Source organism: Pseudomonas sp. 1928-m, from assembly GCF_029269135.1.
In the GTDB taxonomy this organism is placed as follows: domain Bacteria; phylum Pseudomonadota; class Gammaproteobacteria; order Pseudomonadales; family Pseudomonadaceae; genus Aquipseudomonas.
On the sequence record NZ_JARIXO010000009.1, the window covers coordinates 1 to 44226 of the forward strand.

A 44226-nucleotide genomic window follows, 5' to 3' on the forward strand; every position below is an offset into this window, starting at 1 on the left:
CAATCTGAGCCATGATCAAACTCTTCAGTTCAATACTGCTTGGGTTTTGAAAAAACCCTAAACTTAGCTCAGCAATCGACAAAAAACTCTCAAATTAACGAGTGTTACTTGTGATGCTGATAATCTTGCGACTAGCAGTCTTACCTCACAAGCACCCACACGAATTGCTTGATCCAGTTGTTAAAGAGCGGGTGGTTAAGCCTTTCGTCTCAACCGAGGCGCGCATTCTACAGCAGCCTCATTCTCCGTCAAGTGATTTCGAAAATTTCTTTTCAATCTCAACCACTTGCGCCTTCGATCAACATCCAGCTTCTCGTCAGCGGGAGGCGAATTCTACAGCGCTTCAAACCGCTGCCAACCGCCTCTTTTGCCGCCTCCGATCAACCCGACCGAACCCCTTCAGACTCAAACACAACATCCTGAAGAGGAAGCGCATTCTACGCAGCTTTCGCTGCTTTGCAACTCCTTTTTCAAATCTAACTTCTTGTTTTATAAGAAGTTTAAGGAACCGCATACGCCTGAAGAGCTGCGCATTATAGGGACTGCCGAACGAAGGTCAATCGATTGTTATGCTTTTGTTTCAATAGCCCCGAAATCAAGGTCTGCATTCTCGGCCTGGGCATCGGTAAGCTCCTTGTGTTCTTTGGCATCGAGGGCGGCCAGTCGTAGCTCTAAGGCCTGCCGCTTTTCTTGCTGGGCCTGCAGCTGGCGGACCGCTGCCCGGGCAATTTCACCCAGGGTGTGTTCGTGAGCCGCAGCCTGCAGCTCCTTGGCGGCCACAGCTTGAGCCGCCTCAACCTTGGCCAACGCCACCCGCACCTGCTGCGCACCGCCGACCAGCACCAGGGAAAGCGCCGAGGCCAGGGCCAGCCACGCCCAGGACGGGACTAGCTTTAGCCAGGAGGTCATCACGGTACGTCCTTATTCTTGGGCCGTCTGGATTGCTCGACCAGGCCTGGCTGTCCTTGCTGCGCGTACCGGGCTACCAGAGCGTGGCACTGAAGGTTTCTGTCGATGAGCCGCACGAGAACTCGGTGCCTTTGGAAGTGGTTGAAAGACGGCCCCCAGTACCACACCACGATGCCAAACCTGCAGATCACCGGGTCCGGCCTCTGGTAATGGCGGCTGAGGACTGTGCCTACCACTCTCGCGCTTCACCCAGTGCCCACGCGGTGGACGTGGAACATTCATTCGCGTGCAAACACGCGCCATAAAGCTTGAGGAGACACCCAATCGCTCGGCGACTTTGGTCATCGGCCACTGCCAGACCTCTTCATATAGTTGTTCACGAGTCACCGGCACACTTGGGTTTGAGTCAGATTGCTGGAATACCTCAACAGAAGACATACCTCGATCCTTACGTCCCGCATAGCCAATTCCGCAAAGCATGCAGATAGCAAAAAAGGCCTGTGCAAGTGGCTACCCAATACAAAAATGGCCCCTGTTGTACCAAAACCTCCCCGGCCCTCTCCACTGCGTTGTTAGCCCAATAGCTAGCAGCCAGCATCAGCAGCATGGTTTAGAGCCACAAGGAGGAAGCCCGCCATGCCAGCAACTGCCGAGCAACGCCCTGTCCGTTGGAGCCCTTGCGCACCGCGAATCCTCAGAGCGAATGCGGCGCCTGCCTACCTCGGTATGTGCCGTACCGAGTTCAACAAAACCGTTCGCCCCTACGTACGGGAATTTCAAATAGGGATTCAGGGGATCGGCTTTGATCGAGAGGAACTGGACGCCTGGGTCGACGCCTACATCGACCTGGCCATCATTGAAAAGGAAGGTGCCACGGGACATGATCACACCCGCAGCGAGCGCCAAGGAGAGAAACCATGGCGCGAAAAACCATTAGTGGCCTCTACCAAAGGAACGGGATCTGGCACATCGACAAGATCTTCAGAGGTCAACGAATTCAGGAAAGCACTGGATCAAGCGATAGGAAGGAGGCGGAGCAATACCTGATACACAAGCTGGAAAAACTGCGTGAGCAAAGGATTTATGGCGTACGCAGAATCAGGACGTGGCGGGAAGCGGCAACTCGTTTCCTGCTGGAGTACAAGGATCAGCCCTCTATTAGCCTGACTGCCATCCATTTGAAGCAGTTGGACCCATATATTGGGGATATACCTCTGACTCACATCGATGATGAGACGCTCACCCCGTTCATCAAAGATCGCCTGAAAGCCAGCAAAACGCCATCCGGCAAGGTAAAGCCTGGGGTTTCCTTCAGGACGGTGAACATCGCCCTAGAGCGGGTTATACGTATTCTCAATCTTTGCGCCAGGAAATGGCGTGATGAACAGAAACGTCCTTGGCTCGACGTAGTGCCGATGATCACCAAGCTTGAAGAGAAGAAAACGAGTCGATCCCCCTACCCGATGTCTTGGGAGGAACAATCCATTCTTTTCGCCGAGCTACCCGATCATTTGCGTCGCATGGCTCTTTACAAGGTCAACAGCGGCTCTCGCGAGCAGGAAGTCGTAAAACTTCGTTGGAACTGGGAAATACCGGTGCCGGAGCTCAAGACCAGCGTTTTTCTCATACCTGCTGACTTCGGTGGAAGGCATGAGAATTCCGGGGTCAAAAATGGCGACGAACGGTTGGTGGTGCTCAACAACGTGGCGAGATCTGTCATCGAAGGGCAACGAGGGCTGGACCCTATCTGGGTGTTCCCTTATGGAAAACCCGACGACGATGGCACAACAAACCCAGTTCATCGAATGAACGACTCGGCATGGAAGAAAGCCAGGGTTCGAGCGGCTAAGCGGTTTCAGGAGCAGTTCCTGCGCCCCGCTCCCGCAGGCTTCGCCTCGATACGCGTCCACGACCTGAAGCATACGTTCGGGCGAAGACTAAGGGCTGCAGGAGTCACTGAGGAAGACAGGAAGGCCCTGTTAGGCCACAAGAACGGCAGCATCACCAGCCACTACTCGGGCGCAGAACTGGGCAAGCTGATTGATGAAGCAAACAAAATTTCGGCTACCGACTCACGTGGGCCGGCGCTGACAATACTGAGGAGGAAGGCAGGATGAAAAAAGTCCCGCAAAAGTCCCTGACACAAAAAAGCCTGGTCATCACTGACCAGGCTCTAATGCTTGAATTATATGGTCGGGACGGAGTGATTCGAACACTCGACCCCTAGCACCCCATGCTAGTGCGCTACCGGACTGCGCTACGCCCCGACTAGGCGTGAATCAGTTTTCATATACCAGAAAACGTCGCGAACTATACATTAAGCCCCTGAAATGTGGAAACTTTTTTGAATAGGGGGACTATTTTCTAAGCACCAACAACACGTCTTCAAGCTCGGTAATCATTTGCTTGATCAGCTGCTTGTACTGGGTACTGTCGTCTTTCGCTTCATCACCCGAAAGACGCTGACGCGCCCCGCCAATGGTAAAGCCTTGATCGTACAAGAGTGCACGAATCTGCCGAATCATCAGTACATCCTGGCGCTGATAATAACGGCGATTACCACGCCGCTTGACCGGATTGAGCTGCGGGAACTCTTGTTCCCAGTAGCGCAACACGTGCGGTTTAACGGCACAGAGCTCGCTAACTTCACCAATGGTGAAGTAGCGCTTGCCGGGTATGACGGGTAGTTCGTCGTTATGACTTGGTTCCAGCATACGCCTCGACCCTGGCTTTAAGTTTCTGGCCTGGACGGAAAGTCACCACACGGCGAGCCGTGATCGGAATTTCCTCTCCTGTTTTTGGATTGCGACCGGGGCGCTGACGCTTATCGCGCAGATCAAAATTACCGAACCCCGAGAGCTTGACCTGTTCGTTGAGTTCCAGCGCTTGGCGGATTTCTTCAAAGAACAGCTCCACCAACTCCTTGGCTTCCCGTTTATTCAGGCCCAGCTCTTCATACAGACGTTCCGCCATCTCAGCTTTCGTCAGAGCCCCCATACGCTACTTCCTTAACGTGGCGTTGAACCTTTGTTCCAGGGAGGTGAGAATATTTTGCGTTGTGGTACTCACCTCATCGTCATTAAGAGTGCGCGATGGATGCTGCCAGGTCAAGCCAACGGCAAGGCTTTTTCTATGAGGATCAATACCTTTACCGTGATACACGTCAAATAGCTTGAGGTCAGTCAGCCACTCGCCTGCAGCTTCACGAATCGCACCGAGCAAATCCAGCGCCGGCACATCACGATCAACCAACACAGCCAGGTCGCGGCGCACTTCTGGGAACTTAGACAGCTCCTGAAACTTCGGCATAACACCCTGAGTAATATCACCCAGCACCAGCTCAAACATAAAGACAGCCTGATCCAGACCCAGCGCCTTCGACAGCTCAGGATGAATAGCGCCGAGGAAACCGACAACACGCCCATCACGCTCAATGCGTGCCGTTTGCCCCGGATGCAGCGCTGGATGCTCGCCCGGTACAAATGCAAAGCTATCACCCGCACCTGCGCTGGCCAGCAACGCTTCGACATCGGCCTTCACATCATAGAAGTCGACATCATCGCGACCGTGCGCCCACGCCTCAGGCAGACGACCACCACAAATCACACCAGCCAGCATCGGCTCTTGTTTCAAACCCTCAAGCTGACCAACAAAGCGCAAACCACTTTCGAACAGGCGCACACGCGACTGCTGGCGATTCAAGTTGTGCTCAAGCGCCTTGATCAGACCCGGCCACAAAGAAAAGCGCATCGCTGCCATATCAGCGGAGATCGGGTTGGCCAGCATCAGCGGCGCAACGCCTGGATTAAACAGCTCGAACAACTTGGGATCGATAAAGCTGTAGGTGATCGCCTCTTGATAACCACGGGCAACCAGCAAACGGCGCAGCGCGGGCAGCTCTACTGCAGCTTCAGCCTTGGCCTGCGGAGCCAAACGCGCTTGCGGGTAACGCACAGGCAAGCGGTTATAACCATACAAGCGGGCAAGCTCCTCGATCAGATCGACTTCCAGGCTGATATCGAAGCGGTGACTTGGCACACCAACCTGCCACTGCCCTTCGCCATCGGCACGAATATCCAAGCCCAAGGCAGCCAGCAAGCGGACAATTTCCGCATCATCCATCTTCAGGCCGAGCATTTGCTCGATGCGCTCAGCGCGCAGCGTGACCGGCGCAACACTCGGCAAGTGCTCTTCATTAACGACTTCGATGATCGGACCTGCTTCGCCACCGATGATTTCCAGCAACAGCCCTGTCGCCCGCTCCATCGCCTCACGCGCCAGCTGCCAGTCCACGCCACGCTCGAAGCGGTGCGACGCATCCGTGTGCAAACCGTAAGAGCGCGCCTTGCCAGCGATGGCGATGGTGTCGAAGAACGCACTCTCAAGGAACAGATCGCGGGTCTTTTCGTTGACGCCGCTGTGCTCGCCACCCATCACACCGGCAATGGCCAAGGCACGACTATGATCGGCGATCACCAGGGTATCGCTGCGCAGGCTGACTTCCTGACCATCAAGCAGGGCAAGCTTCTCGCCCTCCTCGGCCATACGCACACGGATACCACCATTGATCTCAGCGAGGTCAAACGCGTGCAGCGGCTGACCCAGCTCAAGCATCACGTAGTTGGTGATGTCGACCGCAGCATCGATGCTGCGCACATCGGCGCGACGTAGACGCTCGACCATCCACAGTGGCGTCGGCTTGGACAGGTCAACATTGCGCACAACACGACCGAGATAGCGCGGGCAGGCCTGGGGCGCCAGCACTTCAACCGGGCGCACTTCATCATGGCTTGGGACAACTGCCGCAATCACCGGACGGGCGACTGGCGCGGCGTACAAAGCACCAACCTCACGCGCCAGACCAGCCAGCGACAGGCAGTCACCACGGTTCGGGGTTAGATCAACCTCGATGCTGGCGTCGTCCAGATCCAGATAGACCCTAATATCCTGTCCCACCGGCGCGTCAGCCGGCAGCTCCATCAGACCATCATTGTCTTCGCTGATCTGCAGCTCAGAGGCCGAGCAGAGCATGCCGTTGGACTCAACGCCGCGCAGCTTGGCTTTCTTGATCTTGAAGTCGCCGGGCAGTTCGGCACCGATCATGGCGAACGGAATCTTCAGGCCGGGGCGCACATTGGGCGCACCGCACACCACTTGAAAGGTTTCCGCACCACTGCTGACCTGACACACACGCAGCTTGTCGGCATCGGGATGCTGCTCGGTGCTCAGCACCTCACCCACCACCACGCCACTGAATACACCGGCGGCCAGCGATACGCTATCGACTTCAAGACCGGCCATGGACAGGCGGGCAACCAGATCGTCGCGGGAAACCTGCGGGTTTACCCAGCTACGCAGCCATTGTTCACTGAATTTCATACTGTCTGTTCTCCTGAACCAATTCGATTACGGAATGCGAGGGCGCTAGCGAAATTGCGCCAGGAACCGCAGGTCGTTATCGAAGAACAGCCGTAAATCGTTGACGCCATAACGCAGCATGGCCAGACGCTCAACACCCATGCCAAAGGCGAAGCCGGAGTATTTTTCCGGATCAATGCCCGACATGCGCAGCACATTCGGATGCACCATGCCGCAGCCCATGACTTCCAGCCAGCCGGTTTGCTTGCACACACGACAACCTTTGCCGCTGCACATCACGCACTGCATATCGACTTCAGCCGATGGCTCGGTGAAAGGGAAGAACGAGGGACGGAAACGCACGCCCAGAGGCTTCTCGAAGAACACCCGAAGAAACTCCTCGATGGTGCCCTTGAGGTCAGCAAAACTCACACCCTCATCGACCAGCAGGCCTTCGACCTGGTGGAACATCGGCGAGTGAGTGATATCGGAGTCGCAGCGATAAACGCGGCCGGGGCAAACAATGCGGATCGGCGGTTGCTGCGATTCCATGGTGCGCACCTGAACCGGCGAAGTGTGGGTGCGCAGCAACATATTCGCGTTGAAATAAAAGGTGTCATGCATCGCCCGAGCCGGGTGGTGGCCTGGGATATTGAGTGCTTCAAAGTTGTGGTAATCGTTTTCCACTTCCGGGCCTTCGGCAATGCCGTAGCCAATACGGGTGAAAAACTGCTCAACGCGCTCCAGCGTTCGGGTGACTGGATGCAGACCACCAGAAGTCTGACCACGGCCCGGCAGGGTCACGTCGATTTTTTCGGCGGCGAGCTTGGCGCTCAGCGCAGCCTGTTCCAGAGTTGCCTTACGGCTGTTCAGAGCATCCTGAACCTGATCCTTGGCGGCATTGATCAACGCACCGGCTTGCGGGCGCTCTTCTGCCGACAGATTGCCCAGGGTCTTCATCACCTGAGTCAATTCGCCTTTCTTGCCCAGATAGTGAACCCGCAGTTGCTCCAGGGCATTCACATCGTCGGTGTGGCTAACGGCCTCAAGCGCTTGCGAGACCAGCACATCCAGATTTTCCATTTACAGACTCCAGATACGAAATAGGGGAAGAGCTTGAAGGCTCTTCCCCTATTGGTGACGTTTAGCACCGGGCGAGCCCGGTGATTGTCGGGGACTTAAGCCAGTACGGCTTTCGCTTTCTCGACAATCGCAGCAAACGCCGCTTTTTCGTTCACTGCCAGATCGGCCAGAACCTTACGATCGATCTCGATGGACGCTTTTTTCAGGCCGGCAATGAAACGGCTGTAGGACAGACCGTTAACACGAGCACCAGCGTTGATACGAGCGATCCACAGAGCGCGGAACTGACGTTTTTTCTGGCGACGGTCGCGGTAGGCGTATTGGCCTGCCTTGATCACCGCTTGCTTGGCAACGCGGAACACGCGTGAACGTGCGCCGTAGTAGCCTTTAGCGAGTTTCAGAATTTTTTTGTGACGCTTGCGAGCGATAACGCCGCGCTTAACACGAGCCATGAGTAATTTCCTCTATCTTGACCGATTAACGAACGCGCAGCATGCGCGCCACTTTTGCTACGTCAGACGGATGCACCATGGTGCTACCGCGCAGTTGACGCTTACGCTTAGTGGACATCTTGGTCAGGATGTGGCTCTTGAAAGCGTGCTTGTGCTTGAAGCCGTTAGCGGTTTTGAGAAAACGCTTGGCTGCACCACTCTTAGTTTTCATCTTTGGCATGTTCGGATACTCCGCATTCAGTTGATAAACATAACCGCAAGGCCTGCCGTGCCCTGGTGGTTACTTCTTCTTTTTGGGGGCGATGACCATTATCAGCTGGCGTCCTTCCATCTTTGGATGCTGTTCAACGGTGCCGTATTCAGCAAGGTCACCTTCGACCCGCTTCAACAACTCCATGCCCAGCTCCTGATGCGCCATCTCACGGCCGCGGAATCGAAGCGATACCTTGGCCCTGTCCCCATCACTAAGGAAACGTACCAGGTTGCGTAGTTTTACCTGGTAATCCCCTTCCTCCGTCCCTGGACGAAACTTGATTTCTTTAACCTGAATCTGCTTCTGGTTTTTCTTTGCAGCAGCAATCTGCTTCTTCTTTTCGAAGATCGATTTGCCGTAGTCCATCAGCTTACAAACAGGAGGCACTGCATCGGCAGAAATCTCTACCAGATCCAGCTTGGCCTCTTCGGCCTTAAGAAGCGCGTCTTCAATTGACACAATCCCAAGCTGCTCACCCTCAGCGCCAATTAACCGAACCTCGCGTGCCGAGATATTCTCGTTGATCGGGGCCTTCGGTGCAGCTCGTTTATCTTGTCTCATTTCACGCTTAATAATGATTACTCCAAATCTTGGCGACCACGCCGGGAAACCGCCTGCGCAAGAAATTCAGCGAATTGAGTGATGGGCATTGAGCCCAGATCAGCACCTTCACGGGTACGCACGGCGACAGTTTTCGTCTCAACCTCCCGATCTCCAATAACCAAGAGATAAGGAACCTTGAGCAAAGTATGCTCGCGGATTTTAAAGCCTATCTTCTCGTTCCTCAAGTCAGACTTGGCACGAAAACCGCTTTGATTGAGCGTTTTTTCCACTTCGAGGGCAAAATCGGCCTGTTTGTCAGTGATATTCATAACGACGGCCTGGGTCGGAGCCAACCAGGCAGGGAATGCACCCTCGTAGTGCTCGATCAAAATACCGATGAAACGCTCGAACGAACCGAGAATCGCCCGGTGCAACATGACCGGCACCTTGCGGCTGTTATCTTCGGAAACGTAGCTCGCTTCCAGGCGCTGCGGCATATTCGGATCGTACTGCAGGGTACCGCACTGCCAGGCACGACCGAGGCAGTCGAGCAGCGTGAATTCGATCTTAGGACCGTAGAATGCGCCCTCTCCTGGCAGATACTCCCAAGGCAGACCCGCTTCGTTCAGCGCATTGGCCAGCGCCTCTTCGGCACGATCCCAGAACGCATCATCACCCACACGCTTGGCCGGACGGGTTGAGAGCTTCATCTTGACATCGCTGAAACCGAAATCAGCGTAAACCTGCAAGGTCAGCTTGATGAAATCTGCGGCCTCTTTCTTGACCTGCTCTTCCGTACAGAAAATGTGCGCGTCATCCTGAGTGAAGCCACGCACGCGCATAATGCCGTGCAGGGCGCCTGAGGCCTCATTACGGTGGCAGGAGCCAAACTCAGCTAGACGCAGCGGTAGCTCACGGTAGCTCTTGAGCCCCTGATTGAATATCTGCACATGGCACGGGCAGTTCATCGGCTTGATCGCGTAGTCGCGGCTTTCCGACTGAGTGGTGAACATGTTGTCGGCATAGTTGCCCCAGTGCCCGGATTTCTCCCACAACACCCGGTCAACTACCTGCGGCGTGCGCACTTCCTGGTAACCGTTTTCGCGCTGAACGCCACGCATGTACTGCTCAAGCACCTGATAAATGGTCCAGCCATTCGGGTGCCAGAACACCATACCCGGCGCTTCTTCCTGGGTATGGAACAGATCGAGGCGCTTACCGATCTTGCGATGATCGCGCTTCTCAGCCTCTTCGATACGCTGGATATAAGCCGCCAACTGCTTCTTATCAGCCCAGGCCGTGCCATACACGCGCTGTAACTGCTCGTTCTTGGCATCGCCGCGCCAGTAGGCACCAGACAACTTGGTCAGCTTGAACGCCTTGAGGAAGCGCGTATTCGGCACGTGCGGACCACGACACATGTCGACGTATTCTTCGTGGTAGTACAGGCCCATGGCCTGCTCATCCGGCATGTCTTCAACCAGACGCAGCTTGTATTCCTCGCCACGCGCGGTGAACACATCAATAACTTCAGCGCGCGGCGTCACTTTTTTGATGACGTCGTAGTCCTTCTCGATCAGCTGCTGCATGCGCTGCTCGATTGCCGCCACGTCATCTAGAGTGAAAGGACGCTCAGAGGCGATGTCGTAGTAAAAACCTTCTTCAATGACCGGACCGATCACCATCTTGGCAGCGGGAAACAGCTGCTTGACCGCATGACCAATCAAATGCGCACAGGAGTGGCGGATGATTTCCAGGCCTTCCTGATCTTTTGGCGTAATGATTTGCAGGGTCGCGTCACTATCAATCAGGTCACAAGCATCAACCAACTTGCCATTGACCTTACCGGCTACCGTGGCCTTGGCCAGGCCAGCACCAATAGATTGCGCCACCTCGAGTACGGATACCGGGTGATCGAACGAACGCTGACTGCCGTCGGGAAGAGTAATGATGGGCATGGCGCCTCCTCTCCTAGTGGTGACCTCTACCAAAGGCCACATGGGTTGGGATGAGCCAGTAAGCGATTCGGCGGTATACCTGCCATACAGTGGCGGGAGCTTTTCAGCCAACCAAAACCGAACCGGAGTCACTGGAGGTTTGAAACAACGATTAACCGCACGGATGCTTGCAGAAAGCCGGGCTTGCTGGCAAGAACCCAATAAAAAAGGGTCGCCTAAGCGACCCTTTTTCTACCAAATCTGGTAGGCACGATTGGACTCGAACCAACGACCCCCACCATGTCAAGGTGGTGCTCTAACCAACTGAGCTACGTGCCTACGATGGGTGCGCATTCTACGGCGACGGGAAAAACTGTCAACAGATTTTTTCGCTAACTGCCTGAATAACTGTATTTTTTACTGTTCTACAGCGCGTTTAATATTTCGCACAGGCCACTAGCCGAGCATTTTCAACTCAGGTAGCATCCGCTCATTCGTAAAAAATAAAGAACAGAGGTTGCAAAATGGCGCACACAGCTTATCCACAATCCTATTACGCGGCCTCCGCCAATCCGGTACCGGCGCGCCCGGAATTGAATGGTGAAGTCGAGACTGACGTGTGCATCGTCGGCGCAGGCTACACCGGCCTGTCCACGGCCATAGCCCTGCTTGAGAACGGCTTTAAAGTCAGCATCGTCGAAGCGGCCAAGGTCGGTTTCGGCGCATCGGGCCGCAACGGCGGGCAGATCGTTAACAGCTACAGCCGTGATATTGACGTGATCGAGCGCAGCGTCGGCCCCAAGCAGGCAAAATTGCTGGGCGACATGGCCTTCGAAGGAGGCCGCATCATTCGCGAACGCATCGCCAAGTACAACATCCAGTGCGACCTCAAGGACGGTGGTGTCTTCGCTGCTAACACCCCAAAGCACATGAAACACCTGGAATCGCAGAAAAAACTTTGGGAACGCTACGGCCATACTCAGTTGGAACTGATGGACGCCAAACGCATCCGTGAAGTGGTGGACAGCGACGCCTATGTAGGCGGCATGCTCGACATGAGCGGCGGCCATATCCATCCACTCAACCTGGCACTGGGTGAAGCGGCTGCGGTCGAGTCGCTGGGCGGTGTCATTTACGAACAGTCACCCGCCATCCGCATCGAGCGCGGCGCCAACCCTGTCGTGCACACCCCCAACGGCCGGATTAAAGCCAAGTTTGTGGTTGTCGCCGGTAACGCCTACCTGGGCAACCTAGTCCCCGAGCTGTCGGCCAAGTCGATGCCGTGCGGCACTCAGGTGATCACCACCGAGCCTCTATCCGCTGAGCTGGCGAAAAGCCTGCTACCGCAGGACTACTGCGTCGAAGATTGCAACTACCTGCTCGACTACTACCGCCTGACCAGCGACAAGCGCCTGATCTTCGGCGGCGGCGTGGTCTACGGCGCACGTGACCCAGCGAACATCGAAGCGATCATTCGCCCGAAAATGCTTAAAGCCTTCCCACAGCTGAAGGATGTGAAGATCGACTACGCCTGGACCGGCAACTTCCTGCTGACCCTGTCGCGCTTACCGCAAGTCGGCCGCCTGGGCGACAACATCTACTACTCACAGGGCTGCAGCGGCCACGGCGTAACCTACACACACCTGGCCGGCAAAGTGCTGGCCGAAGCCCTGCGCGGCCAGGCAGAGCGCTTCGATGCCTTCGCTGACCTGCCGCACTATCCGTTCCCTGGCGGGCGTATGTTCCAAGTGCCATTCAGTGCTCTGGGCGCCTGGTACTACACCCTGCGTGACAAACTGGGCATCTAAAGCACAGCACGCATACAGAAACGGCACCTCAAGAGGTGCCGTTTTGCATTCTAACTTCCAACGGTTTTACAGCTGTGCGTCCGGCCACACCTGACGCGCCGTACGCAACGCCCGCTGCGCTGCCGCCGCACGTCCTTGCTCTTGCAGTTCCTGCGCAGCGGTCATCCACGCCTGCTTGAGCGGCTGCGCCGGCAGTTGATTGGTAGGCATGACCAATACCGCCCAACGCCCCGCCTCGCCCCAGGCATCATCAAAACTGGCAAAACTGGTGTACCAGCGCCGGGTATTGCCCGAGCGCAGTACCAGCGTGCGCTCGCGCTGGTCATAACCGACCAGCAGCGCAAACTGCGAACCCGGCCCGCCAAACAGTCGATCCTGCATCACCAGCACCGGATGCCCTGCGGACACCTGCTGCATCAGTGCATCCAGGTTACCGGGCACGGGGTAGACCAGCAGATCATAAGAGCGCGCTGCCGCTTCAAGACCGACTTGCGCGCTTTGCCCCTTGGCCAATTGCTGAATACGCTCATCCACCAGGCCGGGGCTACTGATCACCCCATGATGATTGAGTAACGCCGCCAACGCCGAAGGCCCGCCCTGCGCATCACTGAGCTGAAAAAACGGCACATCGGCCAGCTCGACGCGCTCAGGCAAACGCTTGGTCTCAGGCAACAACTGCGGCCCACCAGCGCAGGCAGCGAGCAGAAAAAACAGGGCAACCGGCAGAAGCTTTACTACGCGCACAGACTGAAACATCACTCACCCACTGGCTTGTTTGTGGCGCAGAGCATAACGATGAAGTGCCGATGCCCCAAATTATCTGCGCAAAATGCCAGATTCATCTGCCAGCAGCGAACAAGTCATGCACGAAAACGAAAACCCTCTCCGGGCTGATAAACTGCTGGGCATTGCACCCACACTGCCCACACCAGGCATAGCCACCGAATCACGACCGCCGCCTCTGCGCCTGCCGTCAAACAGACAGATTCCGATGCCCGACAACACTGCACTTACTGCCAACACGCTCCCAACTACGCTTTCTCGGCGCTTTTCTGTGGCGCCGATGATGGACTGGACAGATCGTCACTGCCGCCTCTTCCTGCGCCAGCTGTCGCAGAATGCCCTGTTGTATACCGAGATGGTCACTACCGGAGCGATCCTGCATAACGACAGTGCACGCTTTCTGCGACACAGCGCGGCCGAATACCCGCTCGCGCTGCAGCTAGGTGGCAGCGTGCCTGCGGATCTGGCGGCCAGTGCCAAGCTGGCACAAGAGGCTGGCTATAACGAGGTCAACCTCAACGTGGGCTGCCCCAGTGATCGGGTGCAGAACAATATGATTGGCGCCTGCCTGATGGGTCATCCGCAGCTGGTCGCCGACTGCGTGAAAGCCATGCAGGATGCGGTGGATATCCCCGTAACGGTAAAGCACCGCATTGGCATCAACGGCCGCGACAGCTATGCCGAACTGTGCGATTTCGTCGGCACCGTGCGCGATGCCGGCTGCCGCAGCTTCACCGTGCATGCGCGCATCGCCATTCTCGAAGGGCTCTCGCCCAAGGAGAACCGCGAGGTGCCGCCGCTGCGTTATGAGGTGGCGGCGCAGCTTAAGCAAGACTTCCCCGAGCTGGAAATCATCCTCAACGGAGGCATCAAGACCCTGGAAGATTGCCAGCAGCATCTTCAGACCTTCGATGGCGTGATGCTCGGCCGTGAGGCGTACCACAACCCTTACCTGCTGGCTCAAGTGGACCAGCAGCTGTTCGGCTCTACTCGCACAGTGATGAGCCGCTTCGAGACCATGCACAGCATGCGCGGTTATATCGCTGCGCACCTGGCCGAAGGCGGCAGCATGCACCACATCACCCGCCATATGCTCGGCCTGGGCCAGGGCTTCAACGGCGCGCGGCGCTTTCGCCAGCTGCTCTCGGTGGACATTCACAAGACCAGCGAGCCCTTGGCGCTGTTCGATCAAGCGGCGCAATTGCTGCAAGGCCGCTGACTCGGGTAAGGTCGGTGCATCTGCAACGACAAGGCTGTGTCATGACCTCCAAGCTGGATCAACTCAAGCAGTTCACCACTGTGGTCGCCGATACTGGCGACCTCGATGCCATCGCCCGCCTGAAGCCGGTCGATGCCACTACCAACCCATCCCTGCTGCTTAAAGCCGCGGCCATGCCGCGCTACAGCGAGCTACTGAAAAGCGCCCTGAACGCCGGCAAAGGCGACCTGGGCCTGGCCTGCGACCATTTTGGCGTCGCGGTGGGCGGTGAAATCCTCAAAATCATCCCCGGTCGCATCTCCACCGAGGTGGATGCACGCCTGTCGTTCGACACTCAGGCGACCCTGAGCCGCGCCGAACGCCTGATTGGCCTGTATGAAGAAGCTGGCATTGGCCGTGAGCGCGTACTGATCAAGATCGCCTCGACCTGGGAAGGCATTTGCGCTGCCGAACAGCTGGAAAAAGCCGGCATTCAGTGCAACCTAACCCTGCTGTTTTCTTTCGCTCAGGCCCAGGCCTGCGCCGATGCCGGCGTATTTCTAATTTCGCCCTTCGTCGGGCGTATCTACGACTGGTACAAGAAGGCCGAAGGCCGTGATTTTGTCGGCGCAGAAGACCCCGGCGTGCAGTCGGTTACGCGTATCTACAACTACTACAAGGCCAACGCCTACCAGACCGTGGTAATGGGCGCGAGCTTCCGCAATATTGGCCAGATCGAACAACTTGCCGGCTGCGACCGTCTGACCATCAGCCCCGAGCTGCTGCAGCAAATGGCCGATGATCAGCAGCCACTGGCGCGCCTGCTCAGCCCTGGCAAGGCTGCCGAAGCCAAGCAGAGCCTGAGCGAAAGCCAGTTCCGCTGGGCCATGAATGAAGACACCATGGGCACCGAAAAGCTGGCCGAAGGCATTCGTCTGTTTGCCCGCGATCAGGAAAAGCTGGAAAAACTGCTCACCACTCAAGCCTGAATGGCCTGAAAGCAAACGGGGCGCTCAATGAGCGCCCCGTTTGTTTAGCCACTCAAATCAATGATGCTCGAGGGCATTGACCAGATCGTGGAAGGCTTCGCGATTGGACTCATTCAAGCCCATCAAAATACGATGCGCCTCAAGCACCTTGGCGCGCACCAGCTCTTCCGACTGATCCTGCGACGGCAGATCATCCAGGCAATCCGGACATGGCACCGGCGTGTCGACGATATTGAAGACCTGATCAAAACCCATCGACTGCAGCAGTCGCGTGATATCGGCGTGGGTGGTCACCACTGTCGGCAATAGGCCAATCTTCTGCCGCGAGAGAATCGACAACTTGGCCAACAGCCCAAGGGTCGTGCTGTCGATACTGCGGGTCTCGGTCAGATCAATCACGATGGCTGAGAAATTCAGCGCGGTGAAGATTTTCTCGATGGTCGAATCCAGGGCCGAACACAGCGTCAGGCGCACTTCACCGACAAACTTCAAGATGAAGGTGCCATCTTGTTCGGCAAACTGGATTCTACCGGGGCTTATCCCAGGGTTCATGCAAGGTTCCTGCTTAACACCAGCAAGGCAATATCATCCGGCATATCCCCCAGATTGGCCAGCCCAAAAGCCTTGCGCAAGCCATCCAGGGTGCCGCCCGCGGAACTGATCAACTGCGGCAGCAGGGTTTCCTTGTCTTTCAAGGTGTCGCCCGGCAGCAGATCAAGGATGCCATCGGAGAGCAGCGTCAGGCTAAAGGCCTCCGGCAGTTCCAGTTCCAGGTCGTTGTATTCGGCTTCGACAAACAGCCCGACCGGCAAGCCGCGCCCTTCCAGATAACGCGCCTGGCCGTCGCTGTAGAGCACCGGTAGCGGCAAATGGCCGCCAATGCTGTAAGTCAGGCGGTTGTTGGCCTGGTCGATCACGCCGCCAAGCATGGTCACGTGCTTGCCCAGCTTGCAGTTGATCAACCCACGGTTGATATGGCCGAGCACTTCAGAGGGTTTGAAATCCGGCAGATTGCCACCGCGGCGCGACTCGTACAGCAGGCGCGTGGTCATAAACTTCAGCAGCACAGTGATAAACGCCGAAGAAGCACCATGCCCGGACACATCGGCCAGATAAAACGCGATACGGCTGTCATCGACGCGAAAATAGTCGACAAAGTCGCCCGACAGGTACAGCGAAGGAATGATCTGGTGGGCGAAGTTCAGGCCATCGGCCTGCCACGGCGTCACCGGCAGCATGTTCATCTGCACTTGGCGGCCGGCGTTCTGATCTTCCTGCAGCAGGTGCAGACTAGCTTGCAGTTCGCGGTTGGCGGTTTCCAGCTCGTCGCGGTAGCGCTGGTTTTCCAGACGCAAATTGGCGCGATCCAGCGCACGACGCACTGAATGTTCAAGCACGGCGAGATCGGCCAGGGGTTTAATCAGGTAATCGGCAGCGCCCAGGCGCAAGGCCTCGACGGCATCGCTCATCACGCCGGCACCGGACACCACGATGACCGGGGTTTCCACTTGCAGGGCATTGATACGACGGATCAGCTCGAGACCATCGACTTGCGGCATGCGCAGATCGCAGATCACCAGATCCGGCGACTCGGCATGAAAGACTTCCAGCCCCTGCAAGCCATTGGCGGCCTGCAGCACATGAAAACCACTGTCTTCCAGGTAGGCTGCGAGACTCGCACGCACTACGTCGTCGTCATCGATTATCAGCAGCGTGGCACTGGTTTTGTGCATGAGGTATCCAGGCAAACTGCGCCGGGTATGGGTTGGCTTATGCATGCAGAGCTAGTGTCTTCATGCGCGAACTCGGCTTGCTTCAAGGCGCAGACGGTACTCCCATCCGCAACGTGATTCAAGCGCATGCCGGTCGTCGCCGTACGACTTTACACCTCAAATCGGCCAAGGTTATAAGAGCTGCAGGACAGCCCCCATAACAAGAGGAAAAAGCCCATGAGCCAAAATGATCGTGCCTACAGCGAGAAACGCGATTACATCCGCATGCGGCTAGAAGCCCCCGTTACTCTGCACCATGACGGCAAGGAAATTCCCGCGCTGTGCCTCGACCTGTCCAGCACCGGCATGCAGCTGGAAGCCGAAAGCGCAGTGAAGATGGGCGACAAGGTGCGTATCCATATTGCCTCGGACCACAACGAACTGCGCGGCCTGGATGCGCAAGCCGAGGTGGTGCGCGTTAGCGCGATGGACGATGGCCGTCAGGCGTTGGGGTTGGCAATTATTTCCATGAGCTGATCACGCTCGCATACAAAAAAGGCGGCCTAGTAGGCCGCCTTTTCTACATGTGCCGACAACTTAGAAGTCGTCCTCAACCTCACCATCGCGCACTTTGAATTCGCGATTCTGCAGGTAGGCATTGCGGATAAAGATGTACTTGTCGCCGCTGACCATACGCTCGGCCTTGAGCAGGCTGGCACGTAAGCTCAGTGTCTCGACACCGATCACCACATTACGCGTAGGCACATGGTCGATGTGCATGGGAGCGGTCAACATGGCATCAGGGACACGACCAAACGTATCACGCACGGTACTCGGTCCCATCAGCGGCAAGACCACGTAAGGACCGCTCCCCACACCCCAAGCGCCGAGTGTCTGACCAAAATCCTCATCGCTGCGCTGCAGGCCCATTTTGCTTGCCACATCGAAGAAACCGAGCAAACCGAAGGTGCTATTGAAGATCAAGCGACCGCTGTCCACGCCGGCGTCGTGTAGCTTACCTTGCAACAAATTGTTGGCCAGGTTGCGCACATCACCAATATTACGGAAGACATTGCTTACACCGTCTTCAACGAATTGCGGCGTCACCGCCTGATAACCCTTGGCCAATGGTTTGAGGGTATAGGCATCAACGTTGTCGTTGACCCGGAACATAAAGCGGTTGTAACCCTGCCAAGGGTCTTCTTCGTTGGCTTGCGCCAGTGCAGGCAGCAACAGCACGCCGGTACAGGCAATCAACAGGCTCAATCGTTCAATCCAGCTCGCACCGGTCACACGCATCACAGTCGCTCCTTGAAAATGCTCAGGCTGCCGCAGGCGGCCAAATCAGGCCGCGCAGTATAAGGCGGCGGCTCTATAAATAGGCAGCATAGCGGACGAACAAATAGCTGAAAAATCTTACCGCCTGTTGCCGTACAGCCCAGTGATTGGCGGCAACGCGAACGGAAATAAAGCCTTCATCTGTCTGTAACCTGAAAGCGCTAGCCTGGACTAGACCATTTTCAAGGACGGCCCATGCAAACGCCCGCCAGCTTGCCCGCTTTCAACGCCATATTGTTTAGCCTGTCCGGCTGCCTGGTTGATTTTGGCGCTCGCACCATCCCGCTGACCCTGCAACGCCTTTACCCAGCTGCAGCCAATCTGCAGAGTCTGCCGCAGGTCCTAGGCCGCGAGCCGCTGACTGAAGAGTGGCAAACCTATCAGCAGGCACTCTGCGAGACCGCATGCGAGCATGCCGAAGCCACCCATGCCGCCCTGCCCCTACTTGAGCAGCTGCACCAGCAAACGGTGCCCTGCGCCTGGCTGGATGAACTGCCGCGTGACGCCAGCATCAGCCTGGCCAATGCACTCCCAAACTGGCTGCCCGGCACATCCAGCCATAGCCATCGTCCCTGGCCAGCGCCCGACGCTATCTGGCTCAGCCTGATGACCCTGCAGGTAAATCAGCTTGAAGGCTGCGTATTGGTCAGCGGCGAACCTCGCCTGCTACAGGCGGCGCTGAATGCCGGCATCTGGACCATCGGCCTGGCCATCAGCGGCCCTCTGTGCGGCCTGGCACCGGCTGATTGGCAGAGCCTGCCGATGACCGAACGCGATCAACTACGCAGCCAGGCCACCCTCAGCCTGTATCGTCTTGGCGTGCACTCGGTTATCGACCAGCTCAGCGACCTGCCCACCTGCCTGGCGGATCTCAGCCTGCGTCGCCATAAGGGCGAGAAGCCCTAAGCCAGGGCCAGATTGCCTGCTGAATCAGTACCTCAGGCTTGATCCAAAGCAAGCAAAGCCTGCCGGCTTGGATTAACCTGAAGGCATGCAGAACCTTTCGCCCCTGCGCAAGGTCAGTCAATCTGTCGACTAACAAAGGGAGAATTCCATGCCTGCAAGCCGCCTGCAGCAGCAACTGCAAGACCTGCGCGACCAACTGGCCGAACAGCCGCCACTGACTGAAGAAGAGCGCGCCGAGCTGTTTGTACTGACCCAGGAAATTGAACTGCAACTGGCCCGCCAAGCCGCAGCCGCGCCTGACGCAACCCTGATCGACGGGGTCAACCTCGCGGTGGAACGCTTCGAAGCCAGCCACCCGACCCTTGCCGGCACCCTGCGCAATATCGTGCAGAGCCTGGCTAATATGGGCATCTAAGCCACCTACATAGCGCCTTTTTCGGATCTCGCGAGCTAGTGCGAGACAAGGCGCTACGTAGTAACAGCCTCCGGCTGGTCAAAGCGCCGAGGAAGCCGAGTTTACTGCTGTAAATGAGCATTCCGAGACGCCGCGTCCCGGGCTGTTTTTAACGCAGTATCGCCGACGCGCAGCAGATCCGAGACAGGTGCTAACGAAAACCCCAGCATTAGCTGGGGTTTTGCATTACTGGCGTACCAGCCGGCGATTATCCGGGCTGATCGGCCCACTGCTGCGATAGGGATTGATGTCCAATCCACCACGCCGCACATACCGTGCATACACCGTCAGGTGCTCGGGCTTGAGCAAACGTTGCAGGTCGAGAAAAATTCGCTCCACGCACTGCTCGTGAAAATCCGCATGCTGGCGAAAGCTCACCAGGTAGGCCAGCAGGCTGGCGTGATCCAGCGCCAGACCACGATACTGCACCACCAGAGTGCCCCAATCCGGCTGGCCGGTGACCGGGCAATTGGACTTGAGCAGATGGCTGTGCAGGCTTTCCCCGACCACCCGCACGGCATCACAGCGCAGCAGTTCAGGCTGCGGCTGCGCATAGTTGCTGATGACCACATCCAGCTCGTCAATGCAGACGCCTGGCGCGGCCTGCACACCTTCGGCCGTCACCTCGGCCAAGCTACGCACGCGCACGCCAACCGGCTTGCCGGCGGCTGCCGAGAGGTCCTGCACCAGCACCGCCACCAGTTCGTCAGCGTTGCTGAACACCGACTGGTTCAGCGAGTTGAGGTACAACTTGAAGGATTTCGACTCGATGATATTCGGCGAGTCGGCGGGAATGGCGAACTCACCCATGGCCACCACCGGCTTGCCCGACGGCAGCAGCCAGGAAAGCTCGAAACAGTTCCAGAAATCCACGCCCTGATACGGCAGTGTCTCGGTGCTCAGGCCCAGTTCGGCCCATTTCGCGGCACGCGGAATCGGGAACAACAAAGACGGGGTGTAGGTAGCGATGTACTCGCTGGATTTGCCCAGTGGCGAATCTTCGGCGGCGGGATGCATGGAGAAAACCTGGCTAGTCGAGACGCGGCGATTGTATACAACTTTTAATGCAGATTCAGGGCAGCAAGGCCGATGTCGGCCTTACCGCAGCAGCATCAGGCCAGTTCAGCCACTACCGCTGCCAACGCCTGGGCAGGATTGGCTGCCTGGCTGATCGGCCGGCCGATCACCAGATAATCCGAGCCTACATCCAACGCCTGACGCGGCGTCAGAATACGGCGCTGGTCGTCCTGAGCGCTGCCAGCCGGACGAATCCCCGGCGTCACCAGTTGCAGCGCCGGGTAAGCGGCCTTCAGCGCCTGCGCTTCCTGAGCCGAACACACTAGGCCATCCAGACCGGCCTGCGCAGCCAGCCCAGCGAGACGCAGCACCTGCGCCTGCGGTTCGAGATCCAGGCCAATGCCCGCCAGGTCTTCGCGTTCCATGCTGGTCAGCACGGTTACGCCAATCAGCAGCGGCTTGGCCCCGGCGAGCTTGTCCAGGGTTTCGCGGCAGGCCGCCATCATGCGCAGGCCGCCCGAGCAGTGCACATTGACCATCCACACGCCCATCTCGGCCGCAGCCTTAACGGCCATGGCGGTGGTATTGGGAATGTCGTGGAATTTCAGATCGAGGAACACCTCGAAGCCCTTACCGACCAGCACGTTGACGATCTCCGGCCCGCAACGGGTGAACAGCTCCTTGCCCACTTTTACCCGACACAACGTGGGATCAAGCTGATCAGCCAATGCCAGCGCGGCATCACGGGTCGGGAAATCCAGGGCAACGATGATCGGGGTCTGGCAGGCGGACATGGGGCAGGCTCTCGGGCAAGACAAATTCGGCGCGCATTGTAGCGGATGCGCCACCCGCTTGCCGCTCCGGTGATCCGCTCGCCTCGCTCATGCTCAAGCAGATAAGCGCTTGCAGCTACTCGGCAGGCTCAGCCACAAGCACATCCGGCGCCGCAAACGCCTGGCGAAAGCTGAACGCCTGCGCGCTGGCGCCCTGCTCTCGCAGCAATGTCAGGCGCTCGGCAGCCTCCTGCACCGAGGGCCGATGCCCCGCCGGCACCCACCACAGCACCATATGCGCGGCACTGACCTTGCTGAACCATTCCTGGCGGCGCTTGAGCATCTCGGTGTGCGCGGACTTGTAGACGTAATCGCTGAGCGCCTGCACATCGCGCCAGACCGACAGATTCACCAGCACATCATCGCCAAACGGGCGAAACGCCGTGGCATCGCCCGCCTCGTCCTGCAAGCGCCAGACGTAACCGGGCGAGGCTTCCGCCAGCGCATTGATGCGCTCCAGATTGGCGACAAAGTCGGCCATGCTTGGCGACTCCAGTGGCGCCTTCATCGTGGCGATATTCAACTGCGCAAGTTGATAGCTCGACATCAATGTCTCTCCTTATTTATATAAATCCCTGAATAACCACGGCCCTCAGCCGCTTAGCGCGCCAGCGGATCATCCCAGAATGAACGCTCGCTTTCCTGGATAACATCCGCACGGCTTAAGCCCAGGTCCTTCAATGCCGCATCATCGAGCATCGCCAAACGCCGCCGCTGCTCGGCCAGCTGCCACCAGCGGGAAAACTGGCGACTAACCGCCCGCAGTATTGCAAACGGCCGGCGTCCCTGTAAGCGCCCGGCACTGGCTATTGCATAACCTTTTTGACCTTTCATCTCGTCGCCCTCCTTGTGGGGTTGGCGACAGTCTCGCGCTGGGATTATGATCAATCCAACGAATGTTTCTTATGCAATGCATCTCGGAGATTGATGTATGGCCAGCTACCCGAGCATCGATAGCGAACTGCTGCGCACCTTTGTCGCGATTGCCGATCACGGCGGTTTTACCCGCGCTGCGGAAATGGTCAACCGCACCCAGTCGGCCGTCAGCATGCAGATGAAGCGCTTGGAAGAAGATGTGGTGCAGCGCCCGCTGTTTCTGCGCGACGGCCGCCAGTTCAGTCTCACCGCCGAAGGCCAGTTACTGCTCGGTTATGCCCGGCGCATTCTCAAATTGCACAGTGAAGTGATGACCAGCATGCGTGCCCCGCATATGGTTGGCACCGTGCGCATCGGCACCCCGGACGACTATGTGATGCGCTTTATGCCGGGCATCCTTTCGCGCTTCGCCCAAGCCTACCCGCTGGTGCAGGTGGAATTGCACTGCGAGCCATCCTTCCAGTTGCTGCAACGCCAAGACCTCGACCTAACCATCGTCACCCGCGAGCCCGGTACCGAAATTGGCCAACTGCTGCGCCAAGAACGAATTGTCTGGGCCGAAGCCCAGGGCTTCAGCCCCCATGAGCAGGAGCCGCTACCACTGGCGATGTTCAATGCCCAGTGTTTCTGCCGCTCCTGGGCCTGCAACGCGCTGGACGCCATGGAGCGCGAATACCGTATCGCCTACACCAGCCCAAGCCTGTCGGCGATCATGGCGGTCGTCAGCGCGGGCCTAGCGATTACCGCACAGCTGCAAAGCCTGATTACCCCGGACATGCGCATCATCGGCACTGCCGAGGGCCTGCCGGTGATGCCCTCCGCCAGTATCGTGCTACTGCGTAACAGCCAGACGCAGTCGCAGGTCACCGAAACCCTGGCCGAGCAGATTGTCGAAGGCTTTAGACTTTAAACCCGAGCAATACCGCGCACAGCAGTAGAAAGCCGGCAAACAGCCCGCGCAATATCCGCTCAGGCAACGCATGGGCAAACTTCACGCCCCAGCTGATGCTGAGCAAACCGCCCAACGCCAAGGGTGCGCCCAGCAACCAATCGACGTGATCATGCACGGCATAGGTCGCCAGGGTGACAGCCGTACTCGGCGCCGCCAACGCCAGAGAAAGCCCTTGCGCGACCACCTGACTGGTGCCGAATACCGTGGTCAGCACGGGCGTGGCCAACACTGCGCCGCCTACGCCGAACAGGCCGCCGAGCAAACCGGCACCGCTGCCCAGCAGCGTTAGCCAAGGCCAGGGATAGCGCATCCCCACCGAGAGCATGGCCGGCTTGCTGTATAGCCGCGAGAGGTTATAGAGCGCCAGCAGCACCAGGAAAACCACGAAACCCAGGCGCATGCGATCGGCATCCAGGGTAACGGCCCAACCGGCGCCCACTACGGCAAACAGCAAGCTGGTCACCGCCAGGGTCAGGGCATGGCGCCAGTCGATGCGGTTGCGCTGGTGATAACGCCACAGCGCCAACAGCACATTGGGCACCACCATCACTAACGCCGTACCTTGCGCCAGCTGCTGATCCAGGCCAAACAATACCCCCAGAGCCGGGATAGCGATCAACCCACCGCCAATTCCAAACAGGCCACCCAAGGTGCCGAGGGCAAGCCCAAGCAGGAGGTTCAAGGCAAAGTCGAGCAAGGTCATCAGCGGGCTCCAAAATGGTGCCGCACAGCCTAGTGCTTCGACACTAGCCGCGAAACGCACAGCAACGCATAATGGCTATGCATTCAACGCATAGCAAGGCCTGACCATGAACCCTGATAGCCTGACCGACCAGCTCAGCCTGTTTCTCGATGTGCTGGAAACCGGCAGCTTTTCCGCCGCAGCCCGTCGCCACCCGCTGACGCCCTCGGCAGTGGCTCGACGCATCGATGCACTGGAACGCTCGCTGGGCAGCAACCTATTCAGCCGCAGCACTCATGCCGTACGCGCCACCTCCGCCGGCCTGGCCTTTGCCGAACGCGCGCGGCGCATTCTCGCCGAGCTGCACCTGGCCCGCGCCGAAGCCGTCTCGCTAAGCAGTGCACCGGAAGGGTTGATTCGTATTGACGCACCCGCGCCATTCGGTCGACGCCACTTGGCGCCGGCGATTGCCGAGTTTCTGGTCGCCTATCCAGGACTGGATGTGCAACTACGACTGATCGACAGCTTCGTCGATCTGCATGGCACGCACCTGGGAGAGGTCGATCTGGTGCTGCGCATCGGTCCGCTGGCGGATACCCGACTGGTCGCCACGGCGCTATCGCCCATGGTCCGAGTCGTCTGCGCCAGCCCTGACTACCTGGCGCGTCGCGGTGTACCGCGCAGCCCTGATGAGCTGCTGGAACATGACGGCCTCGACTGGGACAGCCTGGCACCACCATACGCCTGGCGCTTCGAGCAAGACGGCAAACTGCAACTATGCCGCCCCAAGCGTTTGCGCATGACCGCCAACAACGCCGAAGCACTGCTGTTCAGCGCCCTCGCCGGCTTGGGCATTGCCCATTTGCCAACCTGGCTGATCAGCGACTACCTGCTGCGCGGCGAACTGCTGCCGCTGTTCTGCGAAAACGGCCTGCCCGCCCCAGAGCCCAGCGGTATCTACGCCCTGCGCCTGGAGCGCGAAACCGACTCACGCAGCCGCTTGTTGCTGGAGTTTCTCAAGACCCGCTTTGGCCCGGTAGCGCCCTGGGATCTGGCGCTGCAAAGTGGCCTGCAGCGCAGCTAAACGCTGTCGGTAAACCACAGGCATAAAAAAACCCGACTCAAGGTCGGGCTTTTTACTCTCGCCGTTAAAGCCGATCTTAAACCGGAGCTTTAGCGCGGGATTTGTACTCACCGGTACGGGTGTCGATTTCGATCCAGTCGTCGATGTTGCAGAAGTCAGCGACTTTGATCTCGGTACCGTTGCTCAGCTTGGCTGGCTTCATCACTTTGCCGGAAGTGTCGCCACGGGCGGAACCTTCGGTGTAGGTGATCTGGCGAACGATGGTGGTCGGCAGGTCAACCGAAACCACTTTGCCTTCAAAGAATACGGCTTCGCAGACGTCAGTCATGCCATCAACGATGTACGGCATTACGCTTTCCAGATCGTCTTTGTTCAGCTCGTACTGGTTGAACTCTTGGTCCATAAAGACGAAGTTCGGCTCGCTGTAGTACGAATAGGTCACGTCTACGCGATCGAGGATCACCGGCTCCATTTTGTCGTCGGCTTTGTACACGGTTTCAGTCGAGGAACCGCTCAGCAGGTTCTTCAGCTTCATTTTAACGATGGCGCTGTTACGACCGGACTTGGTGAATTCGGCCTTCTGGATCAGCCAAGGTTGGCCGTCGATCAGGGCCACACTGTTGGGCTTCATTTCTTGTGCGGTTTTCATACGAATATCCGGGTTTGGATGGAATTACAAAATTCTTGGCCGCGTATCATAGCCAATTTAGGTAAAACTGCACCAGCGCCTCGGCAAGATCGGCCTGAGAGGCACGTTGCAGACACCACTGTTCGGCATGTGCCTGCTGCTCTGGCCAGCCTTGTAGCAGCTGATTCCAGCTTTCTTTGACTGGCTGACCGGTATTCCAGGCATGCCACAGCTCGACCAGGGCCCGCTGCCCACCCGCTGATAAACCCTCCTTATAGAGAGCAAGAAACGCGTCGAGCTTTTCCAGGTGGGCGTTGTCCGCCTGCTCATAGATATGCCAGAGCAACGGCCGCCCGGCCCATTGCGCACGGACGAAGGAATCCTCGCCACGTACCGCATTGAAATCACAACTCCACAGCAGCCGGTCGTACTGATCCTGCTGGATAAACGGCAACACCTGGATATGCAGTTGGCCACGCTGCTGCACATCCCCAGCGCGCATGGCTGTGCAACCGAGCCAAGCCTGCAGATCCGCCAGAATGCGCCCTTCCGGCACTAATAACTGGCTGACGTGCGCGTCTGCAGCCAGGACATCCAGCCAGCTGGCCAGCGCAGCGTTTTCATAGGCAAACAGGGAGATCAGCCGCGCGCCAGGCAACGGCGTTAGACCAACGCTGCGCAGAAACACTTCGCGGGCGCTGCTATCGGCCTGAAACGCCCGGCGCTGCACCAGCAGTTCACGCTCACGCAACAAGCCGCCGCAGCCTGCGGTAAAACCGGGAAAGAAGAAGAACTTCGACAAGCCATTGGACTGCAGTGAAGGCAAGCCGTGGCAGCCCTCCACCCAGTCCTCGGCGCTCAGGTACTCCAGATTGAGCCAGAGCGGTTTCTGCGCACGCTGCGCCATGGCGGCTATATAGGCGGCCGGCAACTCACAGGCAAACGCCTCGATCACCACATCCGCAGGCTCAACCGCCTGCCACTCGGCACGCCACAAACAGACCTCAACGCCCTGCTGGGTTTGCCGCTGCGCCTGCGCATCAGCCTGCGGACACAAACGCACAAACGCGCCCAGATCATCCACCCACAGCCGCACCGCCAGACCATGCTCGGCCACCAACTGCCGCGCCAACCGCCAGGTCACCCCGATATCGCCGTAGTTATCGACAACGCTGCAGAAAATGTCCCAAGTCGCCTTCATGCCCAACCCCAATCGTCAGGCGCGCAGTCTAACAAGCGCCCGGCGACGGGAGGTTACCAATGACTCCACAAATGCCGTCTAGGACCTCACGGCGGAAGTAAAAAACGCCACTGACGGGATGCTTCCAAGGTTGTGCCATGACAGTCATCTGTACCACTGCGCTGTACCAATTCGGCGGAGACTTGCGGGGCCTTAAACGAAAAAACCCCCAGAAAGTCTGCTCTCTGGGGGTTTCTATGTATGGCGGTGAAGGAGAGATTCGAACTCTCGATACGATTTCTCGTATACACACTTTCCAGGCGTGCTCCTTAAGCCACTCGGACACTTCACCGGGGCTCGACCGGCATTGCTGTCTGTCGAGGCGCGCTAATCTAGCCGAACAGCCTTGCAAAGGCAAAAGCTTTTTTCAAAAGATTCATGCGCTTATGCCAAATGCAGGGATCAGTCGTGAGGTTTGCCGGCCTTGCTCGAATCGCCGCTAGGTTAATAGAACAAAGCCCTGGGAAATAAACAGGCTGACGGCAACAAGCGCAGCAATCGCTGACCAGCCAGTCAGCCATCGTGCTTTACCTGGCCAGTGCGGATGAGTAACGTCTGCTGCACTTCAGCACAAGGAACCCGACCATGAGCGACCTGATCAGCTACCAACTCGACGATGGCATTGCCACCCTGACCCTGTGTAATGGCAAGGTGAATGCCATCTCCCCGGATGTGATCACTGCCTTCAATGCGGCTCTGGATCGCGCCGTGCAGGACAAGGCCATCGTGATCATCACCGGTCAGCCGGGCATTCTCTCCGGTGGCTACGACCTCAAGGTGATGACTTCCGGCCCGCAGAATGCGATCGACCTCGTGGCTTCCGGTTCCACCCTGGCGCGCCGCATGCTCGCTCACCCCTTCCCGATCATCGTCGCCTGCCCGGGCCATGCGGTGGCCAAGGGTGCATTTATCCTGCTCTCGTCCGACTACCGCATCGGCGTCGAAGGCCCGTTCAGCATCGGCCTCAACGAAGTACAGATCGGCATGACCATGCACCACGCCGGCATCGAACTGGCCCGTGACCGCCTGCGCAAATCGGCCTTCCACCGTTCGGTAATCAACGGCGAGATGTTTGACCCACAAGGCGCAGTGGATGCAGGCTTCCTCGACAAGGTGGTGCCGGCCGAGCAACTGCACGCCACTGCCCTGGCGGTTGCCCAGCAGATGAAGAAGATCAACATGACCGCGCACAAGAACACCAAGTTGAAAGTACGCAAGGCGCTGCTCGAAGCCCTCGACCTGGCAGTCGAGCTGGACAAGAAGCACATGGTGTAAACACATCCCGCAACACCGCAAAGCCCGGCCCATGTGCCGGGCTTTTGCATTTAATGGCAAAACAGTGGCGAGCCCGCAAGCAATCTGGCCAGGCTGTATTACTTTTAACAGGTAAGGCCAAGGAGCAGAGGCGCCCAACGATCTATTCGAAATTGCCGCCGGGAGCGTGTTATGAAGATTGCCCACAAGGTTGGTCTGGCTGCAGCCATCGTGCTGTTCCTTACCACCAGCCTGCTGTCACTGGCGCAAGTCAGCCAAGTTCGCGAAACCCTGCATAACCAGGTGGCGGCGAGCATCGCAGAGTCGAGTAACGCGCTAGCGCGGCAGATCGAGAACTGGCTTAACGCCAAACTCAAGCTGATGGATCTGATGTCGCAAAGCATCGACAGCAACTACAGCCCCGAAGAAACCCAGCGCATCGTCAACAGCCCCATGCTGAAGAATGAGTTCATCCTGGTGTTCGGCACCCTGCAAAGCGATGGCAAGCCGATCAAGAACACCGATGAGTGGCAGCCAAAACCGGATTGGGATGGCCGTCAACGCCCCTGGTACGCCACCGGTAAAGCCGGCAGCCAGGCGGTACTCACCGAACCCTATGTGGATTCCACTACCGGCGAAATTCTGATTTCCGCCGTTACCCGCATCACTAATGCCGGCGAATTTCTCGGCGTGCTGGGTGGCGACATTCGCCTGAAAACCGTCGCAGATGCGGTCAACACGCTGGACTTCAACGGCGCCGGCTACGCCTTTCTGCTCACGCGCAACGGCAACATCATTTCCCACCCCAACACCGAGCTGAACGGCAAAAGCTACAGCGAACTATTCGACGGACAGAGCCCTGCGCTGAACAAGGAACTGCAGGAAACCAGCGGCGCCGACAAGGACCTGCTGGTGTCCTTCACCCCACTGCCCAATCTCAAAGGCATGGATTGGTATATCGGCGTGGTGCTGGACAAGAGCATCGTCATGGCCGAAGCCAACGCCCTGAGCTGGCGCGCGGTGATCGGCACCGTGCTGGGAGTGATCATCAGCCTGATTGTGCTGGGCGTGCTGATGAACAGCCTGCTCAAGCCCCTTGATCACCTGCACAACTCCCTGCATGAGGTGAACAGCGGTGAAGGCGATCTGACACGCCGCTTGCCTGCCGCCGGCAACGATGAAATCGCCCTGGTTTCCAGAGAGTTCAACAGCTTTCTGCAAAGCCTGCAGAGCCTGATCAGCGAGGTGATGGGCAGCTCCAGGCTGGTGCGCGAAAGCACCACCCTGACCTCCAGCGAAGCCAACCAGGCCGCCAATCGTCTCCAGCAACAGCTGCAGGAACTCGACCAGTTGGCCACCGCCATGCAGGAAATGGCCTCCACCGCCGAGGAAGTGGCGCGCAACGCACAGGCTGCCGCGCAGGCTGCACTGGCGGCCAATCAGGAAACCGAGAATGGCGTGCGCGTGGTGTCGCGCTCCACCGAGGCAATCAAGCACCTGGCCGAGGAAATGGACGAAACCAGCCATGCGATCAACGAGCTGGCCAAGCTCAGCCACAACATCGAGTCGATCCTCTCGGTGATCACCAGTATTGCTGACCAGACCAACCTGCTCGCCCTCAACGCCGCCATAGAAGCCGCGCGCGCCGGGGAGTCCGGCCGCGGTTTTGCCGTGGTTGCCGATGAGGTACGCTCACTGGCCTCGCGCACCCAGCAGTCGACCCAGGAAATCCGCCAGATGATCGACCAGCTGCAATCCGGGGTGAAACAGGCCGAATCGCGCATGCAGCAGAGCCGCGATACCGCCAGCAAGACCGCCGAAGAAGCCGGCGCGGCCAACGACATGCTTGGGCGCATCAGTGATGCCATCACCCGGATCAACGACATGAACCTACAAATCGCCACCGCCGCCGAGCAGCAGAGCGCCACCACCGAGGAGATCAACCGCAACACCACCAATATCCGCGACATCAGCCATGAGGTGGCCGCCGGCGCCGAGGAACAGGTGCGTCAGTGCGCCGTAATGGTCGAACAGGTCGGCCAGCAAGATCATCTGCTCGGGCGCTTCAAGGTCTGAGTTCCCATACATCTGGCTGCACCTGCGCGTGCAGCCTGCGCCAACCGATAAGGAGATTGGGCATGCGCATACTCGTAACGTGGCTACTGTGCCTGGCCATGTATGGCATCGCCCAAGCGCAAACGCCCATCAGTGTTACGGTGCTGTGTGACGCCAGTTATCCGCCCTACAGCTACGCCGAAAACGGCGAAGCCAAAGGCCTGTACAGCGATATCCTGCGCGCGGCCTTTGCGCGTATGCCGGGTTATCGCGTGAGTATCCGCCCTGTGCCCTGGCCACGCGGGTTAGCGGCGCTGGAAAAAGGCACAGCCTTTGCCCTGTTCCCGCCCTACCATCGCCCCGTGGAACGCCCGTGGATGGATTACTCGCGGCCGATTCTGGAAGAAAGCGTGGTGGCCTTCGTGCGTTCCGAGCTGGCTCAGCAACGCGCCATTGGGGATTTCCCGGCCGCCTATGCGGGCCTGCGCATTGGTCTCAACCGCGGCTTCAACATCATCGCCGCGCCGAGTTACAAGACCATGCTCGCGGCTGGCGAGGTCAAACAGAGCTACGCCACGGACAACCGCACCAACCTGCTGCAACTCAGACGCAAGCGCATTGATGTGTTTATCAATGATCGCCTGTCGATCCTCTGGGAACTGCAGCAGATGCGCAACGAAGGCCTGTTTTCCAGCAGTGGGCTGAGCTGGCTGACTGAGGGCCCGAAGCTGTCCAGCGAGCACGGTCATCTGGGCTATACCCGCATCAATGAACAGGCCTACCCCTACAAACAGGGCTTTATGCAACAGCTGAATCAGGCCCTGCTAGCCCTTGAGCAGGATGGCAGCACCGCCCGCCTGGCTCAGCACTACAGCTCGATTGACCTGCTGCCTGCCACCGATAGCGGCTCTGGCGAGGACGCAACAAGCGGTAACGACCTCTGATCAGCATCAATTGCCGAAAGCAGTGCACGCCCGTACACTGCGCGCCTTTTTCCTATGACGGGCGTACCAAATGCTTTTTCTTCTGCGCATGCTGGCGATGGGCGTGCACTTTATCCTCGCTGGCATCCTCGGTCTGTTGCTTGGCATCTGCCGCCCGTTCAACCCAGACAACAGCCGTCTGTGCGCCCGTCTCTACAGCATCCCTGCACAGTGGCTGCTGCGCTGGAAGCTGAAGACCGATGTGCACAGCCTGGAACACCAGTACTCCTGCGTGATCATCGCCAACCATCAGTCCAACTATGACCTCTACGTGCTCGGCCGCGTGGTGCCCAAGCGCACAGTGAGCATCGGCAAGAAGAGCCTGAAGTGGGTGCCATTCTTCGGCCAGCTGTACTGGCTGGCGGGCAACGTGCTGCTTGACCGTGGCAATGCGATTCGCGCCAAGCAGGCCATGCTCACCACCACCGACACGCTGAAGCATAAAGACACCTCGATCTGGGTGTTCCCTGAAGGCACGCGCAACCTCGGCAAGGGTCTGCTGCCATTCAAGAAAGGCGCATTCCAGATGGCGATTGCCGCCGGTGTGCCGATCATCCCGGTGTGCGTCAGCACCTACGTCAACCATATCCAGCTCAATCGCTGGAACAGCGGCGAGATCATGATCCGCTCGCTGCCGGCCATCCCCACCGCAGGCCTGAGCCAGGATGATCTGCCGCAGCTGATCGAAACCTGTCGCACGCAGATGCAGCAGTGCATCGATGCTATGGATCAGCAGCTCAGCCAAAGCGCCTGACGCAATCAGCAACGCCCCAAAAGCCCAGCCACGCGCTGGGCTTTTTATTGCCTGATGCAACCTGCGCAGCAGCCGTTCAGTCACACCAGCGGCGAGCAAGCCGCTAAGCTGCGTGCTGAGGTCACCGATAATAAGGAAACACCATGGGTCGCGTTGTTGCCGCCGCCGTTTATAGCAACGGCAAGAAAGTCACGAATATCAGCCTCGACGAAGGCAAGCCATGGTCGAAGAAACCGGGGCATTTCGTCTGGATCGGCCTGCATGATCCCTGCTCCGAGGAGCTGATCAGCCTGCAACAGCAATTCGACCTGCATGAACTGGCCCTGGAAGACGCCCTGCAGCGGCACACCCGGCCCAAGCTGGAAACCTTCGGCGATGCGCTGTTTCTGGTGCTGTACTCGCCCATTCTGGTTAACGACGAGCTGACCTTTGTCGAAACCCAGCTGTTTGCCGGCAGCGGTTACATCATCAGCGCCCGTTACGGCGAATCCGCGCCCTACTCCCAGGTGCGCCAACGCTGCGAGGCGCGTCCGCTGCTGCTTGAGCACGGCGAAGATTTCGTGCTCTACGCTCTGCTCAGCTTCGTGATCGAGAACTACCGTCCGCTGATGGACAACTACCACGTCGAGCTTGAAGAAGTGGAACAGCACGTGCTGAAAAACCCACTGAGCCAGGCCGATGTCGAGCGCATCCAGGGCCTGCGTCGCGACCTGCTGCGATTGCGTCGCTATATCGGGCCGCTGGCAGAAATCTGCAAAGAGCTGCAGCGCCTCGACTTTCCATTTATCGACAAGAACATGCGCCCCTACTTCCGCGACGTGGCGATTCACGTCAACCGTCTGCTGGAAGACCTCACCGGCCTGCGCGAGATGGCCGACCACGCCATCGAGATTGGCCTGCTGCTGGAATCCTCACGGCAAAGCGTCACCCAGCGCAAGTTTGCTGCCTGGGCGGCGATTCTGGCCTTTCCCACGGCGGTGGCGGGAATCTACGGGATGAACTTTCAGAACATGCCCGAGCTCGCCTGGCAGTACGGCTACTTCGGCGTGCTCGGCTTGATCACCACCGGCTGCGTCGGGCTCTACGCCAGCTTTAAGCGTTCCGGCTGGCTATAAAAAAACGTCTGGAGCGATTTTTAACGTCGCGTAGCGGCGGCCCGCAGGCGCGCGGCCTGGATGGCACGCCATAAAAAAGCCCGGTCACTGACCGGGCTTTTTCGTGCAGGCGCGTGTTACTCAGCCAGGCCGGCACGGCCCTGGGCGACAAAGCGCATCATCCATTCGGCCACCGTATGGCCCTGGTGGTCGTGCTGCAGGCTGTCGACGCCCTTGGAGTAGGTTGGCTCACCTATATGCTGCTGACGCAGGTCGAGCAGCGCGCGCGAGTAGTCATGCACAAACTCGGGGTGGCCCTGGAAGCACAGCACCTGATCACCGATGCAGTACGAGGCAATCGGGCAGAACTCGCTGCTGGCCAGCAACGTGGCGTTTTCCGGCAGTTGGGTGACCTGGTCCTGGTGGCTGATCAGCAGGGTCAGGTCCTCCAGATCGGGGCTCATCCAGGTCGGCTTGCTCGCCATGCGGTACTGATGGATACCCACCCCCCAACCCTGCACCGCGCGCTCAGCCTTGCCGCCCAGCAGCAGCGCCAGCAGCTGATGACCGAAACATACACCCAGCAGTTTGTCGCCACGGTTGTAGCGCTCCAGCAGGTAGGTTTTCAGCGTCTGGATCCAGGCGTCGCTTCCGAAGGAGTCCGCCTTGCTGCCCGTCACCAGATAAGCATCGTAGCGCTCGCTGTCCGGCGGGTAATGCCCCTCCATCACGTTGTACACCTTGAACTCGGCAGCAATCGGCTGACGGGCGAACAACTGCTCGAACATACGGCCATAACTGTCGTATTGGTCGACCAATTCAGGGCGAAGAACATCGGTTTCCAGGATGCAGATCTGCAGCGGCATATGGGCGGTTACCTAGGGCGCAGGAGGGTTGTTTTACCAGCGCGCAAGCGTGCCTGCTGACAGGCTGCAAGGCAATAGCTGCGGGCTAAACCCGACCAATTACCCGGGGCCCATCAGCGCCCTCGATAGTCACCATAAGCACCATTCACTTCTGTCGATAGCGGCACGCGCAGATGATCTGGCCATCGGGCACTGCGCCCAACCAACCAGAGGACATCACCATGACCAGTTTCTCCGCCATTGCCAGCCTGCTTGCCGCTTCAGCCTTTACCAGCAGCCACAGTGCGAGTAGCCAGCGCCAAACCGAAAAAGTCCAAGCCGCACAACTCAAGACTGACCAGAACGCCGCCCGATAACTGCGCCCCGTAATCAGGAGAACGCCATGAGCATCGCCCAATCACTGAGCAACCAGAACGTCTATGGCGTGACCTATGCCACTGTCGACGACAGTGGCATCCACTTCGAATCCGAGCTGGCCATCCAGCTCAGTGATGGCAGCCTGACCACCCTGCGCATGCCCACTCACCTGAGCGAGCGTCAGGCCATCCAGCAACTTGTCTGCGGCCGTCAGGCCTGCTGACCGCTACTGCGCTGACATCGGGCAGCTGAGGTCGCCTTCTTCACAGACGGCCAGCTGCTCCAGCTCCTTGACCCGTGCGGCGGTCTTTTGCGTCAGGCAGCCGTTAAGCACCATCGGATAGGCCGAGCCGCCCTCCACCGACGCCGACTCAAACGCGCAGGCCAGGTCGCGGAATTTGATCCAGGCCAGCTGCACCTCCTTAAGTTGCTGCTTCTGCCCATCATCCAGACGCTTGCGGTAATCGCCGTACAGCTGATTCAGGCGCTTGTCCTGAGTGGCGTACTCCGCCGCCGCGCACTGGTTAAGGGTGAGTTGATCCATGGCATTGGCGCAGTCATCCGCCCATACCGGCGCGGCCAGTAACCCCAGGCTGATTGCCAGCGCACTGCTTATCCTAACGTTCATAACACCTCCCTGCGCCACACCGGCGTGGCCGTTGCAGCAGTCTAGTGCTGTAGCCATAAATAGGCTGGTCTTCCATAAACTACAGGCCATAAAAAACCGGCTCGCAGGGAGCCGGTTTTCAGAACCTCAGCCTTAACGCGACGGCGTTAGAAGCTTTGGTTCTTCGCCGCCTTTTCCAGCAGCAGCGCCGGCGGTAGGAAGCGCTCGCCATACTGCTCAGCCAGGTACTGGGCGCGGGCGACGAAGTCCTTCACCCCGTATTGGTTGATAAACTGCAGCGCGCCGCCGCTCCAGGCGGCAAAGCCGATGCCCATGATCGAGCCGATATTGGCGTCGGCAACCGACTTGAGCACGCCCTCTTCCACGCAGCGCACGGTTTCGATGGCCTGGATAAACAGGATGCGATCACGTACGTCGATCTGCGAGATCTGCGCATCGCGCTTCTCAAAGCGCGCCTTGAGCTCCGGCCACAGGTGCTTCTTGCCACCCGCCGGGTAATCGTAGAAGCCCGCACCCGCCGCTTTGCCCGGCCGCTTGTACTCGTTGAGCATCATGTCGATCACCGCGAACGCCGGGTGCTCGGGGATGGACTTACCTTCGGCGGCCAGATCCTTGATGGTCTGCTGACGGATATGGTTCATCAGGCTCATCGACACTTCGTCGCTGATCGCCAGCGGGCCGACCGGCATGCCGGCCTTGCGCGCTTCGGTCTCGATCATCGCCGCGCTCACGCCTTCGCCCAACATGGCCAGGCCTTCGTTGGTGAAGGTGCCGAACACGCGCGAGGTGAAAAAGCCGCGACTGTCGTTGACCACGATCGGGGTCTTCTTGATCTGCATGACGTAGTCAAAACCGCGCGCCAGGGTCTCGTCGCTGGTGTGCTCGCCCTTGATGATTTCCACCAGCGGCATCTTGTCCACCGGGCTGAAGAAATGCAGGCCGATAAACTTGTCCTGCTTCTGCACCGCCGTGGCCAGGCCGGTGATCGGCAAAGTCGAGGTGTTGGAGGCAATCACCGCATCCGCCAGCGCCGCACGCTCGGCAGCCGCGGTGACATTGGCCTTGAGATCACGATCCTCGAATACCGCTTCGATAATCAGGTCGCAGCCTTCGAAGTCGGCGTCACTGACGGTGGGTTTGATCCGCGCCAGGATGCCATCGCGCTTGTCAGCGCTCATCTGGCCACGGCCGACCTTCTTCTCCAGTAGTTTGGCCGAGTAATCCTTGCCCTTCTCGGCCGCCTCGATGGAGATGTCCTTGAGCACCACCTCGATACCGGCGACCGCCGACACGTAGGCAATACCGGCGCCCATCATGCCGGCACCGAGCACACCGACCTTCTTGGTCACGTAAGGCTCGAAGCCTTGTGGGCGCGAGCCGCCGGCGTTGATTTCATTGAGCTGGAACCAGAAGGTGCCAATCATGTTCTTCGCCACCTGACCGGTGGTCAGCTCGGTGAAGTAGCGCGCTTCGATGATCTGCGCGGTGTCGAAGTCGACCTGCGCACCCTCAACGGCGGCGCACATGATCTTCTCCGGCGCCGGGAAGCAGCCCTTGGTTTTGTCGCGCAATACGCTCGGGGCGATGGCCAGCATCTGCGCCACGTTCGGGCTCGACGGCGTACCGCCAGGGATCTTGTAACCGGCAACATCCCAAGGCTGCTTGGGCGCCGGGTTGGCGGCGATCCAGGCGCGGGCCTTGGCCAGCAGGTCATCCTTGTCGGAAGCCAGTTCGTGGATCAAGCCAGCCTTGAGCGCGGCATCGGGACGGACCTTCTTGCCTTCGGCCAGATACGGCAGGGCTTTTTCCAGACCGAGCAGGCGCACCATACGCACCACCCCGCCACCGCCCGGCAGCAGGCCGAGGGTTACTTCCGGCAGACCGAGCTGGATGCTGGAGCTGTCCAGGGCGATACGGTGATGGCAGGCCAGGGCAATTTCCCAGCCGCCGCCCAGGGCCGCGCCATTGATCGCAGCAACCACCGGCTTGCCGAGACATTCCAGGCGACGCAGTTGGCCTTTGATGTTGAGAATCATCTGGTAGAAGGCCGGCGCATCGGCCTTGGTGACTTTGATCAGTTCATTGAGGTCGCCGCCCGCGAAGAAGGTCTTCTTCGCTGAGGTGAGGATGACCCCGGCAATGGAATCCTTCTCGGCTTCCAGACGCTCGACAATCTTGCCCATGGCCTCGCGGTATACCGCGTTCATGGTGTTGGCACTCTGGCCGGGCATGTCCATGGTCAGAACGACGATATTGTCCTGGCCTTTTTCGTAACGGATGGCGTCAGTCATATTCTTGGTCTCATCCCAAAGTGGGGGACGTAGGATGGGTTGAGCCCCGCGATACCCATCAACGGGGCGATGGGTATCGCTTCGCTCCACCCATCCTACGGTTCAGATTCGTTCAATAATCGTGGCAATGCCCATACCGCCGCCTACACAGAGGGTGGCCAGGCCGTAGCGCAGTTGGCGCTTCTCCAGCTCGTCGAGCAGGGTGCCGAGGATGGCGCAACCGGTCGCACCCAGCGGGTGGCCCATGGCGATGGAGCCGCCGTTGACGTTGACCTTGTCCTCGCTGACGCCCATGTCCTTCATAAACTTCATAACCACCGAGGCAAATGCCTCGTTGACCTCGAACAGGTCGATGTCATTGACGTTCAGCCCAGCCTTGGCCAACGCCTTGCGGGTGGCCGGCGCCGGGCCGGTAAGCATGATGGTCGGGTCGGTGCTGGTCACAGCAGTGGCGACGATGCGTGCACGCGGCTTCAAGCCCAGTTCCTTGCCCTTGGCAGCGCTGCCGATCAGCATCAAGGCGGAGCCGTCGACGATGCCCGAGCTGTTGCCCGGGGTGTGCACGTGGTTGATCTGCTCGACATGGCTATAAACGCGCAGCGCGGTGCTGTCGAAGCCCATCTGGCCCATCATCTCGAAGCTTGGCTTGAGCTTGCCCAGGCCTTCGAGGGTGGATTCGCCACGGATAAACTCGTCGTGGTCAAGCAGGACGATGCCGTTCTGGTCGGCCACCGGAATCAGCGATTTATTGAACGAGCCGTCCTTGCTGGCGCGGGCGGCCTTCTGCTGCGAGCGCAGGGCAAAGCTGTCGACGTCCGTGCGGCTGAAACCTTCCAAGGTGGCGATCAGATCGGCGCCAATACCCTGCGGAGTGAAGTGGGTGTGCATATTGGTCGCCGGGTCCATCACCCAGGCACCGCCATCGGAGCCCATGGGAATGCGCGACATCGACTCGACACCGCCGACCACCACCAGGTCCTCAAACCCGGAACGCACCTTCATCGCGCCCATGTTCACCGCCTCCAGGCCCGAAGCGCAGAAACGGTTGAGCTGCACGCCCGACACGCTGACATCCCAATCGGCGACCATGGCCGCGGTTTTGGCAATGTCCGCGCCCTGATCACCCACTGGCGTGACGCAGCCAAGCACGATGTCATCGACCTGGCTGGTGTCCAGGTTATTGCGCGCTTGCAGCGCCTTGAGCAGGCCGGCGATCAGGTCGACAGGCTTGACGCTGTAAAGCGCGCCGTCCTTCTTGCCCTTGCCGCGGGGCGTGCGCACCGCATCGAAAATATATGCTTCGGTCATGGCGTCCTCAGACCTCCAATGGAGGGTGGCTGATGGCGCAGGTGGGGCCCACGCCTGTTTTTGTTGAGTGCAGTCACCATACGCCGAGCGCAGACAGGCTCAATGACCGAAGCGCTCAGGCCTATTGACCGCTCAGCTCAGACAAACGGTCAATCACTGGGCGAAGGCCAACAAGCGCGTCTAGCTCAAGCTCCGCTTGCCTGTGGCGGAGCCCGCGTCATAACCACAGGCAACTAATCCACGCACCTTAGTAATCAAGCCGTCTATAGCCAGGGGCTGCGCGCCCCTACAGTTGAATCAAGCCACCGGCAAATAGTGTGCAGGTCGGCTGCTGTAGGCGTCGTCGCCGGGTTTTGCCGGGACGGCTTGAATGATCAACACGAGGTGTGGCGTCGCATCCGCATATTGAGCAGGACAGCGACGACCACCCGCAAAAAACAACAAGGCCAACCGCCATGTTCAATCCAGTGAAAATGCGTCAGGCAGGCATGATCGTGTTTGCCACCACCGTCATTCTGATTCTTCCCAATCTGACTCGCTTGGTCAGCTAACCTCCTGATTCCCTGCCCTGCCTGCCACCGTGGAGTGAGCCGGCAGCGGCAGCACAACCCCGCAAACGCTTGAAAGCTGGCGCCTGTGCTAGGGTGATTTCAATCACCCCAAGGAGCACGCCATGCGCACCCTATTTACCACCCTCGGCCTGCTGGTCAGCCTGCCACTGCTGGCCGGCGAAGCCGAACTCAGCGCCGCCGTTGTCGCCCTGCAATCACCGGAAAGCGTGCTGATCGATGTGCGCACCGCCGAAGAATTCGCCGCCGGCGCATTGCCCGGAGCCGAGCAGATCGAACACGAACAAATCGCCAGCCGTATAAGCGCCATAGCCCCAGACAAAGACACGCCGATCGTCCTCTACTGCCGCAGCGGCCGCCGTTCCGGCATCGCCGAAGAAAACCTGCGCGCCATGGGTTACAGCAACCTGATCAACGCCGGCGGCTATGACGAACTGAAACTCGCCCTGGAGTCGCAGGATTGAACAAACGCACCCTCTGCATCGCCCTGCTCGCCCTCTTACCCTTCAACCACCTGCACGCCGCCGAACTGACCCTAGAACTGGGCAACGGCAGCCAGCGCCTGAGCAGCGCCCAACTGCTCGCCCACCCGCAGGCGCAAAACATCGAGATCAGCGACGACGTCAGCTACAAACGCAACATGCACTACCGCGCCGTGCCGTTGGCCGCGCTGCTGGAAGGCGTGCAGCCGGGCGATCACCTGCAACTGGTCGCCAGCGACGGCTTTGCCGCCGAACTCTCCGCCGCCCCCGCGCTTAGCCAAACCGGCAGCAAAGCCTGGCTGGCCATCGAAGACCCGGCGCAACCCTGGCCCGCCCTGGGCAACGGCAAACCCAGCGCCGGGCCGTTCTACCTGGTCTGGCAAAACCCCGCCGCCAGCCAGATCGGCCCCGAGCAATGGCCATTCCAGCTGGCCACCATCCGCAAACTGGCCCCGGTGGCGCAGCGCTTTCCGCAACTACTTCCCGCAGCAGACGCCAGCCCAACGGTGCAAGCAGGTTTTGCCCAGTACCAGAAGAACTGCATGGCCTGTCATCGCTTAAATGGCGCCGGCGACTCGCAATTCGGCCCCGACCTGAATATTCCGCATAACCCGACGGAGTATTTCAGCGGCGATTTTCTAACCCGCTATATCCGCGACCCGCAGAGCTTGCGGCGCTGGCCGCAGGGCAAGATGCCGGGGTTTGCGGTTGAGGTGTTGAGTGACAAGGAATTGGGGGAATTGGTTGAGTATTTGGGGCATATGGCAGAAAGGAAAATAGCCCCCTAATACCCCAAAGCCATCGCAACCATCGATAGACAATTACAAGAAGCACAAAATGGCAACAAATAAAAACCAGCACTTTGTTCCCAGATGCCATTTACGCCCATTCACACTCAACAGTAAAAATGCGGCGATCAATGCATTCAACATTGATCGCCAATACCTGATCCGTAATGCTCCCGTAAAAAATCAATGCTCTCGAGACTACTTCTACGGCAAGGATGAAAAACTAGAAAAGGCAATCCAATTCGTCGAATCAAGTTACGCAAATGCCTTAAGCCAAGTTATTGCAAACCACAAGACATTTAACGAGGGCAGCAAAGCTGTATTTAGGATTTTTTGGCTATTACAGCATATGCGAACAGAGGCTACTGCAATACAGGCAGTTGCAATGAGCGAGTCTACCAGAGTGATTGCCGACATCCCTCCCGAAGAGTTTTCTCTGGGAATAAAAGATGCAGTTCAAATCGCCATGAAAAGCTTTTATGAATCGATGCATGAAATTGACGATTTGAAGTTCTGCCTCATAAGAAACAAAACCAATCTACCGTTCATAACCTCTGACAACCCAGCCATACTGACAAATAAGTGGCACTTAACCTCACACAGGTCGCCCGGCCGCTCATTTGGCCTAGGGTCAGCTGGTGCACTTACATTCCTACCACTAACCCCAGACCTTTTGTTTGTCGGATACGACGGCGACGTTTACAACATCCCCAACAACAAGGGCATTACAGAAGCACGCAATGAAAGGGATGTAATCGCATTCAATCAGCACCAATTTCTACAATGCATTTCAAACACATACATACATGACTCAAGCTATGAGGCCCTCCTAGTTAATCACTATTTAGAGTCACAGCCTGCTCGCCCCAAAGATAGACACATCACTCACTATGCCGAATATGACAAAACAGTCGGCAACCATAAACGCTACGCGGTAGTCCCTGCAGAAAGCCGAGACAAAACCAAAGAAGCCTTTATACACATACAAGTAATTCACCCAACCCCTACTCTTTGGCCAAGCCACATACACATACGCAGCAAAGGCTCTGTTTACTCCAACGGTACTGGACTCGGATATGTCCGCTACTCTAGAGCACTTAGAACATCTGGAAAGAATTTCTTGCGAGAACGTCCCTAATAGCAAATAACGGCACCACGTCAATTGCCCTCAATATCGTTTTTCGCCTTTACGGCGAGTCACTTTCTCTTGCTTCGCACAAGAGAAAGTAACCAAAGAGAATGCGCCCCTGCATCCGGGTTTCGCTGCGCGAAACTTCCCTCGCTCCGGTATTGCTCCGGGGCCGGCGTACATGGGCCGTCCCTGGCCCATTACGCCTCTCGCCGCATCCATGCGGCTCGTCCCCCTACGCAACACCTCCACTCGGCCTCCTGATGGGGATTTTGCGCGCGCATGTAAGTTCGGCTGCTGTCGACACGCTCTGCTTTTGTAGGAGCGGGCTTGCCCGCGAATCGAGGTGAATACAAAAACATCGCGGCCAAGGCCGCTCCTCCAGGTGTCGCAAAGCGACCACCATTGGTGACAGGACCGGAGGATGGGTTGAGCAACGCGATACCCATCAAATTGCCGTGGTGGCAGGCCTTTGTTTTGGCTTTGCTTTTGGTTCAGCCACACAAAACGCACAGACGACGCCAAACGCCCCTTCAGGAGGGTGGACAGAATCGTTGTGTAGAGGGGTGAGCCGCATGGATGCGGCGAAAGGCGTAAAGGGCCAGGGACGGCCCTTGTACGCCGACCCTCGGAGCAACGATTCTGTTCACGAACCCTGCCGCAGGCAGGGCCGGATGTCGGGGCTAGACCTTTTGGTTCCTTTTGGGGCAATTGCCAAAAGGGACTCGCCCATAAGGGGCGAAACCAAAATCAGAAATCACCACGCTAATGAACTTGTCGCAGAACCTGAACAGCCAGCATCAAAAGCTCGCGGCTAAAGCCCCTCCTACAAAACTGGCGCTATGTATCAAAACGTGGATGGACCGAATCGCGATGCGATGGCATCCATCACATCGGCAGCATGGGTATCGCTGTGCTCAACCCATCCTACGGACTCATTCAAAACCGGCGTCGTACGCCATTAAAACCCTCTCCCCAATCCCTCGGCTTTAGCATCCTGCGTCGCCCTACCTCCTGCATCCATGCAGTCGTCTCCCGCAAGCGGGCAGAGGGGGCTTTAAAAGCTACTGCTGTTGGACCCGCACCAGCGGGGCAACCTCCACCTGCGCATGCATCTGCTCGATGCCACCACCCCGGCGCATGCCGCGTACCGGGCAGGCGTCGAGATAATCCAGGCCCACGGCCAACTTCAAATGCCGCTCTGGCTTGGCCAGGCAGTTGGTCACATCAAAGCTGTACCAGGCGTTATCCAACCAGGCTTCGGCCCAGGCGTGGCTGGCCAGGTGATCCTCACTGTCGGTAAACAGATAACCCGACACATAACGCGCCGGAACGCCCAGGCTGCGCGCGCAGGCCAGGAAAGCGTGCGCATGATCCTGACAAACGCCCTTGCCGCCAGCGAAGGCTTCACTGGCGCTGGTTTCCACGGCGGTGCTGCCCGGCTGATAGCGGATATGCGCATTGAGGGCATGCATCAGGTCGATCAAGCCGCTGCGGTCCGGACGGCTGCGGCTTTGCAGTTTGGCGAATTCGCGCAGGGCTTCGTCGGCCTCGGTCAGGCGGGTAAAGCGCAGAAACGGCAAGGCTGACTGGCTTTCATGCTCGGCCTCGCGTGCTTCGTCGATTTCCACCTGGCCACGGGCGCCGATGACGATGGATTCGTGCGGCTCATCCATGGTCAGCACATGCAGGATATTGCCGTAGGGATCGAGCTGCGCGCGTACCGGGCGCGGCAGGGTCAATTCCCAGCTGAGTACCTGCTGGCGCTCGCTGTCGTGCGGAGTCATGCGCAGGTACTGGATGCTGGTGCGCACCTGGTCTTCATAGTGATAGGTAGTGTCGTGGCTGATTGACAGTCTCATGCGACCTCCAGGTAGGAACTTTGGATGGCTTGGCCCAGCTGGCGAACCAGCAGGATGAAATCGGTGAGCCAGGCGTGCAGGCCCTCGTCGAGTACTTCTTCGATGCTGGTGTAGCGCAGCCGCGCTTCCAGTTCGGCGGCCAGGCGCTGTGCTGGGCGGCCGTTGTCGCCAGGCAGGCTGGCGAGCATCAGGCTCAGCTCGTCCATGCAGGCGCGCAGCGAGCGCGGTACATCGGCACGTAGCAGCAGCAGTTCGGAAACTTTGCGCGTACCGGGCGAGCCGCGGTAGATCTCGGCAAACGCCTCGAACGAGGACAGCGCACGCAGCAACGCAGTCCACTGGTAGTAGCTGCGTGCAGGGCGGCCGTCGACTTCGTCGATGTCCTCACCGAGCATTTCATAGCGCGCATCGAGCAGACGCAGGGTGTTGTCGGCGCGCTCGATAAAGGTGCCCAGGCGGATAAAGCGGTACGGGTCGCCACGCATGATGGTGCCGAAGGTAGCGCCACGGAACAGGTGCGAGCGCTCCTTGACCCATTCGCAGAAACGGCTGATGCCGTAGCGACTCAGGCCTTGCTGGGCGATGCCATGGATTTCCAGCCAGGTGGCGTTGATGTTTTCCCACATATCAGCAGTGATCCGCCCGCGCACGGCGTGGGCGTTGCTGCGCGCGGCTTGCAGGCAGCAGTAGATGCTCGCAGGGTTAGTCGCGTCGAGGGCGAAGAAGTGCAGCATGCGCTCGGCGTGCAGCGGACCGTGGCGCTCCAGGTAA

General features: G+C 58.6%; 45 protein-coding genes and 3 tRNA genes. 19 read left to right on the top strand and 29 right to left on the bottom strand.

Going from position 1 to position 44226, the window contains the following annotated elements; translation table 11 throughout:
• Positions 1 to 567: 567 nt before the first annotated feature.
• Positions 568 to 912, bottom strand: coding sequence for a hypothetical protein (locus tag P3C18_RS20120; protein WP_275963569.1), 345 nt, complete (start codon positions 910 to 912; stop codon positions 568 to 570).
• Between the two features lie 914 nt (positions 913 to 1826).
• Here P3C18_RS20120 and P3C18_RS20130 point away from each other — a divergent pair.
• Positions 1827 to 3026 (top strand): tyrosine-type recombinase/integrase, encoded by a 1200-nt coding sequence (locus tag P3C18_RS20130; RefSeq protein ID WP_346015643.1) that lies wholly within the window; start codon positions 1827 to 1829, stop codon positions 3024 to 3026.
• A gap of 73 nt (positions 3027 to 3099) precedes the next feature.
• On the opposite strand, the gene P3C18_RS20135 is transcribed toward P3C18_RS20130, so the two are convergent.
• The 10 genes from P3C18_RS20135 to P3C18_RS20180 all read right to left on the bottom strand — a co-directional run bounded on the left by P3C18_RS20135 (position 3100) and on the right by P3C18_RS20180 (position 10874).
• A tRNA-Pro gene (locus P3C18_RS20135) sits at positions 3100 to 3176 on the bottom strand.
• A 90-nt stretch (positions 3177 to 3266) separates the two neighbouring features.
• Positions 3267 to 3623, bottom strand: coding sequence for a MerR family transcriptional regulator (locus P3C18_RS20140; RefSeq protein ID WP_090256190.1), 357 nt, complete (start codon positions 3621 to 3623; stop codon positions 3267 to 3269).
• On the bottom strand, positions 3604 to 3906 hold the full coding sequence (gene ihfA / locus P3C18_RS20145) for an integration host factor subunit alpha (protein ID WP_003243414.1): 303 nt from the start codon (positions 3904 to 3906) through the stop codon (positions 3604 to 3606). Before ihfA ends, P3C18_RS20140 begins: the two co-directional genes overlap by 20 nt.
• A gap of 3 nt (positions 3907 to 3909) precedes the next feature.
• Positions 3910 to 6288 (bottom strand): phenylalanine--tRNA ligase subunit beta, encoded by a 2379-nt coding sequence (gene pheT, locus P3C18_RS20150; protein ID WP_275963570.1) that lies wholly within the window; start codon positions 6286 to 6288, stop codon positions 3910 to 3912.
• Positions 6289 to 6333: 45 nt separating this feature from the next.
• Positions 6334 to 7350: a phenylalanine--tRNA ligase subunit alpha gene (pheS, locus tag P3C18_RS20155; protein WP_090256188.1), complete on the bottom strand. Its 1017-nt coding sequence runs from the start codon at positions 7348 to 7350 to the stop codon at positions 6334 to 6336.
• Between the two features lie 95 nt (positions 7351 to 7445).
• Positions 7446 to 7802, bottom strand: coding sequence for a 50S ribosomal protein L20 (gene rplT, locus P3C18_RS20160; protein ID WP_040069108.1), 357 nt, complete (start codon positions 7800 to 7802; stop codon positions 7446 to 7448).
• A gap of 25 nt (positions 7803 to 7827) precedes the next feature.
• Positions 7828 to 8022 carry a 50S ribosomal protein L35 gene (rpmI, locus tag P3C18_RS20165; protein WP_079202156.1) on the bottom strand — a complete coding sequence of 65 codons (195 nt, stop codon included), beginning with the start codon at positions 8020 to 8022 and terminating at the stop codon, positions 7828 to 7830.
• 60 nt (positions 8023 to 8082) lie between these two features.
• The gene (gene infC / locus P3C18_RS20170) at positions 8083 to 8634 is read right to left on the bottom strand and encodes a translation initiation factor IF-3 (RefSeq protein WP_169852835.1); all 552 of its coding nucleotides are present in this window, start codon (positions 8632 to 8634) and stop codon (positions 8083 to 8085) included.
• Positions 8634 to 10556 (bottom strand): threonine--tRNA ligase, encoded by a 1923-nt coding sequence (gene thrS, locus P3C18_RS20175; RefSeq protein WP_275963571.1) that lies wholly within the window; start codon positions 10554 to 10556, stop codon positions 8634 to 8636. The genes infC and thrS overlap by 1 nt, the downstream gene beginning before the upstream one ends.
• A 241-nt stretch (positions 10557 to 10797) precedes the next feature.
• Positions 10798 to 10874: transfer RNA gene (locus P3C18_RS20180), tRNA-Val, on the bottom strand.
• A gap of 185 nt (positions 10875 to 11059) precedes the next feature.
• On the opposite strand from P3C18_RS20180, the gene P3C18_RS20185 reads away from it, so the two are divergent.
• The gene (locus P3C18_RS20185) at positions 11060 to 12343 is read left to right on the top strand and encodes an FAD-binding oxidoreductase (RefSeq protein ID WP_275963572.1); all 1284 of its coding nucleotides are present in this window, start codon (positions 11060 to 11062) and stop codon (positions 12341 to 12343) included.
• A gap of 66 nt (positions 12344 to 12409) precedes the next feature.
• Here P3C18_RS20185 and P3C18_RS20190 read toward each other — a convergent pair whose 3' ends face one another.
• Positions 12410 to 13099, bottom strand: a complete 690-nt coding sequence (locus tag P3C18_RS20190) for a PA2778 family cysteine peptidase (protein ID WP_275963573.1) — start codon at positions 13097 to 13099, stop codon at positions 12410 to 12412.
• A 235-nt stretch (positions 13100 to 13334) separates the two neighbouring features.
• On the opposite strand from P3C18_RS20190, the gene dusA reads away from it, so the two are divergent.
• A complete protein-coding gene (dusA, locus tag P3C18_RS20195; protein ID WP_275963574.1) occupies positions 13335 to 14345 on the top strand; it encodes a tRNA dihydrouridine(20/20a) synthase DusA in 1011 nt (336 codons plus the stop codon).
• A gap of 41 nt (positions 14346 to 14386) precedes the next feature.
• A complete protein-coding gene (tal, locus tag P3C18_RS20200) occupies positions 14387 to 15313 on the top strand; it encodes a transaldolase (RefSeq protein WP_275963575.1) in 927 nt (308 codons plus the stop codon).
• Positions 15314 to 15370: 57 nt separating this feature from the next.
• Here tal and rssC read toward each other — a convergent pair whose 3' ends face one another.
• Positions 15371 to 15853, bottom strand: coding sequence for an anti-sigma factor antagonist RssC (rssC, locus tag P3C18_RS20205; protein WP_275963607.1), 483 nt, complete (start codon positions 15851 to 15853; stop codon positions 15371 to 15373).
• Positions 15854 to 15861: 8 nt separating this feature from the next.
• The gene (gene rssB, locus P3C18_RS20210) at positions 15862 to 17046 is read right to left on the bottom strand and encodes a two-component system response regulator RssB (protein WP_275963576.1); all 1185 of its coding nucleotides are present in this window, start codon (positions 17044 to 17046) and stop codon (positions 15862 to 15864) included.
• A gap of 216 nt (positions 17047 to 17262) precedes the next feature.
• On the opposite strand from rssB, the gene P3C18_RS20215 reads away from it, so the two are divergent.
• The gene (locus tag P3C18_RS20215) at positions 17263 to 17562 is read left to right on the top strand and encodes a PilZ domain-containing protein (RefSeq protein ID WP_275963577.1); all 300 of its coding nucleotides are present in this window, start codon (positions 17263 to 17265) and stop codon (positions 17560 to 17562) included.
• A gap of 60 nt (positions 17563 to 17622) precedes the next feature.
• Here the strand turns inward: P3C18_RS20215 and P3C18_RS20220 are convergent, their stop codons facing one another.
• On the bottom strand, positions 17623 to 18324 hold the full coding sequence (locus P3C18_RS20220; RefSeq protein ID WP_275963578.1) for a VacJ family lipoprotein: 702 nt from the start codon (positions 18322 to 18324) through the stop codon (positions 17623 to 17625).
• Between the two features lie 234 nt (positions 18325 to 18558).
• On the opposite strand from P3C18_RS20220, the gene P3C18_RS20225 reads away from it, so the two are divergent.
• Positions 18559 to 19269 (top strand): HAD family phosphatase, encoded by a 711-nt coding sequence (locus P3C18_RS20225; protein ID WP_275963579.1) that lies wholly within the window; start codon positions 18559 to 18561, stop codon positions 19267 to 19269.
• 148 nt (positions 19270 to 19417) lie between these two features.
• Entirely contained in the window at positions 19418 to 19684 is a 267-nt protein-coding gene (locus P3C18_RS20230) for a DUF4404 family protein (protein ID WP_090247740.1), read from the top strand.
• A 225-nt stretch (positions 19685 to 19909) separates the two neighbouring features.
• Here P3C18_RS20230 and queF read toward each other — a convergent pair whose 3' ends face one another.
• The 4 genes from queF to P3C18_RS20250 form a co-directional block, all read right to left on the bottom strand.
• Positions 19910 to 20740: an NADPH-dependent 7-cyano-7-deazaguanine reductase QueF gene (gene queF, locus P3C18_RS20235; protein ID WP_275963580.1), complete on the bottom strand. Its 831-nt coding sequence runs from the start codon at positions 20738 to 20740 to the stop codon at positions 19910 to 19912.
• A 95-nt stretch (positions 20741 to 20835) separates the two neighbouring features.
• Positions 20836 to 21534 (bottom strand): orotidine-5'-phosphate decarboxylase, encoded by a 699-nt coding sequence (gene pyrF / locus P3C18_RS20240; protein WP_275963581.1) that lies wholly within the window; start codon positions 21532 to 21534, stop codon positions 20836 to 20838.
• A gap of 115 nt (positions 21535 to 21649) precedes the next feature.
• A complete protein-coding gene (locus P3C18_RS20245; protein ID WP_275963582.1) occupies positions 21650 to 22120 on the bottom strand; it encodes a DUF3291 domain-containing protein in 471 nt (156 codons plus the stop codon).
• Between the two features lie 53 nt (positions 22121 to 22173).
• Positions 22174 to 22407 (bottom strand): DUF1127 domain-containing protein, encoded by a 234-nt coding sequence (locus P3C18_RS20250; RefSeq protein WP_275963583.1) that lies wholly within the window; start codon positions 22405 to 22407, stop codon positions 22174 to 22176.
• 97 nt (positions 22408 to 22504) lie between these two features.
• Here P3C18_RS20250 and P3C18_RS20255 point away from each other — a divergent pair, with 97 nt between their 5' ends.
• Positions 22505 to 23359, top strand: coding sequence for a LysR substrate-binding domain-containing protein (locus P3C18_RS20255; RefSeq protein ID WP_275963584.1), 855 nt, complete (start codon positions 22505 to 22507; stop codon positions 23357 to 23359).
• Here P3C18_RS20255 and P3C18_RS20260 read toward each other — a convergent pair.
• Positions 23349 to 24098: a sulfite exporter TauE/SafE family protein gene (locus tag P3C18_RS20260; protein WP_275963608.1), complete on the bottom strand. Its 750-nt coding sequence runs from the start codon at positions 24096 to 24098 to the stop codon at positions 23349 to 23351. The genes P3C18_RS20255 and P3C18_RS20260 overlap by 11 nt on opposite strands.
• Before the next feature lie 112 nt (positions 24099 to 24210).
• Between P3C18_RS20260 and P3C18_RS20265 the strand changes: the two genes are divergently transcribed.
• A complete protein-coding gene (locus P3C18_RS20265; RefSeq protein WP_275963585.1) occupies positions 24211 to 25167 on the top strand; it encodes a LysR family transcriptional regulator in 957 nt (318 codons plus the stop codon).
• Positions 25168 to 25243: 76 nt separating this feature from the next.
• Here the strand turns inward: P3C18_RS20265 and efp are convergent, their stop codons facing one another.
• From efp to P3C18_RS20280, 3 genes are all read right to left on the bottom strand, one after another.
• Entirely contained in the window at positions 25244 to 25816 is a 573-nt protein-coding gene (gene efp, locus P3C18_RS20270) for an elongation factor P (RefSeq protein ID WP_275963587.1), read from the bottom strand.
• Positions 25817 to 25862: 46 nt separating this feature from the next.
• Positions 25863 to 26996: an elongation factor P maturation arginine rhamnosyltransferase EarP gene (earP, locus tag P3C18_RS20275; RefSeq protein WP_275963588.1), complete on the bottom strand. Its 1134-nt coding sequence runs from the start codon at positions 26994 to 26996 to the stop codon at positions 25863 to 25865.
• 241 nt (positions 26997 to 27237) lie between these two features.
• Positions 27238 to 27327: transfer RNA gene (locus tag P3C18_RS20280), tRNA-Ser, on the bottom strand.
• 293 nt (positions 27328 to 27620) lie between these two features.
• On the opposite strand from P3C18_RS20280, the gene P3C18_RS20285 reads away from it, so the two are divergent.
• The 5 genes from P3C18_RS20285 to P3C18_RS20305 all read left to right on the top strand — a co-directional run bounded on the left by P3C18_RS20285 (position 27621) and on the right by P3C18_RS20305 (position 33196).
• Positions 27621 to 28310: a crotonase/enoyl-CoA hydratase family protein gene (locus P3C18_RS20285; protein WP_275963589.1), complete on the top strand. Its 690-nt coding sequence runs from the start codon at positions 27621 to 27623 to the stop codon at positions 28308 to 28310.
• 171 nt (positions 28311 to 28481) lie between these two features.
• Positions 28482 to 30365, top strand: a complete 1884-nt coding sequence (locus P3C18_RS20290) for a methyl-accepting chemotaxis protein (RefSeq protein WP_275963590.1) — start codon at positions 28482 to 28484, stop codon at positions 30363 to 30365.
• Between the two features lie 62 nt (positions 30366 to 30427).
• Complete coding sequence (locus tag P3C18_RS20295; RefSeq protein WP_275963591.1) at positions 30428 to 31288, top strand: transporter substrate-binding domain-containing protein; 861 nt, start codon at positions 30428 to 30430, stop codon at positions 31286 to 31288.
• Positions 31289 to 31358: 70 nt separating this feature from the next.
• On the top strand, positions 31359 to 32081 hold the full coding sequence (locus P3C18_RS20300) for a 1-acylglycerol-3-phosphate O-acyltransferase (protein WP_275963592.1): 723 nt from the start codon (positions 31359 to 31361) through the stop codon (positions 32079 to 32081).
• A gap of 143 nt (positions 32082 to 32224) precedes the next feature.
• Positions 32225 to 33196 carry a magnesium and cobalt transport protein CorA gene (locus tag P3C18_RS20305; RefSeq protein ID WP_275963593.1) on the top strand — a complete coding sequence of 324 codons (972 nt, stop codon included), beginning with the start codon at positions 32225 to 32227 and terminating at the stop codon, positions 33194 to 33196.
• A 116-nt stretch (positions 33197 to 33312) separates the two neighbouring features.
• Here the strand turns inward: P3C18_RS20305 and P3C18_RS20310 are convergent, their stop codons facing one another.
• The gene (locus P3C18_RS20310) at positions 33313 to 34041 is read right to left on the bottom strand and encodes an amidotransferase (RefSeq protein WP_275963594.1); all 729 of its coding nucleotides are present in this window, start codon (positions 34039 to 34041) and stop codon (positions 33313 to 33315) included.
• 221 nt (positions 34042 to 34262) lie between these two features.
• Here P3C18_RS20310 and P3C18_RS20315 point away from each other — a divergent pair, with 221 nt between their 5' ends.
• Both P3C18_RS20315 and ptrC read left to right on the top strand, forming a co-directional pair.
• Positions 34263 to 34397, top strand: a complete 135-nt coding sequence (locus P3C18_RS20315) for a hypothetical protein (protein ID WP_275963595.1) — start codon at positions 34263 to 34265, stop codon at positions 34395 to 34397.
• 26 nt (positions 34398 to 34423) lie between these two features.
• Positions 34424 to 34621, top strand: coding sequence for a type III secretion system co-regulatory protein PtrC (gene ptrC / locus P3C18_RS20320; protein ID WP_275963596.1), 198 nt, complete (start codon positions 34424 to 34426; stop codon positions 34619 to 34621).
• Positions 34622 to 34624: 3 nt separating this feature from the next.
• Here the strand turns inward: ptrC and P3C18_RS20325 are convergent, their stop codons facing one another.
• The 3 genes from P3C18_RS20325 to P3C18_RS20335 all read right to left on the bottom strand — a co-directional run bounded on the left by P3C18_RS20325 (position 34625) and on the right by P3C18_RS20335 (position 38625).
• The gene (locus P3C18_RS20325; protein WP_275963597.1) at positions 34625 to 35026 is read right to left on the bottom strand and encodes a lysozyme inhibitor LprI family protein; all 402 of its coding nucleotides are present in this window, start codon (positions 35024 to 35026) and stop codon (positions 34625 to 34627) included.
• Between the two features lie 146 nt (positions 35027 to 35172).
• Positions 35173 to 37317, bottom strand: coding sequence for a 3-hydroxyacyl-CoA dehydrogenase NAD-binding domain-containing protein (locus P3C18_RS20330; protein WP_275963598.1), 2145 nt, complete (start codon positions 37315 to 37317; stop codon positions 35173 to 35175).
• Positions 37318 to 37419: 102 nt separating this feature from the next.
• A complete protein-coding gene (locus tag P3C18_RS20335; protein WP_275963599.1) occupies positions 37420 to 38625 on the bottom strand; it encodes an acetyl-CoA C-acetyltransferase in 1206 nt (401 codons plus the stop codon).
• A gap of 673 nt (positions 38626 to 39298) precedes the next feature.
• On the opposite strand from P3C18_RS20335, the gene P3C18_RS20340 reads away from it, so the two are divergent.
• From P3C18_RS20340 to P3C18_RS20350, 3 genes are read left to right on the top strand one after another with little or no spacing between them, the layout of a single operon-like run.
• A complete protein-coding gene (locus tag P3C18_RS20340; RefSeq protein ID WP_275963600.1) occupies positions 39299 to 39658 on the top strand; it encodes a rhodanese-like domain-containing protein in 360 nt (119 codons plus the stop codon).
• Positions 39655 to 40464 (top strand): cytochrome c, encoded by an 810-nt coding sequence (locus P3C18_RS20345; protein ID WP_275963601.1) that lies wholly within the window; start codon positions 39655 to 39657, stop codon positions 40462 to 40464. The genes P3C18_RS20340 and P3C18_RS20345 overlap by 4 nt, the downstream gene beginning before the upstream one ends.
• Before the next feature lie 49 nt (positions 40465 to 40513).
• Positions 40514 to 41602 (top strand): DUF4238 domain-containing protein, encoded by a 1089-nt coding sequence (locus P3C18_RS20350; protein WP_275963602.1) that lies wholly within the window; start codon positions 40514 to 40516, stop codon positions 41600 to 41602.
• A gap of 1055 nt (positions 41603 to 42657) precedes the next feature.
• On the opposite strand, the gene P3C18_RS20355 is transcribed toward P3C18_RS20350, so the two are convergent.
• Together P3C18_RS20355 and P3C18_RS20360 are read right to left on the bottom strand one after the other, a co-directional pair.
• Positions 42658 to 43455 carry a transglutaminase family protein gene (locus P3C18_RS20355; RefSeq protein ID WP_275963603.1) on the bottom strand — a complete coding sequence of 266 codons (798 nt, stop codon included), beginning with the start codon at positions 43453 to 43455 and terminating at the stop codon, positions 42658 to 42660.
• Positions 43452 to 44226: alpha-E domain-containing protein (locus P3C18_RS20360; protein WP_275963604.1), on the bottom strand; the 775-nt coding region annotated here is incomplete at its 5' end. The genes P3C18_RS20355 and P3C18_RS20360, both read right to left, overlap by 4 nt.

What these genes read in the sequence shown, in the direction of transcription:
- ihfA (WP_003243414.1), bottom strand. Translation starts at nt 3,906, where the DNA reads ATGGGGGCTCTGACGAAAGCTGAGATGGCGGAACGTCTGTATGAAGAG.
- P3C18_RS20355 (WP_275963603.1), bottom strand. Translation starts at nt 43,455, where the DNA reads ATGAGACTGTCAATCAGCCACGACACTACCTATCACTATGAAGACCAG.
- P3C18_RS20190 (WP_275963573.1), bottom strand. Translation starts at nt 13,099, where the DNA reads ATGTTTCAGTCTGTGCGCGTAGTAAAGCTTCTGCCGGTTGCCCTGTTT.
- P3C18_RS20130 (WP_346015643.1), top strand. Translation starts at nt 1,827, where the DNA reads ATGGCGCGAAAAACCATTAGTGGCCTCTACCAAAGGAACGGGATCTGG.
- P3C18_RS20220 (WP_275963578.1), bottom strand. Translation starts at nt 18,324, where the DNA reads ATGCGTGTGACCGGTGCGAGCTGGATTGAACGATTGAGCCTGTTGATT.
- P3C18_RS20255 (WP_275963584.1), top strand. Translation starts at nt 22,505, where the DNA reads ATGGCCAGCTACCCGAGCATCGATAGCGAACTGCTGCGCACCTTTGTC.
- P3C18_RS20315 (WP_275963595.1), top strand. Translation starts at nt 34,263, where the DNA reads ATGACCAGTTTCTCCGCCATTGCCAGCCTGCTTGCCGCTTCAGCCTTT.
- dusA (WP_275963574.1), top strand. Translation starts at nt 13,335, where the DNA reads ATGCCCGACAACACTGCACTTACTGCCAACACGCTCCCAACTACGCTT.
- P3C18_RS20330 (WP_275963598.1), bottom strand. Translation starts at nt 37,317, where the DNA reads ATGACTGACGCCATCCGTTACGAAAAAGGCCAGGACAATATCGTCGTT.
- pyrF (WP_275963581.1), bottom strand. Translation starts at nt 21,534, where the DNA reads ATGTCCGCCTGCCAGACCCCGATCATCGTTGCCCTGGATTTCCCGACC.
- P3C18_RS20140 (WP_090256190.1), bottom strand. Translation starts at nt 3,623, where the DNA reads ATGCTGGAACCAAGTCATAACGACGAACTACCCGTCATACCCGGCAAG.
- P3C18_RS20290 (WP_275963590.1), top strand. Translation starts at nt 28,482, where the DNA reads ATGAAGATTGCCCACAAGGTTGGTCTGGCTGCAGCCATCGTGCTGTTC.
- P3C18_RS20300 (WP_275963592.1), top strand. Translation starts at nt 31,359, where the DNA reads ATGCTTTTTCTTCTGCGCATGCTGGCGATGGGCGTGCACTTTATCCTC.
- rplT (WP_040069108.1), bottom strand. Translation starts at nt 7,802, where the DNA reads ATGGCTCGTGTTAAGCGCGGCGTTATCGCTCGCAAGCGTCACAAAAAA.
- rpmI (WP_079202156.1), bottom strand. Translation starts at nt 8,022, where the DNA reads ATGCCAAAGATGAAAACTAAGAGTGGTGCAGCCAAGCGTTTTCTCAAA.
- P3C18_RS20340 (WP_275963600.1), top strand. Translation starts at nt 39,299, where the DNA reads ATGCGCACCCTATTTACCACCCTCGGCCTGCTGGTCAGCCTGCCACTG.
- P3C18_RS20335 (WP_275963599.1), bottom strand. Translation starts at nt 38,625, where the DNA reads ATGACCGAAGCATATATTTTCGATGCGGTGCGCACGCCCCGCGGCAAG.
- efp (WP_275963587.1), bottom strand. Translation starts at nt 25,816, where the DNA reads ATGAAAACCGCACAAGAAATGAAGCCCAACAGTGTGGCCCTGATCGAC.
- P3C18_RS20350 (WP_275963602.1), top strand. Translation starts at nt 40,514, where the DNA reads ATGGCAACAAATAAAAACCAGCACTTTGTTCCCAGATGCCATTTACGC.
- P3C18_RS20245 (WP_275963582.1), bottom strand. Translation starts at nt 22,120, where the DNA reads ATGTCGAGCTATCAACTTGCGCAGTTGAATATCGCCACGATGAAGGCG.
- P3C18_RS20305 (WP_275963593.1), top strand. Translation starts at nt 32,225, where the DNA reads ATGGGTCGCGTTGTTGCCGCCGCCGTTTATAGCAACGGCAAGAAAGTC.
- P3C18_RS20185 (WP_275963572.1), top strand. Translation starts at nt 11,060, where the DNA reads ATGGCGCACACAGCTTATCCACAATCCTATTACGCGGCCTCCGCCAAT.
- queF (WP_275963580.1), bottom strand. Translation starts at nt 20,740, where the DNA reads ATGCATCCCGCCGCCGAAGATTCGCCACTGGGCAAATCCAGCGAGTAC.
- pheS (WP_090256188.1), bottom strand. Translation starts at nt 7,350, where the DNA reads ATGGAAAATCTGGATGTGCTGGTCTCGCAAGCGCTTGAGGCCGTTAGC.
- ptrC (WP_275963596.1), top strand. Translation starts at nt 34,424, where the DNA reads ATGAGCATCGCCCAATCACTGAGCAACCAGAACGTCTATGGCGTGACC.
- earP (WP_275963588.1), bottom strand. Translation starts at nt 26,996, where the DNA reads ATGAAGGCGACTTGGGACATTTTCTGCAGCGTTGTCGATAACTACGGC.
- P3C18_RS20215 (WP_275963577.1), top strand. Translation starts at nt 17,263, where the DNA reads ATGAGCCAAAATGATCGTGCCTACAGCGAGAAACGCGATTACATCCGC.
- P3C18_RS20310 (WP_275963594.1), bottom strand. Translation starts at nt 34,041, where the DNA reads ATGCCGCTGCAGATCTGCATCCTGGAAACCGATGTTCTTCGCCCTGAA.
- thrS (WP_275963571.1), bottom strand. Translation starts at nt 10,556, where the DNA reads ATGCCCATCATTACTCTTCCCGACGGCAGTCAGCGTTCGTTCGATCAC.
- P3C18_RS20295 (WP_275963591.1), top strand. Translation starts at nt 30,428, where the DNA reads ATGCGCATACTCGTAACGTGGCTACTGTGCCTGGCCATGTATGGCATC.
- P3C18_RS20285 (WP_275963589.1), top strand. Translation starts at nt 27,621, where the DNA reads ATGAGCGACCTGATCAGCTACCAACTCGACGATGGCATTGCCACCCTG.
- P3C18_RS20225 (WP_275963579.1), top strand. Translation starts at nt 18,559, where the DNA reads ATGCAAACGCCCGCCAGCTTGCCCGCTTTCAACGCCATATTGTTTAGC.
- P3C18_RS20250 (WP_275963583.1), bottom strand. Translation starts at nt 22,407, where the DNA reads ATGAAAGGTCAAAAAGGTTATGCAATAGCCAGTGCCGGGCGCTTACAG.
- P3C18_RS20230 (WP_090247740.1), top strand. Translation starts at nt 19,418, where the DNA reads ATGCCTGCAAGCCGCCTGCAGCAGCAACTGCAAGACCTGCGCGACCAA.
- tal (WP_275963575.1), top strand. Translation starts at nt 14,387, where the DNA reads ATGACCTCCAAGCTGGATCAACTCAAGCAGTTCACCACTGTGGTCGCC.
- pheT (WP_275963570.1), bottom strand. Translation starts at nt 6,288, where the DNA reads ATGAAATTCAGTGAACAATGGCTGCGTAGCTGGGTAAACCCGCAGGTT.
- rssB (WP_275963576.1), bottom strand. Translation starts at nt 17,046, where the DNA reads ATGCACAAAACCAGTGCCACGCTGCTGATAATCGATGACGACGACGTA.
- P3C18_RS20325 (WP_275963597.1), bottom strand. Translation starts at nt 35,026, where the DNA reads ATGAACGTTAGGATAAGCAGTGCGCTGGCAATCAGCCTGGGGTTACTG.
- P3C18_RS20265 (WP_275963585.1), top strand. Translation starts at nt 24,211, where the DNA reads ATGAACCCTGATAGCCTGACCGACCAGCTCAGCCTGTTTCTCGATGTG.